57 protein-coding genes and 1 tRNA gene (1 of these 58 only partly in view) are annotated in these 55824 nt (G+C 63.1%); 20 read left to right on the top strand and 38 right to left on the bottom strand.

The genetic code is table 11. The annotated features are described in order from the left end of the window. A protein-coding gene (locus NMG80_RS36340; protein WP_254022601.1) for a LysR substrate-binding domain-containing protein crosses the window boundary here: on the bottom strand, positions 1-860 show its 5' portion. It extends 4 nt beyond the left edge of the window; the window shows 860 of its 864 coding nt (coding positions 1-860); its start codon is at positions 858-860; its stop codon lies beyond the left edge, outside the window. A gap of 111 nt (positions 861-971) precedes the next feature. Between NMG80_RS36340 and NMG80_RS36335 the strand changes: the two genes are divergently transcribed. Together NMG80_RS36335 and NMG80_RS36330 are read left to right on the top strand one after the other, a co-directional pair. Continuing rightward, entirely contained in the window at positions 972-1379 is a 408-nt protein-coding gene (locus tag NMG80_RS36335) for a tautomerase family protein (protein ID WP_254022600.1), read from the top strand. Between the two features lie 204 nt (positions 1380-1583). Continuing rightward, positions 1584-3806 (top strand): AMP-binding protein, encoded by a 2223-nt coding sequence (locus tag NMG80_RS36330; protein ID WP_254022599.1) that lies wholly within the window; start codon positions 1584-1586, stop codon positions 3804-3806. A gap of 3 nt (positions 3807-3809) precedes the next feature. Here NMG80_RS36330 and NMG80_RS36325 read toward each other — a convergent pair whose 3' ends face one another. The 3 genes from NMG80_RS36325 to NMG80_RS36315 all read right to left on the bottom strand — a co-directional run bounded on the left by NMG80_RS36325 (position 3810) and on the right by NMG80_RS36315 (position 5854). Further along, complete coding sequence (locus NMG80_RS36325) at positions 3810-4073, bottom strand: hypothetical protein (protein ID WP_254022598.1); 264 nt, start codon at positions 4071-4073, stop codon at positions 3810-3812. A gap of 263 nt (positions 4074-4336) precedes the next feature. After that, positions 4337-5152, bottom strand: a complete 816-nt coding sequence (locus NMG80_RS36320; RefSeq protein WP_254022597.1) for a CDP-alcohol phosphatidyltransferase family protein — start codon at positions 5150-5152, stop codon at positions 4337-4339. A 3-nt stretch (positions 5153-5155) separates the two neighbouring features. After that, positions 5156-5854 carry a phosphatidylserine decarboxylase gene (locus NMG80_RS36315; protein ID WP_095483175.1) on the bottom strand — a complete coding sequence of 233 codons (699 nt, stop codon included), beginning with the start codon at positions 5852-5854 and terminating at the stop codon, positions 5156-5158. A gap of 245 nt (positions 5855-6099) precedes the next feature. Between NMG80_RS36315 and NMG80_RS36310 the strand changes: the two genes are divergently transcribed. Continuing rightward, positions 6100-6972 (top strand): SMP-30/gluconolactonase/LRE family protein, encoded by an 873-nt coding sequence (locus NMG80_RS36310; RefSeq protein WP_254022596.1) that lies wholly within the window; start codon positions 6100-6102, stop codon positions 6970-6972. Positions 6973-6975: 3 nt separating this feature from the next. On the opposite strand, the gene NMG80_RS36305 is transcribed toward NMG80_RS36310, so the two are convergent. From NMG80_RS36305 to NMG80_RS36295, 3 genes are all read right to left on the bottom strand, one after another. Further along, on the bottom strand, positions 6976-8862 hold the full coding sequence (locus tag NMG80_RS36305) for an ABCB family ABC transporter ATP-binding protein/permease (RefSeq protein WP_254022595.1): 1887 nt from the start codon (positions 8860-8862) through the stop codon (positions 6976-6978). Between the two features lie 99 nt (positions 8863-8961). Then, the gene (locus NMG80_RS36300; RefSeq protein ID WP_254022594.1) at positions 8962-9288 is read right to left on the bottom strand and encodes an ArsR/SmtB family transcription factor; all 327 of its coding nucleotides are present in this window, start codon (positions 9286-9288) and stop codon (positions 8962-8964) included. A gap of 64 nt (positions 9289-9352) precedes the next feature. Continuing rightward, positions 9353-10747 (bottom strand): LysM peptidoglycan-binding domain-containing protein, encoded by a 1395-nt coding sequence (locus tag NMG80_RS36295; protein WP_254022593.1) that lies wholly within the window; start codon positions 10745-10747, stop codon positions 9353-9355. A gap of 145 nt (positions 10748-10892) precedes the next feature. On the opposite strand from NMG80_RS36295, the gene NMG80_RS36290 reads away from it, so the two are divergent. Together NMG80_RS36290 and NMG80_RS36285 are read left to right on the top strand one after the other, a co-directional pair. Beyond that, positions 10893-11504, top strand: a complete 612-nt coding sequence (locus NMG80_RS36290; protein ID WP_254022592.1) for an LOG family protein — start codon at positions 10893-10895, stop codon at positions 11502-11504. A gap of 129 nt (positions 11505-11633) precedes the next feature. Beyond that, complete coding sequence (locus tag NMG80_RS36285) at positions 11634-12635, top strand: transporter (protein WP_254022591.1); 1002 nt, start codon at positions 11634-11636, stop codon at positions 12633-12635. 8 nt (positions 12636-12643) lie between these two features. On the opposite strand, the gene NMG80_RS36280 is transcribed toward NMG80_RS36285, so the two are convergent. The 8 genes from NMG80_RS36280 to cysS form a co-directional block, all read right to left on the bottom strand. Then, on the bottom strand, positions 12644-13330 hold the full coding sequence (locus NMG80_RS36280; protein ID WP_254022590.1) for a glutathione S-transferase family protein: 687 nt from the start codon (positions 13328-13330) through the stop codon (positions 12644-12646). Between the two features lie 16 nt (positions 13331-13346). After that, positions 13347-14276 (bottom strand): EamA family transporter RarD, encoded by a 930-nt coding sequence (gene rarD, locus NMG80_RS36275; RefSeq protein WP_254022589.1) that lies wholly within the window; start codon positions 14274-14276, stop codon positions 13347-13349. 83 nt (positions 14277-14359) lie between these two features. Further along, positions 14360-15976, bottom strand: a complete 1617-nt coding sequence (gene cimA, locus NMG80_RS36270) for a citramalate synthase (protein ID WP_254022588.1) — start codon at positions 15974-15976, stop codon at positions 14360-14362. Between the two features lie 2 nt (positions 15977-15978). Continuing rightward, positions 15979-16935 carry a prolyl aminopeptidase gene (gene pip / locus NMG80_RS36265; protein ID WP_254022587.1) on the bottom strand — a complete coding sequence of 319 codons (957 nt, stop codon included), beginning with the start codon at positions 16933-16935 and terminating at the stop codon, positions 15979-15981. Continuing rightward, the gene (locus NMG80_RS36260) at positions 16932-17408 is read right to left on the bottom strand and encodes a GFA family protein (protein ID WP_254022586.1); all 477 of its coding nucleotides are present in this window, start codon (positions 17406-17408) and stop codon (positions 16932-16934) included. Before NMG80_RS36260 ends, pip begins: the two co-directional genes overlap by 4 nt. Continuing rightward, a complete protein-coding gene (locus tag NMG80_RS36255; RefSeq protein WP_254022585.1) occupies positions 17405-17896 on the bottom strand; it encodes a GFA family protein in 492 nt (163 codons plus the stop codon). Before NMG80_RS36255 ends, NMG80_RS36260 begins: the two co-directional genes overlap by 4 nt. A 3-nt stretch (positions 17897-17899) precedes the next feature. Further along, positions 17900-18286, bottom strand: a complete 387-nt coding sequence (locus tag NMG80_RS36250) for a VOC family protein (protein ID WP_254022584.1) — start codon at positions 18284-18286, stop codon at positions 17900-17902. Then, positions 18283-19752 carry a cysteine--tRNA ligase gene (gene cysS / locus NMG80_RS36245; RefSeq protein WP_254022583.1) on the bottom strand — a complete coding sequence of 490 codons (1470 nt, stop codon included), beginning with the start codon at positions 19750-19752 and terminating at the stop codon, positions 18283-18285. Before cysS ends, NMG80_RS36250 begins: the two co-directional genes overlap by 4 nt. A gap of 387 nt (positions 19753-20139) precedes the next feature. On the opposite strand from cysS, the gene NMG80_RS36240 reads away from it, so the two are divergent. Further along, a complete protein-coding gene (locus NMG80_RS36240; RefSeq protein ID WP_023800743.1) occupies positions 20140-20295 on the top strand; it encodes a hypothetical protein in 156 nt (51 codons plus the stop codon). Between the two features lie 78 nt (positions 20296-20373). Here the strand turns inward: NMG80_RS36240 and NMG80_RS36235 are convergent, their stop codons facing one another. Then, entirely contained in the window at positions 20374-21141 is a 768-nt protein-coding gene (locus tag NMG80_RS36235) for an SOS response-associated peptidase (protein ID WP_254022582.1), read from the bottom strand. Positions 21142-21266: 125 nt separating this feature from the next. Between NMG80_RS36235 and NMG80_RS36230 the strand changes: the two genes are divergently transcribed. The 4 genes from NMG80_RS36230 to NMG80_RS36215 all read left to right on the top strand — a co-directional run bounded on the left by NMG80_RS36230 (position 21267) and on the right by NMG80_RS36215 (position 23637). Continuing rightward, positions 21267-21686 (top strand): NUDIX hydrolase, encoded by a 420-nt coding sequence (locus tag NMG80_RS36230; protein WP_254022581.1) that lies wholly within the window; start codon positions 21267-21269, stop codon positions 21684-21686. Between the two features lie 49 nt (positions 21687-21735). Further along, positions 21736-22113 (top strand): TIGR02301 family protein, encoded by a 378-nt coding sequence (locus tag NMG80_RS36225; protein WP_254022580.1) that lies wholly within the window; start codon positions 21736-21738, stop codon positions 22111-22113. A 344-nt stretch (positions 22114-22457) separates the two neighbouring features. Further along, a complete protein-coding gene (locus NMG80_RS36220; protein ID WP_077381793.1) occupies positions 22458-22715 on the top strand; it encodes a hypothetical protein in 258 nt (85 codons plus the stop codon). Between the two features lie 118 nt (positions 22716-22833). Next, positions 22834-23637 (top strand): alanine and proline-rich secreted protein Apa, encoded by an 804-nt coding sequence (locus NMG80_RS36215; protein ID WP_254022579.1) that lies wholly within the window; start codon positions 22834-22836, stop codon positions 23635-23637. 124 nt (positions 23638-23761) lie between these two features. On the opposite strand, the gene NMG80_RS36210 is transcribed toward NMG80_RS36215, so the two are convergent. Continuing rightward, positions 23762-25093 carry a dihydroorotase gene (locus tag NMG80_RS36210; RefSeq protein ID WP_254022578.1) on the bottom strand — a complete coding sequence of 444 codons (1332 nt, stop codon included), beginning with the start codon at positions 25091-25093 and terminating at the stop codon, positions 23762-23764. 83 nt (positions 25094-25176) lie between these two features. Here NMG80_RS36210 and ygfZ point away from each other — a divergent pair, with 83 nt between their 5' ends. Together ygfZ and NMG80_RS36200 are read left to right on the top strand one after the other, a co-directional pair. After that, positions 25177-26037: a CAF17-like 4Fe-4S cluster assembly/insertion protein YgfZ gene (ygfZ, locus tag NMG80_RS36205; RefSeq protein WP_254022577.1), complete on the top strand. Its 861-nt coding sequence runs from the start codon at positions 25177-25179 to the stop codon at positions 26035-26037. Further along, entirely contained in the window at positions 26037-26669 is a 633-nt protein-coding gene (locus tag NMG80_RS36200; RefSeq protein ID WP_254022576.1) for an HD domain-containing protein, read from the top strand. Before ygfZ ends, NMG80_RS36200 begins: the two co-directional genes overlap by 1 nt. A gap of 114 nt (positions 26670-26783) precedes the next feature. Here NMG80_RS36200 and NMG80_RS36195 read toward each other — a convergent pair whose 3' ends face one another. From NMG80_RS36195 to NMG80_RS36130, 13 genes are all read right to left on the bottom strand, one after another. Then, positions 26784-28247, bottom strand: coding sequence for a RimK family ATP-grasp domain-containing protein (locus NMG80_RS36195; RefSeq protein WP_254022575.1), 1464 nt, complete (start codon positions 28245-28247; stop codon positions 26784-26786). Beyond that, entirely contained in the window at positions 28244-29350 is a 1107-nt protein-coding gene (locus tag NMG80_RS36190; protein ID WP_254022574.1) for a peptidase C39 family protein, read from the bottom strand. The genes NMG80_RS36195 and NMG80_RS36190 overlap by 4 nt, the downstream gene beginning before the upstream one ends. A 259-nt stretch (positions 29351-29609) precedes the next feature. Beyond that, positions 29610-30401 carry an anti-sigma factor family protein gene (locus NMG80_RS36185; protein WP_254022573.1) on the bottom strand — a complete coding sequence of 264 codons (792 nt, stop codon included), beginning with the start codon at positions 30399-30401 and terminating at the stop codon, positions 29610-29612. Next, complete coding sequence (locus NMG80_RS36180) at positions 30398-30916, bottom strand: sigma-70 family RNA polymerase sigma factor (protein WP_027152718.1); 519 nt, start codon at positions 30914-30916, stop codon at positions 30398-30400. Before NMG80_RS36180 ends, NMG80_RS36185 begins: the two co-directional genes overlap by 4 nt. Positions 30917-31221: 305 nt before the next feature. Beyond that, positions 31222-31455: a type II toxin-antitoxin system VapB family antitoxin gene (locus tag NMG80_RS36175; protein WP_254022572.1), complete on the bottom strand. Its 234-nt coding sequence runs from the start codon at positions 31453-31455 to the stop codon at positions 31222-31224. Positions 31456-31520: 65 nt separating this feature from the next. Next, entirely contained in the window at positions 31521-34253 is a 2733-nt protein-coding gene (locus NMG80_RS36170) for a DUF2339 domain-containing protein (RefSeq protein ID WP_254022571.1), read from the bottom strand. Between the two features lie 269 nt (positions 34254-34522). Continuing rightward, the gene (gene recO, locus NMG80_RS36165) at positions 34523-35299 is read right to left on the bottom strand and encodes a DNA repair protein RecO (RefSeq protein ID WP_254022570.1); all 777 of its coding nucleotides are present in this window, start codon (positions 35297-35299) and stop codon (positions 34523-34525) included. A 212-nt stretch (positions 35300-35511) separates the two neighbouring features. Then, a complete protein-coding gene (era, locus tag NMG80_RS36160; RefSeq protein ID WP_254022569.1) occupies positions 35512-36444 on the bottom strand; it encodes a GTPase Era in 933 nt (310 codons plus the stop codon). Continuing rightward, positions 36441-37166: a ribonuclease III gene (gene rnc / locus NMG80_RS36155; RefSeq protein WP_254022568.1), complete on the bottom strand. Its 726-nt coding sequence runs from the start codon at positions 37164-37166 to the stop codon at positions 36441-36443. Before rnc ends, era begins: the two co-directional genes overlap by 4 nt. A gap of 3 nt (positions 37167-37169) precedes the next feature. After that, positions 37170-37919 carry a signal peptidase I gene (gene lepB, locus NMG80_RS36150; protein ID WP_254022567.1) on the bottom strand — a complete coding sequence of 250 codons (750 nt, stop codon included), beginning with the start codon at positions 37917-37919 and terminating at the stop codon, positions 37170-37172. A 77-nt stretch (positions 37920-37996) separates the two neighbouring features. Next, complete coding sequence (acpS, locus tag NMG80_RS36145) at positions 37997-38410, bottom strand: holo-ACP synthase (RefSeq protein ID WP_254022566.1); 414 nt, start codon at positions 38408-38410, stop codon at positions 37997-37999. Between the two features lie 381 nt (positions 38411-38791). Next, positions 38792-39424, bottom strand: coding sequence for a putative glycolipid-binding domain-containing protein (locus NMG80_RS36135; RefSeq protein ID WP_254022565.1), 633 nt, complete (start codon positions 39422-39424; stop codon positions 38792-38794). A gap of 8 nt (positions 39425-39432) precedes the next feature. Continuing rightward, positions 39433-39948 carry a DUF417 family protein gene (locus tag NMG80_RS36130; RefSeq protein ID WP_254022564.1) on the bottom strand — a complete coding sequence of 172 codons (516 nt, stop codon included), beginning with the start codon at positions 39946-39948 and terminating at the stop codon, positions 39433-39435. A gap of 84 nt (positions 39949-40032) precedes the next feature. Here NMG80_RS36130 and NMG80_RS36125 point away from each other — a divergent pair, with 84 nt between their 5' ends. Then, complete coding sequence (locus NMG80_RS36125; RefSeq protein WP_254022636.1) at positions 40033-40536, top strand: MarR family winged helix-turn-helix transcriptional regulator; 504 nt, start codon at positions 40033-40035, stop codon at positions 40534-40536. Between the two features lie 126 nt (positions 40537-40662). Here the strand turns inward: NMG80_RS36125 and NMG80_RS36120 are convergent, their stop codons facing one another. The 4 genes from NMG80_RS36120 to rpoZ all read right to left on the bottom strand — a co-directional run bounded on the left by NMG80_RS36120 (position 40663) and on the right by rpoZ (position 44639). Beyond that, positions 40663-41043 (bottom strand): VOC family protein, encoded by a 381-nt coding sequence (locus NMG80_RS36120; protein ID WP_254022563.1) that lies wholly within the window; start codon positions 41041-41043, stop codon positions 40663-40665. A gap of 157 nt (positions 41044-41200) precedes the next feature. Further along, positions 41201-41779: an orotate phosphoribosyltransferase gene (gene pyrE / locus NMG80_RS36115; protein ID WP_254022562.1), complete on the bottom strand. Its 579-nt coding sequence runs from the start codon at positions 41777-41779 to the stop codon at positions 41201-41203. A gap of 118 nt (positions 41780-41897) precedes the next feature. Next, the gene (locus NMG80_RS36110; protein ID WP_254022561.1) at positions 41898-44126 is read right to left on the bottom strand and encodes a RelA/SpoT family protein; all 2229 of its coding nucleotides are present in this window, start codon (positions 44124-44126) and stop codon (positions 41898-41900) included. Between the two features lie 111 nt (positions 44127-44237). Beyond that, a complete protein-coding gene (gene rpoZ, locus NMG80_RS36105) occupies positions 44238-44639 on the bottom strand; it encodes a DNA-directed RNA polymerase subunit omega (RefSeq protein WP_023800772.1) in 402 nt (133 codons plus the stop codon). 309 nt (positions 44640-44948) lie between these two features. Between rpoZ and NMG80_RS36100 the strand changes: the two genes are divergently transcribed. Both NMG80_RS36100 and NMG80_RS36095 read left to right on the top strand, forming a co-directional pair. Then, entirely contained in the window at positions 44949-45530 is a 582-nt protein-coding gene (locus NMG80_RS36100; RefSeq protein ID WP_254022560.1) for a LabA-like NYN domain-containing protein, read from the top strand. Further along, the gene (locus tag NMG80_RS36095) at positions 45527-46204 is read left to right on the top strand and encodes a uracil-DNA glycosylase (protein ID WP_436798761.1); all 678 of its coding nucleotides are present in this window, start codon (positions 45527-45529) and stop codon (positions 46202-46204) included. Before NMG80_RS36100 ends, NMG80_RS36095 begins: the two co-directional genes overlap by 4 nt. 26 nt (positions 46205-46230) lie before the next feature. On the opposite strand, the gene NMG80_RS36090 is transcribed toward NMG80_RS36095, so the two are convergent. After that, entirely contained in the window at positions 46231-47244 is a 1014-nt protein-coding gene (locus tag NMG80_RS36090) for a zinc-binding alcohol dehydrogenase family protein (protein WP_254022558.1), read from the bottom strand. A 103-nt stretch (positions 47245-47347) separates the two neighbouring features. On the opposite strand from NMG80_RS36090, the gene NMG80_RS36085 reads away from it, so the two are divergent. Beyond that, positions 47348-47710 carry a winged helix-turn-helix transcriptional regulator gene (locus tag NMG80_RS36085; RefSeq protein WP_254022557.1) on the top strand — a complete coding sequence of 121 codons (363 nt, stop codon included), beginning with the start codon at positions 47348-47350 and terminating at the stop codon, positions 47708-47710. A 49-nt stretch (positions 47711-47759) separates the two neighbouring features. On the opposite strand, the gene NMG80_RS36080 is transcribed toward NMG80_RS36085, so the two are convergent. The 3 genes from NMG80_RS36080 to dapA form a co-directional block, all read right to left on the bottom strand. Then, entirely contained in the window at positions 47760-48500 is a 741-nt protein-coding gene (locus tag NMG80_RS36080) for a glycoside hydrolase family 25 protein (RefSeq protein ID WP_254022556.1), read from the bottom strand. Between the two features lie 16 nt (positions 48501-48516). Next, positions 48517-48996: an SsrA-binding protein SmpB gene (gene smpB, locus NMG80_RS36075; RefSeq protein ID WP_006202221.1), complete on the bottom strand. Its 480-nt coding sequence runs from the start codon at positions 48994-48996 to the stop codon at positions 48517-48519. Between the two features lie 246 nt (positions 48997-49242). Continuing rightward, positions 49243-50124, bottom strand: coding sequence for a 4-hydroxy-tetrahydrodipicolinate synthase (dapA, locus tag NMG80_RS36070; protein ID WP_254022555.1), 882 nt, complete (start codon positions 50122-50124; stop codon positions 49243-49245). 325 nt (positions 50125-50449) lie between these two features. Here dapA and NMG80_RS36065 point away from each other — a divergent pair, with 325 nt between their 5' ends. From NMG80_RS36065 to NMG80_RS36050, 4 genes are all read left to right on the top strand, one after another. Further along, the gene (locus NMG80_RS36065; protein ID WP_254022635.1) at positions 50450-52504 is read left to right on the top strand and encodes a lytic transglycosylase domain-containing protein; all 2055 of its coding nucleotides are present in this window, start codon (positions 50450-50452) and stop codon (positions 52502-52504) included. Between the two features lie 286 nt (positions 52505-52790). Next, positions 52791-53699, top strand: a complete 909-nt coding sequence (locus NMG80_RS36060) for an alpha/beta fold hydrolase (RefSeq protein WP_254022554.1) — start codon at positions 52791-52793, stop codon at positions 53697-53699. A 52-nt stretch (positions 53700-53751) separates the two neighbouring features. Further along, positions 53752-53842 (top strand) — tRNA-Ser (locus NMG80_RS36055). Positions 53843-54244: 402 nt separating this feature from the next. After that, positions 54245-55459 (top strand): porin, encoded by a 1215-nt coding sequence (locus tag NMG80_RS36050; RefSeq protein WP_254022553.1) that lies wholly within the window; start codon positions 54245-54247, stop codon positions 55457-55459. Positions 55460-55824 lie beyond the last annotated feature (365 nt).

The following is a 55824-nucleotide window of genomic DNA, read 5'->3' as shown; positions in this document are numbered from 1 at the left end:
CTTGGTGCGCTTGCCAAGGCAAGGTTGCCGCTGAACAGCGCAGCCAGATCCTGGGCCGGGGGCTCGGCATCCTGGCGCAGCCGAATGGCGAACTCGGCGATCGGAACCTGCGGCAGGCCAAATTCGCGGGGTGCCTCGACGATGCCGGAATGGGCAAAGCGCGCCGTCCGCAGCGTCAGCGCAATGCCGGCATTCACCGCCGTGCGCAGCCCGGCCAGGCTGGCACTGCCGGCGGCGATGCGGTAGCGGCGGCCTGCCCTGTCGAGTGCCGCGATCGCCGCTTCGCGAAAGCCGCAATGCGGATCGAGCAGCGCCAGCGGCAGTTCGTCCTGGCGTGCGGCCAAGCCTCTTTGCGAACAGAGCCACATCATCGGCTCGCGGAGCACGCCGATCTCGTCCGGCGCCGGAGCCTGTCGCATGGCGACCATCAGATCGAGGATGCCGGTTTGGAGTGCCTCGGCCAATTCTGCGGAGCGGCCGACGCGCAGTTCGATCCTGACGCGCGGATAGCTCGCGGCAAAGGCCCTGAGCAACTCCGGGTGGCCGCTGTCGGCGAAATCCTGTGTCGTGCCGATGGCCACGCGCCCATCGGCTCGAACGCCCTTGAGGGCCAGCCACGCTTCGCGATGCACAGCAAGGATGCGCCGCGCATGACCGGCCAGGTCTTCGCCCGCCGGCGTCAGGACGCGCCCTCTTCCCTGCGGCACCAGAAGTGGTTCGCCGACAATATCCTCAAGCCGCTGCATCTGCGTGGTCACCGCCGACGCCGAGCGCCCGACAAATGACGCCGCCTGCGCCAGCGAGCCGCCGTCGACGAAGGCGAGAAAGGTTTTGAGGAGGTCGGGGTCGAGCATTTTCATAATTCAATAGGATCAAAGTTTTCCCTTAAAACAATTCGATTTTCATAACCCAAGAGCGATGGAAGATTTCTGACGGCGAAGAGACGCCGCGTAACCCGAGGAGAGAAAATTATGCCGATCATCAATGTCAGCGTCACAGGCAAGCCCGATGCCGCTTTGTCCGCCGCTATCGCCAAGCAGGTGACCGAACAGACCGCCACGCATCTTCGCAAGGATGCGACGATCACAGCGGTGGCCATTTCCTATCATGACCCCGAGCACTGGTTCGCCGGCGGCAAGTCGCTGGCCGAGCATGGCGCCAACAGTTTCTGGCTCGACATCAAGGTGGTCGACGGCACCAACACCAAGCTTGAGCTGGACGCCTATCTTAAGGCGCTCTTCCTTGGCTTTGGCAGCCTGCTGGGCAAGGTGCATGAGGAGAGCTATGCCTTCGTGCATGAAGTCCCGGCCGCCGCCTATGGCTATGGTGGCAAGACACAGGAATTCCGCTTCATCAGCGGGAGATTGAAGGCGGCGTGAGCCGCCCCCATCAATCCAGGCTCATGCCGCAGGCGCTTTCTCTGCCACACGGAAAGATAGGCACCGCACTTTTTCATGGCCGGCCAGGGCCAGTAAGGCGAAGGTACCGCACCTCCGCATTGACGTTGAGCGCACTTCGTCTAGGTTCTCATCGAAGCGGTCAGGAAGAGCCGCGAGGTTATAATCTGTTGGGAGAGACGCGGCATGATCCTGACACTGGCGCTGCTTGCGGGTCTCGTCGCGGCCTGGCTGCTGATCGGCGTGGTGGAAAAATTCCGCCTCGGCCTGCGCTTCACGCAGGCGCTGCTCTATGTGCCGTTCAAGCTCGCCTACCGGATTGCCGACGGCCGCATCAAGATCGCCCGCGACGCGGCCGCCCCGGTCATCTACGTCATTTCGCACCAGTCGCGTCTCGATCCGGCGCTGATGCTGTCACTGCTGCCGGAAGACACGCTGCACATCCTCGATGAGGCCTCGGCGCGATCGCCCTGGCTCGAACCATGGCGCGAGCTTGGCCGCACCATCGCTTTCAACGCCGAGCATGTCTTCGTCAGCCGCCGGCTGGTGCGGGTGCTGAAGGGCAAGGGCCGCCTTGCCGTCTATCTGCCGGATGCGGTCGAGCCTGATATCAAGACATTTCGCCTGTTTCGCGCCGTCACCCGCATCGCCATGCAGGCCGATGCCCGCATCGTGCCGATCTTCGTCGCCGGCGCGCGCACTCTGCCGGTATCGCTGACGCCGGCGGACAAGGCGCCGCGGCGATGGTTTCCTCTTCTGTCGATCAGCGTGCTGGAGCCAATGACCATCGCCGAGCTGGTAGCGCGAAATCCTGATCAGTCCTCGAACACCAATGCGCTGTTCGACCGTGTCGCCGAAGCCCGGCTTTTCGGCAGCGATCCTAATCGCGGCCTGTTCCTCGCCATACGCGACGCCGCCGACGGTGTCGGAGCCTCGCATCCTATCGTCGAAGACGTGGTCAGCGGCACGCTGAACTACAGAAAGCTGTTCATCGGCGCGCGGGTGCTGGGCCGCCGCTTCGAGGCGGTGACGGCGCCGGATGAAGCGGTTGGAGTGCTGCTGCCCAACGCTAACGGTGTCGTGCTGTCGCTCGTTGGCCTGTTGTCAGCGAGCCGGGTGGCGGCGATGATCAACTACACCGCGGGCCCGGCCAGCGTCACCGCCGCCGTGCGCACGGCCGAGATCCGCACCGTGGTTTCGTCGCGAGCCTTTATCGACAAGGCCAACCTCGCTGACATCGTCGCGGCGGTGGAAGAGGGCGGCGCCAAGCTGTTATGGCTGGAGGATGTGCGGGCCAGCGTAACCGTGCTGGACAAGCTCGCTGCAGCCTTGCTGTGGCGCTGGCCGCTGCAGCCGCAGAATGCGGCCAAGCCAGCAGTGATCCTGTTCACCTCTGGCTCGGAAGGCACGCCGAAGGCGGTGGTCCTGTCGCACAGAAATCTTCTCGTCAACGCCATGCAGGCCGAGTCCCGCATCACCATCTCGCCGGCCGACATCCTGCTCAACGTGCTGCCGGTGTTCCACTCGTTCGGGCTCACCGGCGGCACCATCCTGCCGCTGGTCACCGGCGTGAAACTGTTCCTCTACCCCTCGCCGCTGCACTACAAGCTGATCCCCGAGGTCGCACGCAAGGCAAGGCCGACGGTCATGTTCGGCACCGACACCTTCCTCGCCAACTATGCGCGCACCGCCAAGGACGGCGATTTCTCCAGCCTGCGCTTCATCGTCGCCGGCGCGGAGGCGGTGAAACCGGAGACGCGCCGCGTCTACCGGGAGCGCTTCCAGGCCGAGATCGTCGAAGGCTTCGGGCTGACCGAGGCATCGCCCGTCGTTGCCGTCAACACCGCCATCCACGGCCGCGACGGCACGGTCGGGCGACTGTTGCCGGCCATGCGCATGAAGCTCGAGCCGGTCGAGGGCATTAGCGGCGCCGGACGGTTATTGCTCAAGGGGCCGAATTTGATGATGGGCTACATGACCTCAGATCGGCCTGGGGAATTGCAGCCGCTCGACGGCTGGCACGATACCGGCGACATCGTTTCTGTCGACCGCGAGGGCTTCATTACCATTCGCGGCCGGGCCAAGCGCTTCGCCAAGATCGCCGGCGAGATGGTGTCGCTGGGCGCGGTCGAGATGCTGGTGCAGTCGCTATGGCCGGAAGAGCATCACGCTGTGGTGGCGGTGCCGGACAAGCGCCGCGGCGAGCGTATCGTGCTGGTCACCACCGCCGATGATGCCGACCCCGATGAATTGCGCAAATTCGGCAGACAAGCCGGCGCCGCCGATCTGATGGTGCCGAACGACATCGTCAAGGTCGAGGAAATCCCGGTGCTGGGTTCTGGCAAGACCGACTATGTCTCGACCCGCAAACTGGCGATTGATCGACTGGGACTCAGCGCGGCGGCCTAGCGACTAGAGGACCACCACCGACAACAGCAGGATGAACCCGACCGCCATCATCAGCAGGCCCGGCCAGTTCTGCGACAGGCCGAGGAAACCGAGGCCGCGCCGCCGCGGCTCAAGTGTCGGGCCTGACATTGCGAGGTTTGGCGTCGAGCGATCCGGCGCCGCGCGAGCAGGCGCCGGATCGCTGAGCCGCCCACGCCATAGGGCTGCGCCAGCCATATACACCACGCCGGCGACAATGAGCAACGCGCCAATAAGGACGGCAGCCATTTCTCCTCACTCTTCTTTAAGCTCCTGAGCCGCTTCAAGGGCTGATAGCGAGGCGTTCGCAACGTCGCTCGCCTCGCCCGCTGAGACAGAACGGTCAAGACGCCGGCAGGTTCCCGCTAGAGCGGGATGCGTCCGAATTGAACAAATTGAACTGGGGCATCCCGCTCTATCTATTCGTTTTAGCCGCATTTCTGCGACGCCAAGTGATTCCACTTGGCTGCAAAATGCTCGGGATGACCATCAGGGAATAGGCGACAGGTCTGTCAGCCGAAGTCCGAAGGCGGCACCTTCTCGCCTTCGCGCTTGGCGCGCTTTGAATAGGCGCGGATGCTGAGCGGCAGGAAGAGCAGATAGCCGGCAACCGACGCCGTCAGCGTGTACCAGGGATAAGTCATCAACAGCAGGATGTAGAGGACGACGCCGAGGATGATCGGCAGCACCTTGTCGCCCGGGACTTTCAGGCTTTTTCCGGAATAGACCGGCAGCCGGCTGACCAGCAGGAAGGCTACCAAAACGGTGAAACCGGCGGCGATGAAGGCGGCAGGGCGGGACGGCTCCACGCCAAGCCGCAGGAAGTACAGATAAAGCGGCAGCATCACCAGCACGGCGCCCGCCGGCGCCGGCACGCCGACGAAATACTCGGTCTGCCACTGTGGGCGATCAGTTTCTTCGTCGAGCACGTTGTAGCGAGCGAGTCTCAGCCCGCAGGCGATGGTGAACAGGAGCGCCGCAATCCAGCCCGGCGAGCCGGCTTGGTCGAGCAGGAAGGCATAGAGCACCAGCGCGGGTGCTACGCCGAAATTGACGATGTCGGCCAGCGAATCCATCTGCGCGCCGAATTTGGACGTCGCCTTCAGCATGCGTGCCAGGCGGCCGTCGATGCCGTCGAGGAAGGCGGCCAGCAGCACCATCACCACTGCCGGCTCGAAACGGCCTTCGAAGCCGAAGCGGATGCCCGAGAGGCCGGCGCAGATGGCGAGCACTGTGACCAGATTGGGCAGCACCATGCGCATCGGAATTTCACGGATGCGCGGGCCGCCGCTGCCATGCGCCTCGAATTTTTTGAACGGCGCGCCCACGGCTCAGGACACCCGCACGAGCGGCGTTGCGGCAATGCCGCCGAATTCGGCCAGTATGGTTTCACCACCAACCGCGGTCTGGCCGACGGCGACACGCGGTGTTGCGGTCGACGGCAGGAACACATCGACGCGCGAGCCGAAGCGGATCAGCCCGAAGCGCTCGCCGATGCCGATCGTGCCGCCGGTCTCGGCCCAGCAGACGATGCGCCGCGCCACGAGGCCGGCGATCTGCACCGCAGCCACCGTGCCGTTGGGGCTGTCGATGACCAGCCCGTTGCGCTCGTTGTCGGCGCTCGCCTTGTCGAGTGCGGCGTTGAGGAACTGGCCAGGCCGATGCTCTATCCTTGTGATGCGGCCGCGCACCGGAGCCCGGTTCACATGACAGGAGAAGACGTCCATGAACACCGAGATGCGGGTCATCTCGCCGCCCCCAAGGCCAAGTTCGCGCGGTGGCACTGCCGGACCGACCGCCGTGATGATGCCGTCGGCCGGGCTCACCACCAGCCGGTCGTCGACCGGCGTGACGCGCTCAGGATCGCGGAAGAAATAGACGCACCAGGCCGTCAGGATGAGGCAGACCCAGAACAGGATCGAAGAAAAATAGCCGAGGAAAAGCGTCACCGCTGCGAAGGCGGCGATAAACGGATAGCCTTCGCGATGGATCGGAACGAACGTTTTTTTGATCGTGTCGACGAGGTCCATGGAATGGAAACAGCCTAGTTTCAGGTCCGGCCTCAATAGCGGAAACACCCTGTGGCCGCAACGCGACATTGAGGGAACGCCGGATCGGGGCGTTCTCGTCCGCATTAGCCGATCGCGGGCGTTGGAAGGGGTCCAATGAGCCTGTCCAAAAAAGCATGACAGTTGTCGGGGCGAGCCGGTCTCATGCGTCCTTGGAGATGCGGGCCTTGTCAAAGCGCCCGCCGAACGAAAGCTGGAGGCAACAAATGCTGTCACAGAAATCAGCAGCAAAGGAAGCGCGGGTCGTGATGAACGGTCTGGCGTTCGGCGAATCGCCGCGGTGGCATGATGGCAGGCTTTGGTTCTGCAACTGGGGAACCGGCCAGATCATCGCCGTCGATGCCGACGGCAACAGTGAGGTCATGCTCACCGTGCCGGCCACCCTGCCCTATTCGGTCGACTGGCTGCCGGACGGTCGCCTGGTCGTCGTCTGCGGGCGTGAGGGATTGGTGCTGCGGCAGGAAGCAGACGGGACGCTGGTCACCCACGCCGATCTGCGACACCTCTCAGGGAATGCCTGGAACGAGATCGTCGTCGACGGGCGCGGCAACGTCTACGTCAATGGCGGTGGGCCAGCGCCGGTTCCCGGCCAGCATTTCGGCCCCGGCACCATCGTGCTGATTGCACCGGACGGGTCGGTGCGGCAGGTGGCGGACAAGATCGCCTTCGCCAATGGGATGGCGGTGTCGCCTGACAACAAGACGTTGATCGTCGCCGAATCCCACGCCAACAGGCTGACCGCCTTCGACATCGCCGCCGATGGCGGCCTTGCCAACCGGCGGCGATGGGCCGACCTCGGCAACGGCTTTCCCGACGGCATCTGCCTCGATGCCGAAGGCGCCATCTGGTATGCCGACGTCCCCAACCGGCACTGCGTGCGGGTACGCGAGGGCGGGGCGATGCTCGACAGCGTCGATGCCGATCGCGGCTGCTTTGCCTGCATGCTCGGCGGCGCCGACGGCAAGACGCTGTTCATCGTCGCCGCCGAATGGCGCGGCTTCGAGCACATGATCAGCGATGCGCGCACCGGCCAGGTGCTCAGCATCGAGGCTTCCGCGCCGGGCGCTGGCTGGCCGTAAGGGCTACGACACCTCGGAGGGGCGGCGGCGGACGACGACGCCGAACTCGTCGCGCTCGCGAGCAATGCGCAACCGCTCCTCGGCCTCGGTTGCCTCACGCTGGCGGTCCCACATCGACGCGTACAGGCCGGCCTTGCGCATCAAGGCGGCATGCGTGCCGCGCTCGGCGATCTGGCCGTCCTGCAGCACGATGATCTCGTCGGCCGCAATCACCGTCGACAGCCGGTGGGCGATGACGATGGTGGTGCGGCCCTTGCTGACGAGGTCGAGCGCCGCCTGGATCTCCTGTTCGGTATGGCTGTCGAGAGCCGAGGTCGCCTCGTCGAGCATCAGGATCGGCGGCGCCTTCAAAATGGTGCGGGCGATTGCCACGCGCTGCTTCTCACCGCCGGACAGTTTCAGTCCGCGCTCTCCGACCATCGAACGGTAGCCGTCGGGCAGCCGCTCGATGAACGGCCCGATCTGGGCGAGTTCTGCCGCCTTGCGCACATCCTCCTCGCCGGCATCGACGCGGCCGTAGCGGATGTTGTAGGCGATGGTGTCGTTGAACAGCACGGTGTCCTGCGGCACCATGCCGATCGCCGCGCGCAAGCTCTCCTGAGTCACGTCGCGAATGTCCTGGCCGTCGATCAGAATCTTGCCGCCCTGGATGTCGTAAAAGCGGAACAGCAGCCGCGAAACGGTCGACTTGCCGGCCCCCGATGGCCCGACAATGGCAACCGTCTTGCCGGCCGGCACTTCGAAGCTGATGCCTTTCAGGATCTTGCGGTTGGGATCGTAGGAAAACTGCACGTCGCAGAACTCGACCTTGCCGGAGCCGACGACCAGCGGCTTGGCACCCGGCTTGTCGACGATCTCCTGCGGCACATCGAGCAGATCGAACATCTGCTCGATGTCGGTCAGGCCCTGGCGGATTTCGCGATAGATGAAGCCGATGAAGTTGAGTGGCACCGAAAGCTGGATCAGCATTGCGTTGATGAAGACGAAGTCGCCAACCGTCTGCGTGCCAGCCTGCACCTCAAGCGCCGAAAGGCACATGACGATAACCGTGCCGAGACCGAAGATGACGCCCTGGCCGAAGTTCAGCCAGCCGAGCGAGGTCCATATCCTGGTGGCGGCGGTCTCGTAGCGCGCCATCGAACGGTCGAAGCGCTCGGCTTCCATGCCCTCGTTGTTGAAATACTTGACCGTCTCGAAATTGAGCAGCGAGTCTATCGCCTTGGTGCTGGCATCGGTGTCGCTGTCGTTCATGTCGCGGCGAATGACGATGCGCCAGTCGCTCGCCCTGATGGTGAACCAGATATAGAGCCAGACCGTCACCGCCACCACAGCCACGTACTTCCAGCCATAGGTGACCGCGAAGATGCCGGCTGTCAGCGCGAATTCGAGGATGGTCGGCAAGGTGTTGAGCACGGTGAAGCGGACGATCGTCTCGATGCCCTTGGTGCCGCGCTCGATGATGCGCGACAGGCCGCCGGTGCGGCGCTCGAGATGGAAGCGCAGCGACAATTGATGCATGTGGACGAAAGTGCGGAAGGCGAGCTGGCGCACCGCATATTGCCCGACGCGGGCAAACAGCGCGTCGCGCAGCTGGTTGAAACCGAGCTGCACCAGCCGCACGACATTGTAGGCGATGACCAGCATGACTGGCGCCAGCATGAAGGCCGGCAGCGGCGGCACCGACTTGGCGTCACCAGCCAGCGCATCGGTTGCCCATTTGAAGAAGTAGGGACCGGCAACCAGTGTCAGCTTGGCGACGACCAGAAGCACGGTCGCCCACGCCACCCGCGCCCGCAGGTCGGCACGGTCGGCCGGCCACATATAGGGCCACAGATTGCGCAATGTCTTGAAGGTCGAGCCAGAATCGGCAGAGACGGTTTTTTCGGCCATTTTATCGCCTTTTCGTATTTCTTATTGCTTGACCATGATCTTTTCCGAAAACCGGCTTCCACTTTTCGCAGACGCGGTCCTTCGGTTCGGGATGATGGTCTAGCGGCCGGAGCAGCACGAATTGACCAGTGCGGCCAGCGATGCGGAAACATCTTCGAGCGCATCGCTGTCGACTTCATAGCGCGAGCGTTGCCGATCCGGCTCGTAGCGGACGAGCCCGGCATCGACCAATATCTTTAGGTGCTGCGAAACGGTGGACTGCGCCAGGTCGAGATGGTCGACGACCTCGCGGCAGCAGCAGGAGCGGCTGGCCGAAAGGTGCCGGAGAATTTCGATCCGGGTCGGATGCGAAAGCGCGGCGAGCTTCGCGGCGACGGTCTGGCTGTCGGCGAAGCCGCAGGTCTTCTCGATCAAGGGAGCGTTCATCGTCTATCGGCGATAGACGATGAATGAACTTTCTGCAAGAGCCCGCCAGAGAAGAAAAGGATTTCTAGTTGGCCTTTGTAGGGGTCGTCGTCATCTGGTCACCCATCGCCTTGAGGTTGGCGGCTTCGCCTTCCTGCGATTTTCCGGGGACTTTGAACACCTGCCCCGGCCAGATGCGGTCGGGGTTCCTGATCTGATCCTGGTTGGCGAGGTAGATGGTCGAGTAGCGAACGCCTTGGCCGTAGACGCGCCGCGAAATCCGCCACAACGTATCGTGGCGGCGAATGATAACGGCGCTGTCGGCGTGTTCGAGCTTCGGCGCCGCGGTCTCGGGCACTTCAGCCGGGGGCGTCGCAGCCGCCACATCGGCTGGCGCCTCGGCCGCGGGTGCCGCAGGCGTGGTTGCCGGCGCGGCCGGCTTTGCCTCGGCAGGCGCCACGGCGGCGATCGACTCGCCCGGCTCGCGCTCGAACGGCACGGCGGCACGGGCCACCACCTTGATCCCGTCGGCGTCGAGCGCATCGACGTGGATCGTGTAGGTGCCGACCGGAATGTTGCGCGTCGCCTCGACCAGGAAATGGCCATCGGGCGAAGTCTTAGCGTCGCCGAGCAAGATATCGTTGGCATAGGCGCGCACCTTGCGGCCGGGGTCGGCGAGCCCGGCGACGAAGATCTTGTTGCCGTCGATCTCGATCGCTTCGACGACGAGCTTTGGCCCTGCAGCTGGTGTCGCCGGTGCGGCCGGCCCGCCCGGAGCGGGCGCGGCTTCGGCAGTGGCCGGCGCCGTGGCAGCCGATGCGGCTGGGGCTGGCGCTGCGGCAGCGGGGTCCCCGGCAGCGGAGTCCTCGGCAGCCGGGGCGCCGGCAGGCGGCGATTCAGGCTTTGTCTCGGGTGTAGGAACGGTGAGCAATTCGGAGGCCTTGCCCGGCTCCTCGATCATCGCCAGCACCTGGCCAGCAGGACTCTTGGGAATCGAGACGATAGCCGTCTGCGCCGAGGGGGTCACGACATTGCCGGTCATCGAGCGCAGCGCGATCGTGTAATCGCCGGGTTTCAGCGGATCGTCGAGGACGATGGCAAAAGCGCCATCGGCACCGGCGACCGTCGAGCCGAGAACTGTCGAACCGTTGAGAATCTCGACCTTGGCGTTGGGTGCGGCATTGCCGGCGACGACGATAGAGCCCTTGATTTCGACCCTAACGACATCGAAGGTCGGCGCGATCGCATCGGCCGTGGCCGGCGCTGCTGGTGCCATCGCGGCTGTGGCCGGCGCCGACCGAGGCGGTGCATCGGTCGCCGGCTCGGCCGGCTTCTCCACCGGCGGCGTCAGCGATGCCACTTCCGCCGGCGGCGCACGATTGCGATACGGGTCGAGCGCGCCCGACACATAGGCGGTCCCCGCCGCGGCGATGGAGCCGCCGACGGCGAACAAAAGCGCCTTTACTGGATTAATTGTCATATTTCCCTGCCCTTAGCCACCTAATGCCGGTCTAGCCTGTTTTGCCCAAGCCGACAAGAAAAAGGGATCGACGAGAAAAGTGGGCCGACAAGAAAAACCCCGTCCGGGCTTGACCGCGAATAAAGACCCAATCACCAATCATCTCATGAACACGATTCGATCCATCTGCGTCTATTGCGGCTCGTCTCCGGGCCGCGATGTAACCTATGCCAAGGCCGGACACCTGCTTGGGCGTTCGATCGCCAAGTCCGGCCTGCGTCTGATCTATGGCGGCGGCACCAGGGGCATCATGGGAGCCGTTGCCGAAGGCGCAATGCGGGCCGGCGGCAAGGTGACGGGGATCATTCCGCGCTTCCTGATCAACAGGGAGGCCACCGAAACCGCGCTTGACCGGCTTGACGAGCTCGTCATCACCGAAAACATGCACGAGCGCAAACATACGATGTTCGAGAAATCCGACGCGTTTGTGGCGCTGCCGGGCGGCATCGGCACGGTCGAGGAAATCATCGAGATCATGACCTGGGGCCAGCTCGGCCATCATCGCAAGCCGATCGTCTTCGGCAACATTGGAGGATTCTGGGACCCGATGCTGGCGCTGCTTGACCACATGATGGCCGAAGGCTTCATCCACACCGCGCAGCGGGTCAGGCCGCTGGTGGTCGACGATCCGGAAGCGATCGTCGCTGCCATCATGGTCGCGGGATCGTCGGTCGACGCACCGACCGAGGGTGTGCAGTCGGTAATCGACAAGCTTTAGGGAGTAGGCAGTAGGGGAGTAGGGCAGTAGTGAATGCCGCGCTGATAAGGTACTATCCATGCCGCGCTCATGAGGCCCTACTGCCTCCTGCCCTACTGCCGGCGTATTCGAGAGACTGGCGACGCGATCATGAACATCCCTCTCAATCCAAACGGCAGCGATCTGTCGCCTTACCTGCCGGACGAGCACGGGCTGTTCTTCGTCTATCACTTCACCGCCGAAGGCGTGCGGACCAAAGACCCGGCCGCCACACACTGGACATGGCGCAGCTACCAGCTTTCCGACATGCGCGCCCGCCACGAGATCGCCACCGAGCCGGCTTTGCCGCCGCCGGTGCGCGATGCCTTCTTGTCGGCCGGCCATGGCTGCCATATCGACCTCGAGGCCGACTGGCTGTACGGCGATTTGCCGGACCTGCGCCACGACTATTCGGCGGAGGCGCGCGGGCTTGGCCATTTCCGCTTCGCCTTCAACGACACGATGCTGATCGGCGGCCGCAAGCAACCGCTGCAATCGGTCGACAAGATCCGCAAGGCGATCGACAACGGATCGCGAAAGTTCCGCTCTCCGGCCGAACTGATCGAGGCTGTCATGGGCCAGTCGCTCGACGGCATGACGACGGAACTCGCTGGCCTTGGCGACACGCTCGATGGCATCGAGGACCGCATCGTCTGCGATGCATGGCACAATGAGCGGCAGGCGCTGGTCGATGCGCGCCGGCAACTGGTGGTGATCCATCGGCAGATGGCGACGCTGACCAGCCTGTTCCGCCATCTCGACCATTCGCATCGCAATGACCTGCCGGACGCGATCAACGACATGGCGGCACGGCTTTCGCACCGCGCCCATACGTTGCATCATGACGGCGAGCAATTGCAGGCGCGCGCCCGGCTCTTGCAGGACGAGCTGATGGCCAAGCTGACGACGCAGTCGAACCAGTTGCTTTACATGCTGTCGGTGATGACCGCGGTGCTGTTGCCAATGACGATCATCTCAGGCCTGTTCGGCATGAATGTCGGCGGGCTGCCGCTGGTCGATACGCCGGTGGGCTTTTGGGTGGCGTCGGCGATATCGCTCGCGGTCGCGGTGGTCGTCTATCTGTTCGTCAGGCGGCTGGGGCGCGGGATGTAGCGGCACCGTTACAAGGTTGCGCGAAAATCCTCGATGACAGTGCCGGCAGCGCGCACCTCCGCTTCGTGGTTCGGCTCGCGCCACACCTCTGCAAGGGCTGCCGCGTACCATTCGCGCATCGCCGGCAGAGCCAGCAATCGCGCCGGATAGCTGGCAGCTGCGCCCTCGAAGGACAGCCCGTAGGACTGAACCCTAAACGCCACCGGGGCAAAGAAGGCATCCACAGCGGTGAAGCGATCGCCAGCCAGGAACGGTCCGCCAAAGCGGCGCAGCCCATCGTCCCAGAGATCGCCGAGACGAAAGAGGTCGTGCTTCAGCGCATCCGACATCGGCGCCGGCGCGACGCGGACACCGCAGTTCATCGGACAGGAGCCGCGCAAGGCGGTGAAGCTCGAATGCATTTCGGCCGCTGCCGACCGTGCCCAGGCTCGCGCCTTCGCGTCGGCAGGCCAGACGCCAGGGTGGCGCTCAGCCATATATTCGGTAATGGCGAGCGAATCCCAAACTGCCCAGCCGTCGTCAATCAGGCACGGTACGCGGCCGCTGGGCGAGAACGGCCGGTAGAGGCTCCAACTCGATCCGGTCGGGAACGGCGTCAGCCGCTCCTCGAATGGAATGCCCAGCTCTCGCACCAGCACCCATGGCCGCAGCGACCACGAGGAATAGTTCTTGTTGGCGATATGCAGGACATACATTGGAAACCCCTTGCCTTTACCGCGCTGCCGTTGGGGCCGGCCGGATCTCGCGGCCGCGGAACATCGACCAGGAATAGATCGCCAGCGCCGCCCAGATCAAGCCGAAGGCGATGGCCTGGGTGCTGCCGAAGGGTTCGCCGAAAATCAGCACGGCGATCAGGAACACAATGGTCGGCGCGATATACTGCATGATGCCGATGGTGGAGAGACGCAGCAGCTTGGCCCCGAAGCCAAACAGCAGCAGCGGTATGGCGGTGACCGGGCCGCAGCCGATCAGCAGTGCGGTATCATTCAGGGAACTGGAAACGAAATGGTCCTGCCCGGTGACGACGAGGAAGATGATGTAGCCGAGCGCCGGCACCGACAGCAAAAGCACTTCAAGCAAAAAACCCTGGCTCGGGCCGATCGGCAGCGTCTTGCGGAAGAAGGCGTAGGCGGCGAAGGAAAACGCCAGCACCAGCGACACCCACGGCAGCTTGCCGGCGTCGATCGTCAGCACCGCGACCGCGATGGCCGCCAGCACCACCGCCGCGATTTGCAGCCGGTCGAGCCGTTCGCTGAGCAGCAGCGCGCCGACAACGACGCTGACAAGCGGGTTGATGTAGTAGCCAAGCGCGGTCTCGATGGTACGGTCGACCGCGATGGCCCAGACATAGATGCCCCAGTTGACCGAAATCAGCGCCGCCGTCAGCGCCGCCATGGAAATGATGCGCGGCGAACGCAACGCCGCTTTGAAATCCGCCGTGCGGCCGGCCCAAATCAATACGGCCGCCGCGATCGGCACCGACCAGACGATGCGGTGCGCGATGACTTCGGCCAGTGGCAGATGTGCGACCGCCTTCATATAGAAGGGCAGCAATCCCCACAGGAGATAGGCGCCCAGCGCCAGCAGGAATCCACGCCGGGCCTTTGAGTCTGCTTCGAGCTGAATTGCTTGCGTGGCCATGGCCCAACGCTATGCGCCAGCCGCCGGGCCAAGACCATCGCAAAGTTCTGATGGATCAATGGACTTTCGCTGATGGTTCAATCCTACTCCGCCGCGACCAGCCCGGCCATCTCACGGTTCTTCATCAGCTTGTAGACGATCGAATCCATCAGCGCCTGGAATGAAGCGTCGATGATGTTTTCTGAGACGCCGACCGTCCACCAGCGGGCGCCGGTCGCATCGTGCGATTCGATCAGCACACGCGTGATCGCCTCGGTGCCGCCATTGAGGATACGCACCTTGAAGTCGGCAAGCTCGAGGTCAGCGATCTCGTTCTGGAATTTTCCGAGGTCCTTGCGCAGCGCGATATCGAGTGCGTTGACCGGGCCGTGCCCTTCCGCCACCGACATCTTCTCCTCGCCATCGACCAGCACCTTGACGATCGCCTCTGAGACCGTCTTCAGCTGGCCATTGGCGTCGAACCGTCGCTCGACCATGCAGCGGAACGAGGTGACGCTGAAGAATTCCGGCAGGCCGTGCAGCATCTTGCGCGCCAGCAGCTCGAAGCTGGCATCGGCGCCTTCATAGGCATAACCCTCGGCCTCGCGCTCCTTGACCACTGATATCAGCGCGTCGAGCCGGTGGTCGTCTTTCGGCATATCCACGCCGCGCCGTTTCAACTCGGCGAGGAAATTGGCCTTGCCGCCCTGGTCCGAGACCATGACGCGGCGGCGGTTGCCGACCGCTTCCGGCGGCACATGCTCGTAGGTGGCGGGCTCCTTGGCCAGCGCCGAGGCATGGATGCCGGCCTTGGTGGCGAAGGCGGAAGCGCCGACATAGGGCGCCTGCGCTTCCGGCGCGCGGTTCAGCAATTCGTCGAAGGCGCGGGACAGGCGCGATATGCCGGCCAACGCGTCGGCCGAAATGCCTGTCTCGAAGCGGTTGGAAAAGGCCGGCTTCAGCGCCAGCGTCGGCACGATCGAGATCAGATTGGCGTTGCCGCAGCGCTCGCCGATGCCGTTCAGCGTGCCTTGGATCTGGCGCACGCCGGCCTCGACGGCGGCCAGCGAATTCGCCACCGCCTGGCCGGTGTCGTCATGGGCATGGATGCCGAGATGGTCGCCCGGTACGCCTGCCTCGATGACCTTCTCGACGATGGCGCGCACTTCCGACGGCTGCGTGCCGCCATTGGTGTCGCACAGCACCACCCAGCGCGCGCCGGCATCGTAGGCGGCCCTGGCGCACGCTAGCGCATAATCGGGATTGGCCTTGAAGCCGTCGAAAAAATGCTCGCAGTCGACCAGCGCTTCCTTCCCGGCAGCAACCGCCGCCTCGACTGACGCCTTGATCGCCTCGAGGTTTTCCTCGTTGGTGCAGCCCAGCGCGACGCGGACATGGTAGTCCCAGCTCTTGGCGACAAAGCAGATGGCGTCCGACTTCGACTGGACCAATGCGGCAAGGCCTGGATCGTTCGAAGCCGACGCCCCTGCCCGCTTGGTCATGCCGAAGGCGACGAATTTGGCGCTGGCCGTGCGATGCTTGGCAAAGAAGGCCGTGTCGGTTGGGTTGGCACCGGGATAGCCGCCTTCGATATAGTCGACGCCGAACTCGTCGAGCAGCCCGGCGATGGCGATCTTGTCCTCGACCGAAAAGTCGATGCCCGGCGTCTGCTGGCCATCGCGCAGTGTGGTGTCGAAGAGATAGAGGCGCTCGCGGCCCATGATCATTTCCCCGCAAACATATCAGTCGCCCGGATCAGCCTGTCGAGGATGCCCGGCTCCGAATAGGCATGCCCTGCGCCCTCGACCAGATGGAAGTCCGCCTTCGGCCACGCCTTGTGCAGCGCCCAGGCATAGCGCGCCGGGCACGGCATGTCGTAACGGCCATGGACGATGGTGCCGGGGATGTTCTTCAACTTGAAGGTATCACGCAGCAGTTGCCCTTCCTCAAGCCAGCCAGCATGGACGAAATAATGGTTCTCGATGCGGGCGAAGGCCACGGCGTAATCGTCTTCGCCAAACGTGCTGCTGGTTTCCGGATCGGGCAACAGCGTGATCGTCTCGCCTTCCCACAGGCTCCAGGCGCGGGCGGCCTCGACCTGTGCCTTGCGGTCGCTGCCGACCAGCCGCTTGCGATAGGCGGCCATCATGTCGCCGCGCTCGGCCTCGGGGATCGGCGCCAGGAAGCGCTCCCATTTGTCGGGAAACATTTCCGAAACGCCGAACTGATAATACCATTCGAGCTCCGCACGCGTTAGCGTGTAGATGCCGCGCACGACCAGTTCGCTGACCCGCTCGGGGTGCGTCTCGGCATAGGCCAGCGCCAGGGTCGAGCCCCACGAGCCGCCGAACACCAGCCATTTGTCGAAACCGCACATGTCGCGCAGGCGCTCGATATCGGCGATCAGATGCCAGGTGGTGTTGGCCTCGAGCGAGGCGTTGGGCGTCGATTTTCCGCAGCCGCGCTGGTCGAACAGGATGACATCGTAAAGCTTCGGATCGAACAGCCGCCGGTGCTTCGGCGAAACGGTGCCGCCCGGTCCGCCATGCAGGAACACGGCCGGCTTGGCGCCCCTGGTACCGGAACGCTCCCAATAGATCTGATGGCCATCGCCGACATCGAGCATGCCTGAGTCGAAGGCCTCGATCTCCGGATAGAGGGTGCGCAGGTCATTGCTCATAATTTCAGGCCCTGCTGCGGCCAATTGGCCGTCTCATGATCCGGATGCTGGAAGGAGATGATCGATTCCTGCCGGTTGTAGTAGTCAGGATCGTCATGGACCGGTGCGTCGAAGATCTTCTCCACCCAAGGCAGCCGGGCGGCGTAGTTGATCTGGATCTGCGGTGCGAGGTCGGAGCGATCGTCAAATGCGCCGATGGCGATCTCGAGCCCGCCAGGCTGCCTGTAGGTCAACGGCGTGCCGCAGCGGCTGCAAAAGCCGCGATCGATGTTGACCGACGACTGGAAATAGCTCGGCTCCTCGCGCACCCATTCGACACCATCCTTCGGCACCGTCACCAGCGCGCCGAAGAAGGAACCGAACTGTTTCTGGCACATGCGGCAATGGCAGATGGAAGGGCGTCCAAGCGCCCCACGAATGCGGAAACGCACGGCGCCGCACTGGCAGCCGCCGGTTCGAACGGTTTCGGTCATGATCTTTCCTCCGGCGGCCATTGTTCGGTGTCGTGGTCGGGGTGCTGGTAAGAGACGAGATCGGCGAGATAGGAGGACGACGAAATATCGGCCATCGTATCCTCGCCAGGCAATTCGTGGATGTGATCGACATAGGGGAGTTTTGCTTCGGTGCCCCACTGGATGGTCGGCGCGATCTCCTCCGCATGGTCGAAGGCCGCGATGGCGAGTGCGATGCCGTCGGGCGCCTCGAAAGTCAGCGGCGTGCCGCAATCGGCGCAAAAACCGCGCCAGGCGGCGCTGGAGGAACGAAAGCGTTTGGGCGCGCCGCGCGTCCAGTCGAGTTTTGCGCCACGCACCGACACCAGCGGCAGGTAGAAATTGCCGCTTGCCTTCTGGCACATGCGGCAATGACAGACGGAGGCGTCGCCCAGCGCGCCTTCGACACGGAAACGCACGGCGCCGCACTGGCAGCCGCCTGTGTAGACCGGTCTGTTATCCAGGCTCATCGCTCACTCCGGGGCATGGCAGACGGCTTCGATATTGTTGCCGTCGGGGTCGAAGACAAAGGCGCCATAGTAGCTCGCGTGATAGTGCGGACGAAGGCCCGGCCCACCATTATCCTTACCGCCGGCGGCAATGGCGGCGGCGTGGAAGGCATCGACTTCGGCGCGGCTGCGCGCGGTGAAGGCGACATGCTGGCGGTCCTTCGGCTTGTCCTTGCCTTGATGCAGCCAAAACACCGGCCGGTCGCGGCCATAGCCGCCGACCTTGGCCCCGCCGGTATATTCCTGCGGCACCATGTAGAGCAGTGAGGCACCGAGCGGCGCCATCGTCTTGTCATAAAACGCCTTCGACGCGTCGAAATCGGAAACGGTGATGCCAAGATGATCGATCATCTTTTTACCTCCCAGGTGGTGATGCGGGCGCTGGTGACGGGGTCCTTGCCGTCCTTCAGCTGGATACCTTGCGCCAGCAATTCGGCACGGATGCGGTCGGCCTCGGCCCAATTTCCTGCAGCGATGAGGGTCAGGCGCTTGGCGATCGCCCTGGCGATGGCGTCTTCATCAACCTTGGCCGGCGTAACGTCGAAGCCAAGGAACAGCAACGCCGCCTTCAGCGAAGCGGCAGCATCGTTGCACGCGGTTGCGTTGCCATCACCGGCAGCATTGAAATCCACGGCCTCACCAGCAAGCCGGGTCAGCACTTGGAACGCAGGATAGGTTGCGAGATCGTCCGACAGGGCTTCCACCACTTCTACCGGCAATTGCTTTGCCGCCGCTGGCACAAGGTCCGCCGCCCGCTTCCATTTGCGCAGCGTATTTTCCGCCTCTTCCAGCTTGCGCACGGAAAAGTCGATCGGGTCGCGATAATGCGTCATCAGCATCGCCAGCCTGAGCACCTCGCCCGGCCATCTGCGGCCGCCAAAGGTCTCCGTCTCCAGCAACTCGTTGATCGAGTAGAAGTTGCCCAGGCTCTTGGACATCTTCTGCCCCTCGACCTGCAGGAAGCCGTTGTGCATCCACACCTTGGCCATCACATCGGTGCCGTGGGCGCAGCGCGACTGGGCGATCTCGTTCTCGTGGTGCGGGAAGATCAGGTCGAGCCCGCCGCCATGGATGTCGAAGACCTCGCCGAGATAGGCGGCCGACATCGCCGAGCACTCGATGTGCCAGCCTGGCCGGCCCCTGCCCCACGGGCTGTCCCAGCCCGGCTCTTCCGGCGATGACAGCTTCCACAGCACGAAATCGCCAGGATTCTTCTTGTGTGGATCGACGGCGACGCGAGCGCCGGCCTGCTGTTCGTCGAGATTGCGCTTCGACAATTGGCCGTAATCCGGCATCGAGGCCGTATCGAACAGAACTTCGCCTGCCGCAACATAGGCATGGCCGCGTTCGATCAAGCGTTGAATCAAGGAGATCATGTCGACTTTGCCATCGGCGCGCGGCTCGACGAATTCAGTGGCGCGCGGCTCGACCGTAGGTTGCAGGCAGCCGAGCGTCGCCACATCCTTGTGGAACTGGTCGGCGGTCTTTTCGGTGACCCGCCGGATCGCCTCGTTCAGCGACAGCTTTCCCGAGGCAATCTCGGCGCCGAAATCGCGCAGTGCGCGGTCATTGATCTTGTCGTCGACATCCGTGATGTTGCGCACATAGGTGACGTGCGCTTGCCCGTAGAGATGGCGCAGCAGACGAAACAGCACGTCGAAGACGATTACTGGCCGCGCGTTGCCGATATGGGCAAAGTCGTAGACCGTCGGGCCGCAGACATACATGCGCACATTGCGCGGATCGATCGGGAAGAAATCCTCCTTGGTCCGCGTCAGCGTGTTGTAGAGGCGCAGGCCCTTCGATGCGTCAGACATTCGTGCCTTCCCGGTGCGTTAATTTTTGGTTGGGCCACTTGCGCCGAGATGCAATCAGCCACCAGCCTGCTGGCCGGGGCGTTTGTCCACTCTAGAAGGAAGATAGGCGAAAACGTCCGGACCAGCGCGAAGCTAGCCAATAATGCAGATGCCACAAATGGCGAAAGACGTTCTCATGAGCGGCTTTATCGCCTCACCCAGTGTTGCCGTCAAGTCGCAACTTTCGGCAAAAGAGTCGCTTGATCACAGGTAATGACGCAATGAAACATTTTATTAAACATCTCGGCACAGTCATGAAACATTCGCCGGCTAGATCACCAGATGTCACGATTTGGTCGGATTCGACCAGCAAACGCGGACACGAAGACGTTACTAGGGAAGAGAAAAATGCCTCGAGCCAAGCAGGACTCCAGCAGCGCCAAGCAACCGGCGCTCGCCAGCCAATACCGGGCGATCGGCCCAGCCGCGATTGTCGCCGCCCTTCTCCACACAGCGAAGAAGAAGAAGCCGGTGCAGAAGATCACATCGCCGCGCGCTGCCTGATGTGACGCGCGCCCGGCCGTTCGCCAGTAAATGGGAGCGCCGGCAATGAAGGCGCTGAAGCGCCCCAGAAAATAGCAGCTACTGCTGAAACAAGCTCATCTGACTGTCGTCCGCGCCCGGCTTCCGGCGCCTGGCCTTCTCGGGCTCCGGCTCCACCATGGCCCTTTCCTGAATCTCCGGTCCGGTGTTGGCGACCTTGTTGACGAGGTCGGAAACCGGGACGGCCTCGAAGAAATCGAGTTGTGCCGGTCTGAGCAGGTCGGCCACATCGCGCGGCTCGCGCGTGCGGCAATCCAGCCAGCGGGCGAAATCCTGCGGATCTATCACAACCGGCATGCGGTCGTGGATATGGGCAATGTCGGCATTGGCGTTGACGGTCAGGATGGCGCCGGTGTCCATCTCCGAGCCGCCCGGCTCGGCATAGGTCTCGATCAGTCCGGCGAAGGCGACAAGCCCGCCATGCTTCGGCCGCACCCAATAGGGCTGTCCCCTCTTGCCGCCTGATTGACGCCATTCATAGAAGCCGGAAGCCGGCACCAAAGCGCGGCGATGGCGCATGGCGGCGCGAAACGAGGCCTTTTCCGCTGCTCCCTCCGATCGCGCGTTGAACAGCAGCGGAAACTCACGCGTGTCCTTCACCCACGCCGGGATCAGCCCCCAGCGCACCAGCATCGGCTGCCGGTCTGGCAGGTTCGAGCCTGGCGCCCGCGGCAAGCCTGCAATCGCCATCAGCACCGGCTGCGTCGGTGCGATGTTGTAGCGGGCCGGGAAATCCTCCAGTTCTGGCAGACCGAGAAAAGCGGCGGCCCGGTCCGGCGTGGCGGTCAAGGCGAAACGTCCGCACATAAGCTAAAAACTCGTTGGATTGGTCGGATGTGAAGGTGGCGATGGAACCGGCGTTGCGCAACCGCTAATGCTTCCTCTCGCCGACCGGTCCGCAACCGGCTGCGGCAAACGGCGATCGGAGACCCATGGACGAGATGCGCAAAATACTCCCGGCTGTATCGGTCGCCATTGTCCGCGGCGACACGGTGCTGCTGGTCAAGCGGGCGCGGCAGCCTTCGCAAGGATTTTACGCGTTTCCAGGCGGCAAGGTCGAGGCCGGCGAAACGCTGGAACAAGCCGCGCAGCGCGAATTGTTGGAGGAAACCGGGTTGCATGCGCACACCTACCGCCCCCTTCGGGAAATCCACATCGACGGCGGCAGCGATGGGCACCCGGTCGACTATCTGCTGACGGTATTCGGCGCCACCTATGCCGGCGGCGAGCCCGTGGCCAGCGACGACGCCGAGACCGCCGCCTTCTATACACTCAGCGAAATGACGGCGCTGCCGCTTGCCGCTTCGGTGTTTGCCGTTGCCGACGAATTGCTCAGGAATGCAGAGGCGTAACCTCTAAAATCTCCTTGCAGGCGACAAATTGTTTGGCCACATAGATTGGATGATCCGCGCATCGGTTTTCCTTGCAGCTTGCCTCGCCGCCAGTACGGCAATCGGGGCGCAGCCGGCTATGGCCGCCGAGTCGCCGTTCGAGCCGGGGCTGATGCGGTTGGCCGAGGTGCTTGGCTCGCTGCATTTCCTGCGTAACCTGTGCGGCGAGAAGGGCGACCAGTGGCGGGTCGAGATGGAGAAGCTGATTGCTTCGGAAAACCCGAACCCGGAGCGGCGCGCCCGCTTCATCGCCAGCTTCAACCGCGGCTACCGCTCCTTCGGCGGCACCTACACGCAGTGTACCGCCTCGGCGACCGAAGCCATAAGCCGCTACATGAAGGAAGGCGAGACGCTGTCGCGCGACATCGCCTCGCGCTACGGCAACTGACCCTGGCTCCCCCTGCTTGTGTCCGGCTCGCTTGTGTTCGGCCCGCTTGTGTTTCGGTTGCGTCTTGGTGCAATCGTTGTGTTGCACTTCTGCAACGGTGTTAACGAAACGTTACGGCGCGGATGTGGAATTAACTCAAACTGAAGGTTTTCATCCCGCTCGCCGGCCTAATCGGCTAAGTTTGAATCGGATCGAACGCAGGTTTGCAAAACGTGACGAACCCTTGTCGAAACGACCCCAGAAATGTCGTATTTACAAGTACTTACTTAACCTGCGTGTAAAAGGGACAGCCCAAGCCTGATCCGCATCCGCCGGATCGCCGCTTGAAAAGGGTGGACATCGCAATGGAACATGGCGTCAACGACATCGACGCGCTGGTCAGGGAAGAAAAGCGCCTGACTGCAGTGGAAAGCCACAGCGAGGCCTGGGCGGAAGGGCTTTCGGCCGGAATCGAGCCGGAAATCATCGCCGAGGCGGCCCTCGAAACCGCGTTCGGCGAGATGCTGCGCGCCAATGGCGAGACCTCGGCCCTTGCCCTGCTCGACCGCATGCGTGAAAAGGTGATAGCCGGGGCCTTCGAACCAGGACGGCTGCGGCACTGACCGGCATCAGGCTCGTTGACCAACGCGTGCCGCCTGGGCGTTATGCCACGGGTACCTGGGCGGGCCTCGGCACCTGTAAGGGCCTGGGCATCTGGACGGAATCATGGAGAGGCAGGCGGTGAATTTTTCGACGTCAGGCCAGCCGCGTGGCTTGGCCCTCAGCATCCAGCTCGCCGCTTTTTGCGCCGCGTTTCCGCTGGCGCTTTGCCTCGCAATCAGCCCCGCCTATGCTTTGAGTGAAATCAAGCGCGAGGACCTGCCCTCGCCAGTCACGCCGCCCGCCGACGACGACATGTCGCCGCCCGGAACCGCGGTGCCGACGCCCGGCCCGCTCGGCGCGACGCCGCCTGCGGCCAGCCAACCGACGCCGCCCGACGAACGGGAACAGGTCGAACCGGGCGGGCCAACAGACGATGGTGGCATAGCCAATCCGCAAGCCGACCCGGATGAACCCTTGCCCGAGGTCGTCTACGATCTCGGCAAGCTGCCGGAGCCGGTCAGGCGCATGCACGATTTGATCATCGAGGCCTGCAAGAGCGGCGACATCGAAAAGCTCCGACCGCTGATCGGCCACGGCGATGCGATGACCCAATTGTCGCTGAGCGAGATCGAAGGCGACCCGATCACCTTCCTGAAAGGGCTTTCGGGCGACGCGGAAGGCCAGGAAATCCTCGCCATCCTGGAAGAGGTGCTCAGTGCCGGCTATGTCCATGTCGATGTCGGCACGCCGCAGGAGCTCTACGTCTGGCCATATTTCTTCGCGCTGCCGCTGGACAAGCTCGATGCCAGGCAGCGGGTCGAGCTGTTCAAGATCGTCACCGCCGGCGACTATGACAGCATGAAGCAGTTCGGCGCCTACATCTTCTACCGCGTCGGCATCACCCCGGATGGACAGTGGACGTTCTTCGTCGCAGGGGATTGAGCGGCATTGCCTCTCCTACCCTCAAGCCCGCCCAGAGCATCGGAGTGGATACCGGTTTTTGGGAAAATCCGATGCTCAAACAGAAGATAAGCGGCGGTACGATGCGATTTGAAAGTCCGCCGATCTAAACCGCTAGCGCCTCGGAAAACTCCACCGCCCGGCCCTGTCCGAGGGTGACGATCTCGCCCTCCCACATCACACGCCGGCCGCGCACGACGGTTCCGACCGGCCACCCGGTCACTTCTCTGCCGTCATAGGGTGTCCAGCCGGCCTTCGAGCCTGCCTGCGCATTGGTGATGGTCTCGCGGCGCTTCAGATCGACAATCGTGAAGTCGGCGTCGTAGCCGGCAGCGATGCGGCCTTTCCTGGCCATGCCGAAGATGCGCTGCGGACCGTGGCTGGACAGGTCGACGAAACGCTGCAACGTCAGCCGGCCGGCATTGACGTGGTCGAGCATGATCGGCACCAGCGTCTGCACGCCGGTCATGCCCGACGGCGAGGCCGGATAGGGCTTTGCCTTTTCGGCCAGCGTGTGCGGGGCGTGGTCGGAACCCAGCACATCGATAATGCCTTGCGCAATGCCGCGCCAGATGCCGTCGCGGTGGCGCGATGCGCGTACCGGCGGGTTCATCTGGATCAGCGTGCCAAGCTGCGCATAATCATTCGCGCTCAGCGTCAGATGATGCGGCGTCGCCTCGCAGGTCGCGACATCCTTATGCTGCTCGAGGAAGGCGATCTCCTCGAAGGTTGAGATGTGCAGCACGTGGATGCGGGCACGAACCTGGCGCGCGATACGCACCAGGCGCTCGGTGCAGCGAAGTGCCGCGATCTCGTCGCGCCACACCGGATGCGAGGCCGGATCGCCCTCGATGCGTTCGCCGAGCCGCTCGCGCAGCCGGAATTCGTCCTCGGAATGGAAGGCCGTACGGCGGCGCGTATTCCTCAGGATCGAGGCAACGTTTTCATCATCCTCGACCAATAGATCGCCGGTGGACGAGCCCATGAACACTTTTATGCCGGCAGCGCCGGGCAGCCGCTCCAGTTCGCCGGCGTCCTTTGCGTTCTCGCGGGTGCCACCGACCCAGAAGGCAAAGTCGCAATGCATGCGGCCGGTGGCGCGCCGAACCTTGTCGGCAAGCGCTGCTTCGCTGGTGGTCAGCGGGTTGGTGTTGGGCATCTCGAAGACGGTGGTGACGCCTCCCAGCACCGCTGCCCGCGAGCCTGTCTCCAAATCTTCCTTATGCTCCAGCCCTGGCTCGCGGAAATGCACCTGACTGTCGACGACGCCCGGCAGGATGTGCAGGCCGCGACAGTCGACTGTCTCGCCAGCGGAAGCCTGGCCAAGATCGCCGATAGCGGCGATGCGTCCGCCGTTGATGCCGATGTCGCGCCGGCCTTCGCCATCGTGGTTGACCACCGTGCCGCCTGTCAGGATGAGGTCGTAGGTCGTGGCCATGCTGATCCGGTCTCTTGCGGGGGGAGTGTCAGCGGCTTACGTAATGGCCGACTGTTTTGCAAGATCAGGTTATTTTTCCGCCCATGCCCTTTGCCCAGTTGAAAGACCGCGCGCTCGTTTCCGTGTCAGGCCCGGATGCCGAGAGTTTTTTGCAGAACATTCTGACCACCGACCTCGACGCACTGGCTACCGGCGAAGCAAAGCCGGGCGCTTTGCTGACGCCGCAAGGCAAAATCCTGTTCGACTTCCTGATCTCCCGCGCTGGCAAGAATTTGTTCCGCCTCGAGTGCCGATCCGATATATCAGACGATATCATGCGCCGGCTGATGCTCTACAAATTGCGCGCCAAGGTCGAGATCGCCAAGGTAGATCAGGGGCTTGTCGCTGTTGCGTGGGGAGATGATTCAACCACTTCGCAATTTGATTCAACACCGGTTGCCGATGCACGGTTCCTCGACGCAGCCGTCAATCGCTTTTATGGCGCCACGGCGGCGGGCGGCGACCCGGCCGAATGGCAAGCTCTGCGCATCGCCCATGGGATTGCCGAAAGTGGCAGCGACTATCAGCTCGGTGACGCCTTCCCGCATGATGTGCTGCTCGATGAAACCGGCGGCGTCGGCTTCAGGAAGGGCTGCTATGTCGGCCAAGAGGTGGTTTCGCGGATGCAGCATCGCGGCACCGCCAGACGGCGGGTGCTGATCGTTTCGGCCGAGCAGCCCCTGCCCGTCCCCGGCACAGAGTTGACAGTTGCCGGGCGACCGGTCGGCACGCTTGGCACGGCCGCCGGCACGGCGGGCCTCGTCATAGCCCGCATCGACCGCGTCAAGGCAGCGCTCGACGCCGGCCAGCCGATCATGGCGGATGACGTCCCTGTGTCGCTCACCATCCCCGCCTGGGCGAAATTCATCTTCCCGCAGGAACCCGTCGGCGCGGAGGAGGCCTGATGGCGGCCGACCGTCCCGGCGCGCCACCGCGCGCCTGGCAGCGCATGCTGTCGGGCCGGCGGCTCGATCTGCTCGACCCCTCGCCGCTCGACATCGAGATCTCGGACATCGCCCATGGGCTTGCCCGCGTCGCCCGCTGGAATGGCCAGACCATCGGCGATCACGCCTTTTCCGTCGCCCAGCATTCGCTGCTGGTCGAGGCGCTCTTCGGCGAGTTGGTGCCGGACGCCCCAGCCGATGCGCGGCTGGCGGCTTTGCTGCACGACGCGCCGGAATATGTCATCGGCGACATGATCTCACCGTTCAAATCGGTGATGGGCGGCAGCTACAAGGAGTGCGAGCTGAGGCTGCAGCGCGCCATCCATCTGCGCTTTTCGCTGCCGGTCGAACCGGTTGCGGGCCTGCGCAAGGAGATCAAGCGCGCCGACCAGATCGCCGCCTATTTCGAGGCGACGCTGCTTGCCGGCTTTTCGAACGCCGAGGCGACCGAATTCTTCGGTCGGCCGCGCGGCTTCAATGCCGACCGCTTCGATTTCACCCCGCGTTCGGTGACCTGGGCGCAAAACGCGTTTCTCAAACGCTATGCGGCAATCGAGAAATCGCGGCGCCAAACGCTGCAGCCGGCCGACTGAAAAACGCTAAACTAACCGGAGGGGATAACAGCGCCGTCCTCGGGCGAGTAGCCGAAGGTGTGGGCCCGCCGCGACGGATAGAAGGCCGGGGCGCCGATCGGATACAACCGCCTGCTACCGTCCCGGTCGGTCCAGCCGCTCCAGGAACCACTGCGTCAGCCGAACCCAGACCTCGTCTTTTTCGCCGGAATCCTCCCAGCCATGGTCGAGGTTGGGATTGTCGTTGACCTCTATGACGAAGACACCGTCCTTGGTCTCCTTGAGGTCGACGCCGTAGAGGCCATCGCCGATGCAGCGCGCCGCCCTCACCGCCGTCTCGACGACATGGGCCGGCGCCTCCTTCAAGGTGAAGGTCTTGATGCCGCCCTGGTCGGGCTTGCCGTTGGCCTTGTGGTTGACGATCTGCCAGTGCTTCTTGGCCATCAGGTAGTGCACGGCAAACAGAGGCTGGCCGCCGAGCACGCCGACGCGCCAGTCATATTGGGTCGGAATGAATTTCTGTGCGATCAGGAGATCGGAATCCTCCAGCCATTCGGTGGCAAGCGTCTTCAGCTCCTCAAAGGTGGCGCATTTCTTGACGCCGCGTGAAAACGATGAGTCCGGGATTTTCAGCACCAGCGGAAAGCCCAGCGTCTGCGCCGCCACTTCAAGGTCCGAGATGCCGGCGATCATCACCGTCGGCGGAACCGGCACCTTGTTGTAGGTCATCAACTCGTTGAGATAGACCTTGTTGGTGCAGCGGATCATCGACAGCGGATCATCGATGACCGGCATGCCTTCCTGCTGGGCGCGGCGCGCGAAGCGGTAGGTGTGATTGGAGATCGAAGTCGTCTCGCGGATGAACAACGCGTCGTAGTTGGCGAGCTTGGCCAAGTCCTTTTTGGTGATCGGCTCGATTTCGACGCCCATCTTTTCGGCGATCTTGGCCCAATAGCGCAGCGACGAAATCTCCGATGGCGGCAACTCCTCATGCGGATCGACCAGCGTGGCGAAGGTGTAGCGCGCCGGCGTGCGGCCCTTGGTGTCACGCCACTCGCGGCTGGTGTAGGTCTCGAGGCACTGCAGAAAGCGCTTTTCTTCCTCCTCGGTCATCCTGGCCAGCGGATGAAAGCCGATCTTGCGGATCGAGGCCCATTCGGCGCTGTCCGTGATGTGGACTTCCAACGCCGGCGCTCGGAACCAGTCGAACAGAAGCTTGGCGAAGCGATCCCATATCCTCGACGAGCCGATGCCGAAGAAGATGCAGACTTTTTGCGGAAAGGCTCCGCCCAGATCCTTGCGGCATTTGTTGAGCGCGAGTTCCAGCTCCGGCAGCGCATGATCGTAGAGCTTGCGCTCCGACAGGTCGATCATCGTCTCGACCGTCGGAATGACCTTGTGACCGCGCGACCCGGCGAGCAGCGAGGCATAGTAGCCGCGGCTTTGGTAGCCGTAATTGTTCGACAGGTTGATGACTTTCGGCCGCTGGCCGCGAAACAGCGCCGGATGCGCAAGATAGTCGCGATTGGTGATGATCTTGTGCGGTGTCGCCACCTGATCGAGATCGTTCTGCCGGCCGGTAAGGATGACCCAGGTCATTGTCTGTCGCGCTTTCCGAGGATTATGGCGGCACGCAATCCATCGCGGCCGAATTGCGCCATGTTCATGAAGATGCCGTAAGGCACCGGAATGTTGGCGGCATCAAGGATGGTCTCCTGTCTCTCGTCTTCGACCCAGGGATCGTGGATCAGGATATGGTCGCCATCGTCGCCGATCGCCAGCACCCAGTGCGGAACCTTCTTGCCAAACATAAGGAAGCCGCTGATCAGGACCAACACCAGTTTTCCTTCTGCGATCGCCGTGCGGATATCGTCGATGGCGAATGGACGGTAATTCACCGGGATGCCGTAACGTTCCGCGCGCCGGCGAAAGTCGACCTGCGCCAGTTCCATCACCCGCCGCTTGTCTTGGCTGCGCACCGACTGCAGGAACAGCGCACCATGGAAGGAGACATATATCTCGGCAGAGAGCCCGCTTTCGTGGCCGGCAACGGCGAGGCCGAACGGCTCGCAGCCGCCCGGCCCCGACATCATGAAAACGGTGGTCGACTCCCGCCACAAACGGATTTCCATCACCGGCTCGGGCAGGAAGCCGGGATCGAAATTGGCCATCGCCATCATCAGGCAGCACGGGCCGCAAGTGAATTCGCAGGTCTGCTGGTAGAACGGCACCTTGGTGGCGACCGGAATGTCGCCGCGCAAGGTCTTTTCATAGCGCAGCGCCGTGGCGCCGTCCTCGTAATAGTCCGGTTCGCGGCCGATCTTGCGGTAGCCGCTCTGCTCGTAAATGCGGATGGCTCGGCTGTTGTCCTCGCGCACCTCGAGACGCAGCATCATCCGGTTGTGCTCGAAGGCGGCTTCCTCGGCCCGTTCCAGCAGCATGCGGCCAATGCCAAGCCCGCCGGAAAGCGGACCGGTGGCGATGGAATAGAGCCGCGCGACTCCGCTGCCCTTGCGAAACAGCACGACCGCATAGCCGGCGATGCGGCCGTCGTTTTCGGCAACCAGCATCTCGGCGGTCTCGCGTTCGATCAACTGGCGAAAGGAACGCCGGGAAATGCGGTCGCCAGAGAAAACAGCCTTCTCGATCACCGCGAGGTCATCGACGTCGGACGCGCGGGCCGTGCGAATCTCGGCAGGCATGCGGGCTTGGAAAACCTCGATTGGATTGTGGAAAGGCCTGGTCAGAAGTGTCGACAACACAGCCGAAGCGCCAGCATCCGTCAAGCGCTATCGCACCTCGATTCGGGCTGAATTGTGACAGTTTCGGCGGCGCATGACCCCGAAAATCGAAATCGATTTTCGGAAAGGATCATGCGCAAAATTAAAGTGCTACAGCGACCTTTGCGCGTCCAAAGACGCCCCGGCGCTGTAGACGCAACCTTTGTAAAACAGGCGCAGCTCAGCTGGCCAGCCCGGCAATAAGCTGGCTGTAGGCGCTCTTCGCCACTGCGGTCAGCTGCGCGCGCGGCAGCGAGCCGACGACGGCGCAGCCATAGCCCTTATCCAACCAGTAGATCGCCTCGGGGCCGTCCTCTTCCGATCCATAAGTGCCCTTAGTTTTCTCGGCCGATTCCGCGGTGACGAACAGCGAGATGCGCTCGCCGTTGGCGTCCTCATAGAGCAACATCGCGGCCTTGCTCTCGCCAGCGGGCAGCAGCCGGCCGCCGACGAGCTGGAATCCTTGCGCCGCCAGATCCGGTGCGACCAGCTTCAGGCCGACCCTATTGGACAGCCAGGTCTGCAGATGATCCTTGTCGCTGGCCGGCACTTCCACCGCATGCCGCTGCTCGGCGGCATAGAGGACATGGGCTGCGATCGCCTGCTCGGCGAGTTGGTCCTCGGCCGGATCTTCCAGACCGAGATGGTCGATGCCGGCGACATAACCGCCAACACCGCCAATGGCCAGCATCGCCGCTGCGGCAGCCGCCCGCCACCAGCGCGAGCTCGATGCCGCCGTCTCGACCGGCGCCTCGTCGAGCACGATTTTTTTCAACCGTGCCGGCACCGGCTCGTCGAGCACGCCGGCGAAGGCGGCACGCAGCGCTGCGCGGTCGGCGACATAGCGGACGCTCCTCGCCTTCATTTCAGGATTGGCCTCGAGCCAGGCGTCATAAGCCACGCGCTCTTCAACCGGCAACTCGCCATCGAGGGCCATATGGATGTCGCGTTCGGAAAAGTCGCGCCGGGTCATTTCTCAACGATCCTTATCGCCCGGCGACGCGCGGCATCATCCAGCAACCCGCGCAACTCGTCACGCCCGCGCGCGATGCGCGACATCAGCGTGCCGGCCGGAACGCCGAGGATGTTGGCGGCCTCGGCATAGGAAAAGCCTTCGATGGCGACCATGACCAGTGCTGCGCGCCGATCGGGGCTGATCGCCTGCAACGCGTCGATGATCTCGCGCGAGGCGATGCTCTCCACCTGCTCAGCGGGTGCTGCCTGCGCCTCGCGCGCTTCCAGTGGCAGCATCGCTGCTTCGCCGCGCCGGTTCACCTTGCGCATCTGGTCGATGAACAAATGATGCATGATCGTAAACAGCCACCTCCTGGGGCTTTCTCCGGTCTGCCAATTGTCGAGCCGCACAAGCGCCCGTTCGAGACAGTCCTGAACGAGATCGTCGGCGGAATCGCGATCGCGCAGCAGCGAGCGCGCATAACGGCGCAGGCGTGGTATCTCGCCCAGGATTGCTGCCTTCTTTTCGTCCATGACCGCTGGTTCTGAGGTCGCCCTTGTTCATCCGATTGAACGCGCCTTCACGGCGCGGCGCAAGCGGCCGGCGCGAAGCGGTCCGCCGCCCGGCCACCCAAGCAACAGGATAACGCTGGCGCGGACCGGTTTATTCCCGGTGGGATTGAGAGGCAAAGCAGAGTCGTCCCATCGCGGCCGACGCGACAAAGGCCCCGATAACCCGCCGTGGCATGTGCCGGAAGGCGCAGCGCTGCGGAATATCCCGCGCCGTATTGGGACTCACAGTTGAACCGCCGGGACCGGGCTCGCCAACGTCAGTCTTCTCATGCCTCGTCGGTGAATGCCTTCATGTCGCAGTTGGGATCGGATGGCCGCAACGCGGCACACTTCTCCTGCAACACCGCAATCCGGTCACGCAAAGGCTTGCGGGCGTGGTTACGCTCAAGTTCATGCAAAAGTGCAATCCGCACTGCTTCCGTTTTGCTGGCGGCGTTGATCTCGCGCTGCAATTTTGTGGCCAGCGCATCCACTTCTTTGTCGCGAATATAGAGAGGCACTTTTGAATATCTCCTGCTGAACCTTCAACTATTCCATTTTATTGGACATTCAAACAGATGATCCCTTAGGTTCCTCTCGCCGCTCTTGTCAGCAGCCGCTGGTAGAACAGGCCGATGCCGATCAGCACCGCGCCGAGGCCGATGAAGGACAGCGCCCTCAGCACGCCCTCCAGTTCCGACATGTCGAAGAGGAAGACCTTCAACACGGCGACCGAGATCAGCGCGGCCGACGCAACGCGCAGTACCTGCGACTTCAGCCAGACGCCGGCGGTGAGCAGCGCCACGCCGATGATCAGCCACAGCGCGGAATAGGTGTAGGTCTCGAGCTGGCCGAGGCCGCTCCACAGGCCGATGAACTCGCCCTTGAACAGCCGCCGCACCGACAGCGTCGCATAGACGAAGGCGAGCAGCGCTGCCATCAGCGCCAGCATCGCGGCATACCATTTCGGCCGCTTGTCACGCGTATAGAGCGCGAGCCCGCCGGCAGCGGCGGCCGGCAAGAGATAGGCTAGGAACAGCAGGTTGAACACCGGGATTCGCCCGGTCGATTCGTCGGTAAACAGCGGGTTCAGCGCCAGGAAATGCTGGATGACGATGAAAGCGACCGAGACTACGCCCGCGGCAAGCGAACCATAGCGCAGCACCAAGCTTGGCGAGCGCATGTCGATGGCGACCAGGATGGCGCCGGCGCCGATGGCGATCAGCGTGTAGATCGCCTGCTCGGCGAGCGTCGCAGCAGCCGTGTCGATGACGCCGCCATGCATGGCATGGCGCACCAGAATCGCAACTGTGAGCAGTGCAAACAGCGCAGCGCCCGCTTCCATGGCGAGGCGTGGCCGGCCATTGGTGGTGCGAGCGAGCTGCCACGCTGCAAAGCCGAAGGCGAGCGCCGGCACGCCGTAGCCCGGCAGCAGCCAGTTGAATACCGGCGTCGTCGACAGCAATTCAGCGCCGACGATTGTCGGATCAAAAGCGATACGGCCGAGCACCGCGATGACCGCACCGACCGAAATCCAGCCGAGCGCCGGGTAGGCGCGCCAGCGGGTGGCCAGCGCCGGCACGATGGCTGCAGCACCCAGAAGCATGGTCGTCCAGCCGGACCCAAAGGCCATGTAGAGCATCAGCAAGGCAGCGACTGCTGCCCCGCCAAGCGCGAACGAGACGGCAGCACCGCCCTGTAGCGGCGGCTGTTCACCGCGCGCAATCCACTCGCCGCCGGTGGCGAAGACCACCACCAGAAGGGCTGCAACCGCTGCGTAGACAAGATCGCGGTCGAGATTGCCGAAGGTGAGCCAGAGCGCCAACAGAATGACCAGCGGTGCGACAGCGCCCCATGCCGCCCATGAGGCGGCGCGGACGTGAGCCGATGCAGCAAATTTGCGCGCTGCCCAGAAGCCGGCTCCGATGAACACAAGTCCGAGAAAGATGCCGATCCTGAGCATCAGCGTATCGGCAACTGCCGCCGGCAGGCCTTCGACGTCGAGAACGCCACCTGAAAAGTCTGCAGCGACAGAGGTTGGCGGAATGATGCCGAGATAGACCAGCACCGTCGCCAGCCCTGCGGCGTGCAGAAGCGCCAGCGCCAGCGGCCGGTAGAGCGCCACCGCGACCAGGGCTGCGATAAGGGCTGCTCCCGGCAGAGCATCGCCGGCAGCGTATGCGGGGTCGACGAACAGCGCCATCGCCGAAAGGCCGACGAAGAAGCCAGGCGCGACCGACGGCCAGTCGAAGCCACTGGCGGGTCCTGCATCGCCACCGCGACGGCCGAGCCAGACGAGGGCGAGCACGGCCAGGGTCACCGCGTTGATAAAGAGGATGACAGGCAGGTTGGTGCCCGGCGCATCGGTCATGTAAAGAATGGTCCAGAGGCCGGTGCCGACGAACGCTGCCGCCATCAGCAATTTCCAGTCGCGCAGGCGGGCGATCACGCCGGTAGCGGCGAGCACAATCGCCAAATAGCCGAACAGCGCCCAAGGATTCGGCGCCTGCGAGGCGACCAACATGGGCGTCACCACCGCGCCGAGCAGGCCGACGCCGGCCAGTGCCTGGCCATGGACGAGGGCTGCTGCGATCGTCGCCACACCGATGGCGCCGAGCAGCGTGAAGGCGAGCGCCGGCCCGATGAAGCCGTAGACGCCATGCGCGGCATAAACCGTGCCGAACAGGATGAAAGCACCGGCCGCCGTCAGGATCGCCGGAATATAGGCGCCGGCAACGCCCTGCACCGGCACCTTGAAGCCGGTACGGCGGATGAACTCGCCGACGGCGACCAGCACCAGCCCGAGCATTGCTGCCATGCTCAGCCGCACGCCGGGACCGAAAATGCCGGCCTCAATGGTGTAGCGGATCAGAAACAGCCCGCCCAGCGCCAGCGCGATGCCACCGACCCAGACCGCCCAGCGGGTGCCGAGCGCCGTTTCAATATCGGGTTTTTGGGCCGCTTTCGCCGTCGCGGCGGCCGGTTGCGCAGGTGCAGGCCCAGCCGGCGCCGCATCGCCCGCAGCCCACGGTCCGGACGCAGCCTCCGCGGCTTCAGCCTCCGTGAGCGGCTTTTCCTCAGCAGCAGCTTCGCCCGCCGATGGCGGGGAAATGTCGGTCACGGCCGCAATAGCCGCGTCTGCCGGCATGCTGTCGTTTGCGGCCTGTTCTACCGGCTTGGCCTGCGGCGGGGCCCCCGAAAGCACGAGGCTGCGCAGCGCACCGAGCTCGCGCTCGATCAGGCCGATGCGGCTCTGCTGGCGCGAGATAATGACGAACAGCGCGATGATCGCGACTAGGCCGATCAGGCTTTCGAACATGGCGGTTCCCCCAAACCAGGCCAGTAGTTACCGACAAATACGGCGGCCAGACGGCCAGCCGAGTCAGTGCGCCGCCAGATCGGCGACCGGAAGACTGGCGACCGGAAAGATCGAGCATGTTTCGGTGCCGAAAGCCAGCGGACGCGCTTTGTATTTGTTGTCGATGATGCGCTGGAGCAATTCCAGGCCGGTATATTCAGCGATGTTGCGGTGCGGAATGGTGCCGAGGCCGAGCCGCGAGACCCGGCCGGGCTAGAGTTCCACTTCGCTCATGTAATGATTTCTCCGGCGGCGGTCTCGGTGCCAATCTCCTTGCCCGCCGTTTGGTGCTTGCGCAGGGCGGCGAGGAAGCCGGCGCGGGCACCGGGCGCCTCGATGCCGCGCGGCTCGTAGACATGGCGGGTAAAAAAGAAGCCGGTCAGCCGGAAGGCGTCCTCGATCGCCGCCGGATCGCCGCGCAGCCCGGAGCCGCGCTGCAGGAATGCGGGGAGCACCAGCATCTTGTCGCGCCACGGCGCGCCGGCCTGGCGCGACACGGCGCGCCCGGACTTCGGCGAGACATAGGCAAGGTCCTGCCTGGCGCCGGTCGCGGCACACTGGCTGAGATCGAGGCCGAAGCCGAGTTCGTCGAGAATCAGCAATTCGAAGCGAGCCACCAGCTCGCCGGCGGCGTCCGCATCGTCGAGATGGGCGATCATCACGGCCAGCGTCTCGTAGAGGCCGTCATGCGCGTCGCGCTCGGGCAGCAGGCGCAGATGCGCAGCCATGGTCTGCAGCCCATAGATGGCGACGGCGCTGTCCATCAGCCGGGCGGCGTTCATCTCAATCGCCTCGGCCTGAAAGGTGCCAAGATGTTCGTCGAGCCGCGCCCTCCACAACAGGTCGACGCGGTTGCCGGGCTGCAGAACCGGCTGCTGCTTGCGCGAGCGGCCGCCGCGCACAAGACCGAGGTGGCGGCCATGCGCACGCGTCATGACCTCAAGAATGGCGCTGGTTTCGCCATGCTTGCGGGTGCCGAGAATAATTCCCTCGTCGCGCCATTCCATGAACGCAGCTTGTCACCGCTTCGGTGGCGAAATCAAGTTTTTCAGGCGCTGTGTCGGTGCCCTCCGCGGCGGTCCGCGCGGAGGTGATCGGCGAGCACGTCATCGATCAATTGCGTGGCCACCAACCGGCTCACGAGAGCAGTGTCAATAGTGACTTCTTGTTTGAGCATGATCTTTTCCGAAAACCGGCTCCCACTTTTCGGGAACATGCTCTAATGCGGAAAATCCAGCCCCATCTCGCGATAGCGCTCGGGGTCGTCGCCCCAGTTCTCGCGCACCTTGACGAACAGGAAAAGATGCACCTTCTGTTCGAGGATGCCGGATATCTCCATGCGCGCCGCCTGGCCGATGGCACGGATCGTCTCGCCTTTGTGGCCGAGCACGATCTTCTTTTGGCTGTCACGCTCGACATAGATGGTCTGGTCGATGCGCACCGAGCCGTCCTTCTTCTCTTCCCATTTCTCGGTCTCGATATGGGAGGAATAGGGCAGTTCCTGATGCAGCCTGAGATAGAGCTTTTCGCGAGTGATCTCGGCCGCCAGCTGACGCATCGGTAGGTCGGAGATCTGGTCCTCCGGGTAATACCAGGGGCCGGCAGGCAGGGTTTCCGAGAGATAGTCGAGCAGGTCCTTGCAGCCCGACCCGGTTAGCGCGGAGACCATGAAGGTGCGCTTGAAAGGCACTCTTTCATTCGCTGCCGCGGACAGGGCCAGCAGCGCCTCGGGCTTGACCCGGTCGACCTTGTTGAGGATCAGCACCATCGGCTGGCGGACATCCTTCAGCCGTTCGAGGATCGCGTCGGCGTCGCCCCTGATGCCGCGCTCGGCGTCGATCAGCAGCAGCACGATGTCGGCGTCCTTGGCGCCACCCCAGGCGGTCGTCACCATCGCCGTGTCCAACCGCCGCCTCGGCTTGAAGATGCCCGGCGTGTCGACGAAGACGATCTGTGCGTTATTGTGGATGGCGATGCCGCGCACGATGGCGCGCGTCGTCTGCACCTTGTGGGTGACGATCGACACCTTGGCACCGACCAACTGGTTGACCAGCGTCGATTTTCCCGCATTGGGCGCGCCGATCAGCGCAACGAAGCCAGAGTGTGTGGTGGCGGCTTCTTTTGCCGGTGGGACGTCTTCGGTGGCGGTCATGCCGCGCTCCCCTTGTTCAGCCAGACGCCTTCGCGCAACAGCAGTGCAGTCGCGGCGGTTTGCTCGGCCTCGCGCTTTGAGCGCCCGCTGCCGGTCGCTGGCGGATAGGCGCCGACCTTGACGGTGACGGTGAACAACGGATCGTGGTCCGGTCCTTCGCGACTGTCGATTATATAGACCGGCACGGCGCCTGCCGCCTGATGCGCCCACTCCTGCAACTCGGTCTTGGCGTCGCGGCGGGCGGCACCGATGGCCTGGGAGCGCGGCCGCCAGTATTTGTGGATGAAGGCGCGGGCCGCCTCCAGCCCGCCATCGAGATAGAGCACGGCGATCAGCGATTCCAGCGCATCAGCCCGCAGATTGACGCGCTTGCGCCCGTCCAGGCCGCGTACGTCCGAGCCGGCACGGATCAACTCCGGCAAGCCGATCTCCTCGGCGATCTCGGCCAGCACCTCGGCATTGACCAGCGCGTTGAGCCGGAGCGACAGCTCACCTTCGGCAGCGTCCGGATACGCCGCCAGCAGCATGTCGGCAACGACCAGACCGAGGACGCGGTCGCCCAGGAATTCGAAACGCTCATAGTCGATGCCGGCATGGCTGCTGCGGGCGCTGGCATGGGTCAGCGCGCGCTGCAAACGCTGTCGGTCGGCAAAGGCGTGGCCGGTGCGCTCCATGAGCGCTTCGGCGAGCGCGTCGACGGTCAGCCGTTTTGTCGCCACCATGACCTATTTGACGAAATGGAGCAGGCGCGACGCGCGCATCTGCGACGGCCATTTCCAGATTTCGAGCGGGCTGGCGCTGCCACCGATCGAGAAGAAGATGAGATTGGCGCGACCGACCAGGTTCTCGTCGGGCACGAAACCGACGGTGAAGCGGCTGTCCGAGGAATTGTCCCTGTTATCGCCCATCATGAAATAGTGGCCGGGCGGCACATCGAATTCCTGGGTGTTGTCACCGATCGAGTTGGGTACCAGGTCGAGCGTGTCATAGCTGACGCCATTCGGCAATGTCTCGCGATAGACGTCGACCGGCCCGCTCTCCTCGGTGATGTCGCGATTGTCGATCTGCCCGACCTTCTGGCGCGGCACGCCGACGCCGTTGATGAAGAGCTGGCCATCCTTGACCTGGATCTTGTCGCCCGGCAGGCCGACGACGCGCTTGATGTAGTCGACGGAGGGGTCCGGCGGGAACTTGAACACCGCCACGTCGCCGCGTTTCGGCTCGGCGCCCCAGATGCGGCCCGAAAAGAGGTCCGGCCCGAACGGCAGCGAATAGCGCGAGAAGCCATAGGACCATTTGGTGACGAAGAGATAGTCGCCTTCGAGCAAGGTCGGCCGCATCGACCCGGACGGGATAGAGAATGGCTGGAAAAGAAGCGTGCGGATGACCAGAGCGAGCAACAGCGCCTGGACGATGACGCTGACGGTTTCGCCAAGCCCGCCGGATTTCTTCTGGGATTTTTCAGCCACGCTCATGTCGTCCTCGATTATGCGTTGGTTGGTATAGAGTCTCGGCGCGCGCTGGGCAACGTCATGCCGGTGGTCAGATGCAATCAATACGGCGCTTCTTGGACGGGCAACGCCTCGATGATCACAAAGGCTTGAGCAAGCGGAAAATCATCGGTGATGGTGAGGTGGATCGCCGCTCTGTGCCCTTCAGGCAGGATTTTGTCCAACTGCGCCGCCGCCCCGCCGGTCAACGCCATGGTCGGCTTGCCGCTGGCCAGATTGACGACGCTCATGTCGCGCCAGAACACCCCTTGCGCCATACCGGTGCCCAGCGCCTTGGCGCATGCCTCCTTGGCAGCGAAGCGCTTGGCATAAGAGGCGGCGCGAGCCCCGCGGCTTTCGGACCGGGCTTGTTCGACCTCGGTGTAGATACGCTGGATGAAGCGCTGGCCATGGCGCGCCAGCGATTTTTCGATGCGTCTTATATCGATCAGGTCGCTGCCGATGCCAATGATCATTGGGCGGGAACTTCCCGTCCGGCCGTTTCAGCTCTGTTCGTCAGGCGCATGGAGTGCGAGAAAGAGCGGCGTTGCCACAGACAGGGACGCACCCGCTCGAGAAGACCATCAGGCTTGCGGCGTCGAAAAAGCACTCTGTTCCTGTCCTGATCCACTACGCCGGCCCGGCTATCCGGTAGCGGTCGTGACTCCACATCTTGCGCTTCAAGCACGCCGGAAGGCAATTAAGGTTTCGATATAGCGACACCCAAGCCCCAAGACAACGAATCGCTGCCGCGATGGTCTCCACAGGAGGTAACCAAATGTGACGGGTTCGCCTTGCCCCGAAGCAGCAAATTGCATGGATGTCAGCTTGCGAGCAGCCAAGCATCAGCCGAAGTCCTATAGTGCACGGCCGGCGTTGCCGGTCTCGAAAACCCAGCCGTCGGGGTAATCCTCGGCAAAGCCAGCCTCGGGAATGAGCAGCGTGGCACGGTAAGGCACTGTGGGAGCCTCGTAGATGTACTCGGTCTCACTCACACGATGGTAGGTTTGCGGCAGAACGACCAAACTCGACGCGCCGGCAACCAGCCAGGCTACCGGAAAATCCGCCTTGTCGCCGACCTTCAGGTTCATTCTGCGAATTTGTTGCAGGTTCGTCGCCGGCGTAAAGCCGTAGTCCAGATCCACCATCGACTGAACCGCCGGCTGCCGCTGCCCATTAACAGTCCAGCCGGACTCGTTGCGTATGCCGGACTCGTTGCGGATGCCGGTCTCGTTGCGGATGATTGTGAGATCAACTGACTGGGAACCAATGAACCCGTGAACGCTGCCGGATTTGGTCGTCCAATCTTCGGCCAGTTGCACAGTGTAGTCCAAACGTGCCGGGCCCGCATCCGATAGGTATACAGCGGCTCCATTCAAGAGCCAGCCGAGATCTGTCTGCTTTAGCTGCACGACATCGTGCCCTGGTTCGTCCGTCCTGCGCCAGATAGCGAGTAGAGACACACTCTCACCTCTCGATTCGTTGTTCATCACTGCGATCAATTTTTCGGTCGGGGGTCGGATACGAGTTGCTGAAGGCTGCCCCCCAATATGACCAAGCTCACTCCGAGCAAGGCGACATCCTTGATCAGAAAGGCACCTAACCCGTTGAGGAAAGGAAACCCTCCAGAGCCCGTTTCCCAGATCGGCAGGGTGAGCATTGTCGAGGATGTCAGCGCAAAGATGACTGAACCGACGGCACCCCCTATGAGGCCGGCCCAAAAGCTGCGGACAGATGCTATCAGCAGAAACGCTGTGGCCAGTTCGACCACGCCCAAGAAAGAGGAGGTCCCCGCAGGTCCGAATGCGGGATAGAGCCATGCCAGCCAAGGCGTATTCTCGACGAATGGCCTAAGCGCCTCGATCTCGATTGCGGTGAATTTCAAAATGCCGATCAACAGCAGAGGCAGCACCACCCCCAAAAGGGTTACCGCGCGACCGACGGCAGCAAGGTGGTAGCCAGCTTGATTGATGCGCGCCACGAACGGAGCGTTGGCGGTTGCAGAGGTAAACACGGCCTTCTCCTTTCGATTTTGTATGCTCTAAGCATATAATAATTCGACCTTGATGTATATGTTCCGAGCATATATTTTTTGTCGATGACTGATTCCAGGATTGAAAATGTGATTGGCGCTCTAGCGCTCGCCTTTGCGGACATTTTGCAGCGGGACGCTCAGGCCAAAGCACCGGAGCCCGGCCCAGCGGCTTCCGCGATCACCCTCATTGGCCACGTACCAGGCCTGTCGATCGAGAGGCTGCGCCGCGCATTGTCCCTGTCTCATTCGGGTACCGTTAGATTGGTTGATCGACTGGTCGCGGATGGATTGGCGGCTCGGTTCTCGGCGCCTGACGACCATCGCGCGGTAGCGCTAAGGCTCACTCCTTTGGGCGAGACGACCTGCAGCGCCATTCTTTCTGCTCGTCAGACGGGGCTCGCGTCAGCGCTCGCTATTCTGACTTCGGAGGAGTTGCAGGAATTCGGCAACCTTGCCGCTAAGCTGTTGCGCGGGCTCGTCAGCACCGAGGACCATGCATACCGTATTTGCCGGCTCTGCAACTATACCGCTTGCCTCGACTGCCCTGTGGAAGCGGAACTGGCCTGAGCTGTGGCTTTGGCAAGACTAACCTTTCGCCGCACCTGGACGATGGCCTATCCGCTGCGGCATGCGTGAACACGGTCGGCCGCAGCCGGCTTTGCCGATGCACTTCGTTCTCGCCGAAAATACCGGTTACCTGCTGTAGTCGCTGACCTCGACGAGGTTGCCGTCGGGATCGCGGAAATAGACCGACATCATCGGGCCGCGGGCTCCGACGCGCTCGACCGGACCGACTTCGACGGCAACGCCATTGGCCGCCAGGCTGGCGCATATCTCTGCGAGTGGGCGCGCGGCGACCAGGCAAAAATCCGCGGAGCCTGGAGTCGGCGCCTTGGCCTTCGGCTCGAAAGTGTGGCCTGCCTCATGCACATTGATCTTTTGCGTTCCAAACAGCAGCGCCGTCGGCCGGTCCGGCTCATCGAGGCGCTTGAAGCCGAGCACGCGCTGATAGAAGGCGCAGGTGTCTTCGACAGAGCCAACCGTCAGCACGAAATGATCGATACCGGCAATCAAGGTAGCGCCTCAGCTAATGTTTGTTTTGGCATGTCCTTGTCCCAAAACCGCTGCGCACCCTCGGTCAAGCCCAAGGGCATGCTTTTGGGCGACATGCATTCCTTGTTTTATGCATGTCCTTACCCCAAAACCGCTGCGCAGTTTTGGGCGACATGCATCAGATGTTGCGGCTGCCCGGCTTGACTGGCGGTATGGCGGCAAGCTCGGGCGGCAGCCTGTCGGCCGGGTAGGCCGGAACCTCATATTCGGCGAGCGCGATCAGCGGCACGCCGACATCGGTCTTGCCGGCCGAGCGGTCGATGATGCAGGCAGCGGCAACGACCTCGGCGCCAAGCGCGCGCAGGCAGTCGATGGTCTCGCGGATCGACAGGCCAGTGGTGACGATGTCCTCGACGATGACGACGCGCGAACCCCTGGCGATCTCGAAGCGGCGGAGCCGGAACTCGCCCCCTTCCCGCTCGACCCAGATCGCCGGTGCGCCAATATGGCGCGACGTCTCGTAGGCCGGGATCAGCCCGCCGATCGCCGGGCCGACAACGTAATCGATCCTGCCGGACACAGCAGCGCGGATCTTTTCGGCCAGCGCCTTGCACAGGCGCTCGGTCTTGTCGGCATGCATGAAGACCCGCGCCTTCTGCAGGAAGACCGGGCTTCGCAAGCCCGATGTCAGGATGAAATGCCCTTCGAGAACGGCACCGGCTTCACGGAAAACGCCCAGCACTTCGTCGGTGTTCATTTGTTCGCTCCATGTAGTGAATGGTGAATGGTAGTGAGTAGTGATGGCATCCTATTCACTATTCACTATTCACTATTCACTATTCACTATTCACTATTCACTATTCACTACTCACTACTCACCCATTCACGCGCCGTGCATCGCTGACGCTCGAATTATCCTTGAGCTGCGACAGCAGCCGGTTCAGGTGCTTCAGGTCCCAGACTTCGAGATCGATCAGCATTTCGGTGAAATCAGGCGCGGTGCGCACCATCGACAATGTATGGATGTTGGCGTCGTTGGATGCAACGACCTGTGAGATGTCGGCCAGCGACCCCGGCGCGTTGATGGCGGTGACCGAGACGCGCGCCGGAAAACGCTCCTTGGTGCGCTCGTCTATGTCCCAGCGCACGTCGATCCAGCGTTCGGGCTGGTCGTCGAAGGCCTGCAGCGCCGGCGACTGGATCGGATAGATGGTGATGCCGGTCCCCGGCTGCACGATGCCGACGATGCGGTCGCCGGGCACAGCGCCTTCCGGCGCGAAGCGGACCGGCAGGTCGCCGCGCACTCCGCGGATCGGCACGGCGCCGTCCTTTGGCTGGTCCTTGTCCTTGCGTGCGGCGCGGCCCGGAATCTGGAACAGCATGCCGGCGGCGTTGCGGATCTTCGACCAGCCCTCCTCGCGCTGCTTGGGCGCGGCCAGCGTGACGCGCTCGTCCTTGTAGTCGGGAAACACCGCCTTCATGACATCGGTGGAGGCAAGCTCGCCGCGGCCGACAGAGGCCAGCACATCCTCGATGTCCTTGCGTGCCAGCCGATGCAGCACCGATTTCAAGCTTTCCTTGGTAAAAATCTTGCCTGACCGCTCGAAAGCGCGTTCCAGTATGCGGATACCGAGACCCGAATACTGCTTGCGGATGGCATTCTTGGTGGCGCGGCGGATCGCCGAGCGCGCCTTGCCGGTGACGACGACCGATTCCCATGCCGCCGGCGGCACCTGCGCCTTGGAGCGGATGATCTCGACCTCGTCGCCATTCTTCAGCTCGGTCATCAGCGGCATGATGCGGCCATTGACCTTGGCCCCGACGCAGGTATCCCCGACATCGGTGTGCACCGCATAGGCGAAGTCGATCGGCGTGGCGCCGCGCGGCAGCGCGATCAGCATTCCCTTAGGCGTGAAGCAGAACACCTGGTCCTGGAACAGCTCCAGTTTGGTGTTTTCGAGGAAGTCCTCGGGATTGTCGCCTTCGGCTAGCTGCTCGATGGTGCGCCGCAGCCAGGCATAGGCGTTGGTCTCCTTCGAGATCGCGTGGGCGGTGCCGTTCACCTTGCCGCCGCTGTCCTTGTAGATCGAATGCGCGGCAACGCCATATTCGGCGATCTTGTTCATCTGATAGGTGCGGATCTGCAGCTCGACGCGCTGCCGCGACGGTCCGACGATGGTGGTGTGGATCGAACGGTAGTCGTTCTGCTTCGGGGTCGAGATGTAGTCTTTGAAGCGGCCGGGCACCATCGACCATGTCGTGTGGATGGCGCCGAGCGCCCGGTAGCAGTCCTCGACGGTATCGACGACGACGCGAAAGCCGAAAATGTCGGACAGCTGCTCGAAGGACAGCGCCTTGGCCTCCATCTTGCGGAACACCGACCAGGGCTTCTTCTGACGGCTCTTGACCTCGGCCTTGATCGCATATTTGTCGAACAGCGTGGACAGCGCCTTCTCGATCTCGGACAGCACATCCTTGTTGCGCTCGAAGATTTCGGCGAGCCGCGCGGTGACGGCGCGGTAGGCTTCGGGATTGATGAAGCGGAAGGCGATCTCCTCGAGCTCCTCGCGCATGCCTTGCATGCCCATGCGCCCGGCCAGCGGCGCATAGATATCCATCGTTTCCTCGGCGATGCGCAGGCGCTTGGCTTCGGGCACATGGTCCAGCGTGCGCATGTTGTGCAAGCGGTCGGCAAGCTTGACCAGAAGCACGCGAACGTCTTCCGATATCGCCAGCAAGAGCTTGCGCAGGTTTTCCGCCTGCTCGGCCTTCTTGGAGACGAGGTCGAGTTTCTTCAGCTTGGTCAGGCCTTCGACCAGCTTGCCCATTTCCGGACCGAACAGCTCGTCGATCTCGGCCCTGGTCGCCGTGGTGTCCTCGATCGTGTCGTGCAGCAACGCAACCGCGATGGTCGCCTCATCCATGTGCATTTCGGTGAGGATGGCGGCGACTTCGAGCGGATGCGAGAAATAAGGATCGCCGGAGGCGCGCTTCTGGTGACCATGCTTCTGCATGGCGTAGACATAGGCCTTGTTGAGCAGCGCCTCGTTGACGTCAGGCTTGTAGCGCTGGACGCGCTCGACAAGCTCATACTGACGCATCATGGGCGGGATCTCGCAGTGCTGAAATGAATCATGCGCCGCACTGGCGTACGGCGCATGTCATAGATAACCACGAAACCGCCGGCGCGAAAGTGTCGGCGGCCGATGGGAAGATTAATAGTCGTCGCTTTTTTCCGGCGGCACCAGACCTTCGATGCCGGCCAGGAGGTCTTCCTCGGTCATGCGGTCGAAGGTGATGTTGTCCTCGGTGTCGTCGGCATCGGTTGCCGCAGCGGCGGTACCGGTCTGGTCGGCGATCGCCTCGCCGTCGGCTTCCGGCTCGTCGACCTCGACATGCTTCTGCAGGGAGTGGATCAGGTCTTCCTTGAGGTCGTCGGGCGACAATGTCTCCTCGGCGATCTCGCGCAGCGCGATGACCGGATTCTTGTCGTTGTCACGAGGAACGGTGATCTGCGCGCCCTGGCTGATCTGACGGGCGCGGTGGCCGGCCAGAAGCACGAGCTCGAAGCGGTTGTTGACCTTGTCGATGCAATCTTCAACGGTTACGCGGGCCATGAGTTGCCCCTTTCATGCCTGGATTTGATGGAAAACAGGCGCGGTCCATAACCCGAACGCCGCCAAAATACAAGCTTTTTGGCAATACCAGGTCGGGGCCGGGCCAGGGGCCTGGCCACGGCCAATCTGGGCGCGCGCCGCCTGCGATTATACGGCACCGATCACAATTGCTTGCTATGCAGCATCATACCCTTGGTTTGCCGTAAAACCGGCGTTATCTCGAATGACGAAGGTCAGCCGGTTATTTCAGGCCGACCGATAGTCACGTGCATTTAGACGACCGCTTATTTTCGAAAAGGAATATTTGCCATGTTCGATCCTCGTGAAAAAATCGCGCTTTTCATCGACGGCGCCAATCTTTACGCCACGTCGCGCGCGCTCGGCTTCGACATCGACTACCGCAGGCTTTTGTCGAGCTTCCAGAAGCGCGGCTACCTGCTGCGTGCCTACTACTACACCGCGCTGGTCGAGGATCAGGAGTATTCCTCGATCCGGCCGCTGATCGATTGGCTTGACTATAACGGCTTCAAGGTGGTGACCAAGCCGGCCAAGGAGTTCACCGACTCGACCGGCCGCCGCAAGATCAAGGGCAATATGGATATCGAGCTGACCGTCGATGCGCTGGAACTCGCCGATGTCGTCGACCACTACGTCATCTTTTCCGGCGACGGCGATTTCCGCACGCTGGTCGAGGCGCTGCAGCGGCGCGGGCGCAAGGTCTCGATCGTCTCGACCATGGCTTCGCAGCCGCCGATGATTTCCGACGATCTGCGCCGCCAGGCCGATCATTTTATCGACCTGATGACGCTGAAGAGCGATGTCGGCCGCGATCCATCCGAGCGGTCGGTGCGCCGGCCCGAACCGGCCGAAGTCGACGAGGACGAGTATTGACGGCGGCGGTCTTGACCGCTCCGCTGGTCGCGTCCCCAGAGCCCGATCGCGATTGCCCGCTCTGCCCGCGGCTGCATGATTTTATCGCGCAATGGCGGCAGCGCGAGCCGTCCTGGTTCAATGCACCGGTGCCGACTTTCTTGCCGCCGGAGGGCGAGGATGCCGTTAAACTGTTAATTGTCGGGCTGGCGCCGGGTCTGCGTGGTGCAAACCGCACCGGACGCCCCTTCACCGGCGATTTTGCCGGCGACCTGCTCTACAACACGCTGATCGCACACGGCTTTGCTCGCGGCCAATTCAAGGCGCGGCCCGATGACGGGCTGGAGCTTGTCGGCACGGCGATCACCAATGCAGTGCGCTGCGTGCCGCCTGACAACAAGCCGGTCGGCGCCGAGATTGCCACCTGCCGAACATTCCTGATGCCGACGATCGCACGGTTTAAAAACCTGCGCGCCGTGCTGGCGCTGGGCTCGATCGCGCACCAGTCGACCGTGCGGGCGCTCGGCCAGCGTGTTGCCGCTTTTCCCTTCCGCCACGGCGGGCAGCAGCAAACCAATGGCGTGACGCTGTTCTCCAGCTACCATTGCTCGCGCTACAACACCAACACCGGCGTGCTGACCGAAGCGATGTTCGTCAACGTCTTCAGCCAGATAGAAGAGTTTTTGCAGAAATAAGAGCCGGACGCGCCGCCGTCAGTTGGCTAGAAGCCCTCCAGGACGATCTTTCCCTTGGCCTTGCCGCTCTCGATCAGCGCATGGGCGCGCTTCAAATTGGCGGCATTGATGAGGCCGCCAGTCTCGCCAAGCGTCGTCCGGATCGCGCCAGTGTCAACGAGCCTCGCCAATTCGTTCAGATGTTCGCCTTGCGACGCCATGTCCGCCGTCTCGAACATCGAGCGGGTGAACATGAACTCCCAATGCACCGAGACGCTCTTGCGCTTGAACGGATTGATGTCGAGCAATTTCGGATCGTCGATAACCGCGAAACGTCCCTGCGGCGCGATCAACGCGGCGATCTCGGCCAGATGCTCGTCAGTGTTCGTCGTCGAGAACACGAAGCTAGGGGCACCGATGTCCAGTGCTGCGACTTCGGCCGCCAGCGGCTTGGAATGATCAACGACATGGTGGGCGCCGAGCCCGAGCGCCCAGTCCCGTGTTTCGAGCCTCGACGCGGTGGCAATCACCGTCAGACCGGTCAGTTGTCTCGCAAGCTGCACTGCGATCGATCCGACACCGCCGGCGCCGCCGATGATCAGGATGGCGGGTGCCGCGCCCGGAACGGGCTTTCTGACGTCGAGACGATCGAAAAGGGTCTCCCAGGCAGTGACCGCCGTCAACGGCAGCGCTGCTGCTTCCGCATAGCCGAGTGAGGTCGGCTTGCGGCCGACGAGCCGCTCGTCGACACAATGGAACTCGGCATTGGTGCCTTGCGGCGCAAGCGCGCCTGAATAGAAGACATCGTCACCGGCCCTGAAGAGCTCAGCGCCCGGGCCGGTCGCGACAACCCGGCCGGCGGCATCCCAACCGAGCACCCGCCATTGGCCGGCTTCGGGAGCGATGTTGCGCCGCACCTTGGTGTCGACCGGGTTGACCGAGATCGCCTTCACCTCGACCAGCAGGTCGCGTCCCTTGGTGTCCGGCTTCGACAGTTCGATGTCGACGAGGGAGGCCTCGTCCGTGATGGGAGCTGGAATTTGATAACCGACGGCGCGCATCTTCATCTCCGTGATCGCTGTTGTAAGGGATAGACATGCTGTCTACGATCACCATGCGCAAGAATGCACATATAAAGCACATAGTGTAGAAAAGGATACCGTTATGCCGCGCATTCGCCACGAGCGATTCGATTGCAGCCCCGGCTGCACCGTGGAGGGTACGCTCCGCTACATCGACGGAAAGTGGAAAGGCGTCGTGCTCTACCATCTGTTGGAGGGCACGCTGCGCTTCAACGAGATTCGCCGGCGGATACCGAACTGCACACAGCGCATGTTGACCAACCAGCTCCGCGAACTGGAGGCGGATGGGCTGATTGCGCGCAAGGTCTACCCGCAGGTGCCGCCGAAAGTGGAATACAGCCTGACGCCGCGCGGCAGGAGCCTGGAACCGGTGATCACGGCCCTAGAGGCCTGGGGCGACGCAAATGTTGCCCTCAGCCCGCAGACATCGCAAGCTGCGGCGTAAGAGCGACCGAAAGCACCTCACCAGCGGCGATATCCCTCCCCCAACCCGTTCAGGGTGTTCGCGGGATTTCTGAAGGCATGGATTCAGGTGGCGCTGTGAACAGTGTAGTCAGCGTTTCCTGCCCACCCTGAAGCACATTCAGATCGACATCGCCAATGATGCCGTCGACGCGACCGCTGTCATGGTATTGCCAATAGATCCAGTCGTCATGACCTGGCTGCAGCGCTAGCGAACGAACCCAGCGCGGGCGGCCGACGATCTGGCCGGCATAGGCCCGTGCCGCGTCGTCGGTGACATAGAGGATCGCCGTCTTGCTGAAAGCTGCCTCGACAGGGCCGAGGAAAGCCGAGAGTTCAACGCTCAATTCTTCGGGCGATGGCCGCCGCGGGCAATTGCCGACGAATTCGATATCCACCACCGGGGGCAGCAGCGCTTGACCGCGCGGCACGACAGAGATGAAATTCTTCGCCTGATCGGCGCCAGGCCTGCAGAAGGTGAAGAAATGGTAGGCCCCGACCGCCAGGCCGGCCGCACGCGCTTCGCGCAGATTGGCGGCGAAGGCATCGTCGACGTGGTCGCCACCTTCGGTTGCCTTGATGATGGCGAAGGCGACATCGTCGGCGGCAACACGCCGCCAGTCGATCTGTCGTTGGTGATGCGAAACGTCGATGCCCCTGACCGGATATTTGCTGCGGTCCGGAGAAAACGGTTGGAAGTAGAAATAGACGCCGGCCGCGACCAGGCACGCCAGGATCAGGCCGCCCGCCCAAAAGACGATCCGGTTCTTCAAAGGAGCGGCTCCCAGTCTACCCACGCTCCTTTAGCAGCCGGCCCTTCTCGCGCGACCAGTCGCGCTGCTTTTCGGTCTCGCGCTTGTCGTGCAATTTCTTGCCGCGGCCGACGGCGAGCAAAAGCTTCGCCCGGCCCTGGTCGTTGAAATAGATTTTTAGCGGCACCAGCGTCATGCCTTCGCGATCGACGCTCTGCGACAGCTTGGCCATCTCGCGCTTGTTGAGCAGGAGTTTGCGGCGCCGGCGCGGCTCGTGGTTGAAGCGGTTGGCCTGCAGATATTCCGGCAGATAGGAGTTGATCAGCCAGATCTCGCCGCCCTCGACCGAGGCGTAACTGTCCTGGATGTTGGCCTGGCCTTGACGCAGCGACTTCACCTCGGTGCCGGTCAGCACCAGGCCGGCCTCGATCGTGTCGAGCACCTCGTAAGAAAAACGCGCCTTGCGGTTTTCCGCAACGGTCTTGTTGTTGGGATCGGCTTTTCTGACCTGGTTCATAACGTCTAGAGTCCGTTTCGAAACTCGCTCCTGCGAGTCAGATGATGGTGGCACTAGAGCGCCGCGCGTTTTTCAAACGCGCAAAGGGCGCTCTAGAAGCCTGAGTTTGCGCATGGTCCTTTCCGAAAGCGAACGCTTTCGGGGCCATGCGAGAACCGGAGCGGAGCGTACATATAGTACGTGAGCACCGGAAGCGCAGGTGACGCCTTCAGATGGCCGCAGGAGTAGAGTTTCCAAACGGGCTCGCTAGTTAATCAAGCCGGCGTGCTTCATGGCCGCATCGATCTTCTCGGCGGTCGACTGCTCGACCGTGACCAGCGGCGAACGCAGTACGTTCTCGACCTTGCCGAGCTTCGACAGCGCATATTTCGCGCCGGACACGCCGGGTTCCAGGAAAATCGCCTTGTGCAGCGGCAGCAGGCGGTCCTGCAACTCCAGCGCCTTGGCATTCTCGCCGGAAAGCGTCGCCTCCTGGAATTCGGCGCACAGCCGCGGCGCGACATTCGCCGTCACCGAGATGCAGCCGACGCCGCCATGGGCGTTGAAACCAAGCGCCGAGGCGTCCTCGCCGGAAAGCTGGATGAAATCCTTGCCGCAGGTGGCCCGCTGCTCGGAAACCCGCTCGACCTTGCCGGTGGCATCCTTGACGCCGACGATATTCTTGAAGTCGTGCACCAACTGGCCCATCGTCTCGGGCATCATGTCGATCACCGAACGCGGCGGAATATTGTAGATTATGATCGGCAGGCTGGTCGCCTTGGCGACCGCGGCGAAATGCGCATAGAGGCCGCGCTGCGTCGGCTTGTTGTAGTAAGGCGTGACGACGAGCGCCGCGTCGGCGCCTGCCTTCTCGGCATATTGCACCAGGCCGACCGCCTCTTCGGTGTTGTTGGAGCCGGCGCCGGCGACGACCGGAACGCGGCCCTTGGCGACCTCGATACAGACCTTGACGACTTGGCGGTGCTCGTCATGCGACAGCGTCGGCGACTCGCCGGTGGTGCCGACCGGAACCACGCCCGTCGTGCCTTCAGCGATCTGCCAGGCGATGAAGGCGCGAAACGCTTTCTCGTCGAAACGGCCGCTCTTTTCGAACGGTGTCACGAGCGCGGTAAGCGAGCCTCTCAGCATGTCGTCCAACTCCTTGGGACTGGCGCATGGCCCCGAAAATCGGCGTCGATTCACGGAAGGTCATGCGCCAAATTTAAAGTGCTACAGCGTCCTTTGCGCGTCCGAGGAGACGCGCGGCGCTGCAGGTGTTTTGTCGTGCGCGCCTTCTAGCCGAAAGCGAAGCGGCGCACCATAGTCTCGACACCGTTGCGCGGCAAGCATGGCAGCAGTGCCAGCAGGCGAACGACCGCGATAGAACTTGTTTACGGGCTCTTCATCACAGCCAATTAGGCTTCGGTCGATCTGTGCCTGTTGGTAATGTGCAAGACAGGAAACGATGAAGACCATGCCGACCAGGCAGCCTCATTTTTTCGCGCTGCTTGGCGCAATCCTGCTGACGCCGACCCTTGTGGCCGCCGGCAAAGTAGTCGATGTGCGGCTCACGTCGGCCATCCCAACGCCAAACCTGCAGGATGCGGGCCTGCCGAATACGGGCCGGCAGGATGCGGGATTTCCATCCGCCAGCGTCGCCAGGCTGAAGAGCGGCCTCGATGCGCTGGCCGAAAACGACATCGCCGGTGCGCGACGACTGCGCGAGGCCCTGCCGGTCAATTCGCTCGACCGGCACATCCTTGCCTGGGCGATCGCGCTCTATGGCGGCGACAAGGTGCCAAGCGGCGACATCGCCGATGCTGCGAAAATGCTGCCGAACTGGCCGGGCATGATCGTCTTGCGCAAGAACAGCGAGCGCGCGCTCTACCGCGAAAACCCCGCGCCTGAGATCGTGGTGCAGGCTTTCGGCAGCAGCCAACCTCAAACAGTCGAGGGCGTGGTGATCCTCGCCCGCTCCTATGTCTCGCAGGGCAACCTCAAGGCGGCGCGCTCGGTGCTGTCGCCTTTCTGGCGCACCGAGAAACTGGAGGCCAGGGACGAGGCGGCGATCATCCAGGAATTCGACACGCTGATCCCCGCAGCCGACAACCGTTTCCGCATGGAGCGCATGTTTTATGCCGACCGGGTCAATTCGGCGCTGCGCGTCGCCGGCCTTGCCGGCGCCCAGCAGCTGGCCGACGCCTGGGCCGCGGCCGACAGGGGCGACAAGAACGCGGCCAGACTGCTGAAGGCGGTGCCCGCGGCTCAGCGTTCGGCCGGCTATTTCTTCGCGCAAGCCCAATATCTGCGCAAGCAGGAGAAGTTTTCCGACGCCGCCGCCATGGTGATGAAGGCCCCGACCGATCGCAACGCCCTGATCGACCCGGATGCCTGGTGGGCCGAGCGACGGGTGCTGTCGCGCGAACTGGTCGACCAGGGCGACATGAAGACCGCCTACAGAATAGTCGCCGCACACGCCGCCGAAACTGCTGCCAACGCGGCGGATGCGGAGTTTCATGCCGGCTGGTACGCGCTGCGCGGCCTCAACGATCCCACCACCGCTGCCAAGCATTTTGAGCGGCTCGCCGGTCTCGCCCAGGGGCCGATATCGCTCTCGCGCGCCTATTACTGGCTCGGCCGTGCGGCCGAAGCCGGCGGCCCCGGCAGCGCCAAGGATAATTTTTTACGTGCCGCTGGTTACGGCACGACATTCTACGGCCAGCTCGCCGGCGAGCGCGTCGGCCGGCAGGTCCTCAACATCGCCCATCCGCAGCCGAGCGCCGCCGATCACCGTAATTTTTCCAGCCGCGAGGCGGTCAGCGCCATCAAGCGGCTGCAGCAGGCGGGCTATCAGCGCTACGCCGACACGCTTTACCGCGACCTCGCCGGACAGTTGACCAGTCCCGGAGAGCTGGCGCTGCTGGCCGCGATGGCGGAAAAGCAGGGCAATCACTTCCTGGCGCTGAAAGTCGGCAAGATCGCCGGCGCGCGCGGCATCGATGTCGGGGCGCTGTCGCATCCGCTCGGCGTGATTCCAGAGACCGCCAACATTTCCGGCTCCGGCAAGGCGCTGGCCTATGCGATCGCCCGCCAGGAAAGCGAGTTCAACATCGGCGCCATCTCCAGTGCCGGCGCGCGCGGGCTGCTGCAGCTGATGCCGGGGACCGCCCGGCAATTGGCGAAGAAGGCCGGGATGACCTTCTCGCAGGCGCGGCTGACCACCGACGCCGGCTATAACGCGACCTTGGGCGCCGCCTTCCTCGGCGAGCAGCTCGGCCGCTTCGATGGCTCCTATGTGCTGACCTTCGCCGGCTACAATGCCGGCCCCAGCCGCGCCGCCCAGTGGGTGGCCAGATATGGCGACCCGCGCGGCAAGGACATCGACGCCGTCGTCGACTGGATCGAGCGGATTCCCTACACCGAAACAAGAAGTTACGTCCAGCGCGTGATGGAGAATTACGAAGTCTACAAGATGCGTATTTCCGGCAAGTACGACATTGTGGGGGATCTGGTGAACGGGCGGAGTTGATCCGTCGGGCGAAGGCAGGCTTGGCGAAGTACCCCCTCTGCCCTGCCGGGCATCTCCCCCTCAAGGGGGAGATTGGCTGTCCGTTTGCTTTCGCCAATCTCCAACGCTGTAAAGAAGACGCGGCCAGTGAAACTGCCGATCTCCCCCTTAAGGGGGAGATGTCCGGCAGGACAGAGGGGAGTGCTGTCCCACCGACATCTCGAAAATGAAGCTTCGATTTGACCACCCCCGCCCTCGCCTGTAGCAGTCTTGACGATCCGGCAACGGCCAGGAATCGAGTCCCAAAATGTCGAGCGGTTTTTCCGATTTCTTCTACGCCTCGCCGGATGGGTTGCAACTTCACGCCCGTATCTACGGCGAAGCGAACTCCGAACACTGGCCGGTCGTCTGCCTGCCTGGCCTGACCCGCAATTGCCGCGATTTTCATGAACTGGCGTTGCACCTGTCGCGGCGGGCGCAAACGCCGCGAAAAATCGTCGCCTTCGACTATCGCGGGCGCGGGCGATCCGCCCATGACCCCGATATCGTCCACTACAATGTCGGCGTCGAAGCCGGTGACATCCTCGCCGGGTTGGCGGCGCTGGGCATCGAGGAGGCGGCGTTCATCGGCACGTCGCGCGGCGGGCTGATCATCCATGTGCTCGGCGCGATGCGGCCGGCCGTCTTGCGGGCTATCGTGCTCAACGATATCGGCCCGGTGGTCGAGGCCGGCGGTCTCGCCCATATCCGCTCCTATCTCGAGCGCACGCCGAAGCCGAAAACGCATGCCGAGGCGACCGGCGCCCTGCGCGGCGCGCATGGCAGCGACTTTCCTGCCCTGACCGAGGCGGATTGGCAGCGGATGGTAGCGGCGCTCTACCGCGAGACGGATGAAGGATTATTGCCGGATTTCGACCCGAAGCTGGTCGACACGCTGGCGGGACTCGACCTCACCCAGCCACTCGCAGATCTGTGGCCGCAGTTCGAGGCGCTGACAGCGATCCCGATGCTCGCCATCCGCGGCGCCAATTCGAAGCTGCTGTCCGCCGAGACCTTCGAACAGATGCGAAAGCGTCACCCTTGTGTCGAGTCGATCACGGTCGAGGGCCAGGGCCATGCGCCTTTCCTCGAGACCGGCGGCCTGCCCGGCGCCATCGCCGCTTTTCTGGACACGGCCGAGCAACGCTTCGCCGGGAGCCGGTTTTTTCAACGATAATGGGTGAGGCTTGTTGATTGTGCCGGCGCTTTTCTTTATCCACCAGCGCAACGGAGAGGTGGCCGAGTGGTCGAAGGCGCTCCCCTGCTAAGGGAGTAGAGGTCAAAAGCTTCTCGTGGGTTCGAATCCCATCCTCTCCGCCATCCTGCTTCGCGCTTCGCGCTCGCCGCTTTCGCCATGCGGCGATTCTGCGGCAATGGCTTGGCCGGCGACTCACCAACATCGCCGCAATTGCGGCAGGCAATTGCCGGAATCGGCTGAATTGCAAGGGCTCGCCCAAGGGTATCCGACAGCCCAATGGTTAACGGGAGCTTTCCGAGTGAGGCCAAATCGTGTCATTTGTGCAACAAGGCAGGGGGATAGCACCTGCACAGACCTTTCGCCGATGCGATGGTTGTTGAACGCCGCCGCCTCATGGGTAATGTCGATTTCGAAGGAGCGGCGCGGTGCGCATCTTTTTCGGTAGTGGGGATGGGGCAGGGAACGCTGTCCTTCAGCAAAGAATACCCAGACCCGTTTTTTAACTTTTGACTGGAGGTCAGAAAATGAACATCAAGAGCCTTCTTCTTGGCTCCGCTGCGGCTCTGGTCGCAGTTTCCGGTGCGCGCGCCGCCGACGCCGTCGTCGTCGCCGAGCCGGAACCCGCTGAATACGTCCGCATCTGCGACGTCTACGGCGCTGGCTACTTCTACATCCCCGGCACCGAGACCTGCCTGCGCATCGGCGGCTATGTCCGCTACGACATCGGCGTCGGCGACGTCGGCTCGTTCGACGGTGCTGAGAACTTCGACGTCGAGGACGGCGACATTCAGGACACCTACTACAAGCAGGCCCGCTTTAACCTGAAGACCTGGACCGGCCAGGAAACCGAGCTCGGCACCTTGAAGACCTACACCGAGACCCGCTTCAACTTCGGCAACCGGAACCGGCACGTCAGCAGCACATACGTCCCCGGTCCCGATCCGGACGGCGACGGTCCGCTGCCCCCGCTGCCAGGTGAGACTATCATTGTCGCTAACCCTGCCGAGAACAAGGGCATTTCGCTGAACTTCGCCTGGATCCAGCTCGGCGGCCTGCGCGTCGGTAAAGACGAATCGGCCTTCGATACGTTCATCGGCTACGCCGGCAACGTCATCCAGGATACGCTGGTTCCCTACGGCGGCTTCGACACGAACGTCGTTCAGTACTATTTCGACGCCGGCAACGGCTTCTCGGCCGTGGTCTCGCTCGAACAGGGTTATGGCGACTTCACGATCGACAGCTATGTTCCGCATGTCGTCGGCGGCGTGAAGTGGACGCAGGGCTGGGGCGCCATCACCGGCGTCATTGCTTACGACAGCAACTACGAAGAAGTTTCCGGCAAGGTCCGCCTCGACGTCACCCCGATGGAGAACCTGTCGCTGTTCATCATGGCCGGCTACGGCACTGACGACAACTACGAGGATCCCGGCTTCGCAATACCCGTCGCCGGCGGCCGCGGCATGTACAAGCTGTGGAGCGGCAACTGGGCGGTCTGGGGCGGTGGCACTTACACCATCAACGAGAAGACCTCGTTCAACACCCAGATCTCGTATGACGAAGGCGAAAACCTCGGCATCGCTGCCAATATTGCCTATGATATCGTTCCGGGCCTGACGATCACGGCCGAAGTCGATTACCTGCACGCCGGCGAGTTCGGCGAGGCCGGCTTCAGCAACTGGACCGCTGCGGACGACGAAGACAGCCTCGGCGGCATGCTCCGCTTCCAGCGCTCGTTCTAATCAGCAGCTTTCGACTGAAATCGAACCCGGCGGGCAACCGCCGGGTTTTTTCGTATCGGCGTGGCTGTCGAGGGTGCAAAATTAGGGCGGCAGCGATCCTTCGCGCCCCCCTCTGTCCTGCCGGACATCTCCCCCACGAGGGGGGAGATTGGGCTGTCGTTGCGGCTTTCGCCAATCTCCAACGTTTTTTGAACAGGCGCTGTCAGCGAAGCTGCCGATCTCCCCCCTCGTGGGCAGGGGAATCGCGTTTGAGTAGATGGGAAATTGCTTGCCAATTGACGGGTTGTGGATTCTTGGGAGGACTGCGTTATTGTGGAGCTCTCGATGGAAACGATCCAGGCTGTGTTCGGTCATCTCGATCCGCG

It is taken from the genome of Mesorhizobium escarrei, from assembly GCF_935825525.1.
Taxonomy (GTDB): domain Bacteria; phylum Pseudomonadota; class Alphaproteobacteria; order Rhizobiales; family Rhizobiaceae; genus Mesorhizobium; species Mesorhizobium escarrei.
The sequence above is the reverse complement of the archived record's forward strand: the minus strand, read 5'-3'. Positions and strand labels throughout refer to the sequence as shown.

Coding starts and splice junctions, on each gene's coding strand:
- NMG80_RS36335 (WP_254022600.1), top strand. CDS start 972: ATGCCGATCATCAATGTCAGCGTCACAGGCAAGCCCGATGCCGCTTTG.
- NMG80_RS36330 (WP_254022599.1), top strand. CDS start 1,584: ATGATCCTGACACTGGCGCTGCTTGCGGGTCTCGTCGCGGCCTGGCTG.
- NMG80_RS36325 (WP_254022598.1), bottom strand. CDS start 4,073: ATGGCTGCCGTCCTTATTGGCGCGTTGCTCATTGTCGCCGGCGTGGTG.
- NMG80_RS36315 (WP_095483175.1), bottom strand. CDS start 5,854: ATGGACCTCGTCGACACGATCAAAAAAACGTTCGTTCCGATCCATCGC.
- NMG80_RS36310 (WP_254022596.1), top strand. CDS start 6,100: ATGCTGTCACAGAAATCAGCAGCAAAGGAAGCGCGGGTCGTGATGAAC.
- NMG80_RS36305 (WP_254022595.1), bottom strand. CDS start 8,862: ATGGCCGAAAAAACCGTCTCTGCCGATTCTGGCTCGACCTTCAAGACA.
- NMG80_RS36300 (WP_254022594.1), bottom strand. CDS start 9,288: ATGAACGCTCCCTTGATCGAGAAGACCTGCGGCTTCGCCGACAGCCAG.
- NMG80_RS36295 (WP_254022593.1), bottom strand. CDS start 10,747: ATGACAATTAATCCAGTAAAGGCGCTTTTGTTCGCCGTCGGCGGCTCC.
- NMG80_RS36290 (WP_254022592.1), top strand. CDS start 10,893: ATGAACACGATTCGATCCATCTGCGTCTATTGCGGCTCGTCTCCGGGC.
- NMG80_RS36285 (WP_254022591.1), top strand. CDS start 11,634: ATGAACATCCCTCTCAATCCAAACGGCAGCGATCTGTCGCCTTACCTG.
- NMG80_RS36280 (WP_254022590.1), bottom strand. CDS start 13,330: ATGTATGTCCTGCATATCGCCAACAAGAACTATTCCTCGTGGTCGCTG.
- rarD (WP_254022589.1), bottom strand. CDS start 14,276: ATGGCCACGCAAGCAATTCAGCTCGAAGCAGACTCAAAGGCCCGGCGT.
- cimA (WP_254022588.1), bottom strand. CDS start 15,976: ATGGGCCGCGAGCGCCTCTATCTCTTCGACACCACACTGCGCGATGGC.
- pip (WP_254022587.1), bottom strand. CDS start 16,935: ATGAGCAATGACCTGCGCACCCTCTATCCGGAGATCGAGGCCTTCGAC.
- NMG80_RS36260 (WP_254022586.1), bottom strand. CDS start 17,408: ATGACCGAAACCGTTCGAACCGGCGGCTGCCAGTGCGGCGCCGTGCGT.
- NMG80_RS36255 (WP_254022585.1), bottom strand. CDS start 17,896: ATGAGCCTGGATAACAGACCGGTCTACACAGGCGGCTGCCAGTGCGGC.
- NMG80_RS36250 (WP_254022584.1), bottom strand. CDS start 18,286: ATGATCGATCATCTTGGCATCACCGTTTCCGATTTCGACGCGTCGAAG.
- cysS (WP_254022583.1), bottom strand. CDS start 19,752: ATGTCTGACGCATCGAAGGGCCTGCGCCTCTACAACACGCTGACGCGG.
- NMG80_RS36240 (WP_023800743.1), top strand. CDS start 20,140: ATGCCTCGAGCCAAGCAGGACTCCAGCAGCGCCAAGCAACCGGCGCTC.
- NMG80_RS36235 (WP_254022582.1), bottom strand. CDS start 21,141: ATGTGCGGACGTTTCGCCTTGACCGCCACGCCGGACCGGGCCGCCGCT.
- NMG80_RS36230 (WP_254022581.1), top strand. CDS start 21,267: ATGGACGAGATGCGCAAAATACTCCCGGCTGTATCGGTCGCCATTGTC.
- NMG80_RS36225 (WP_254022580.1), top strand. CDS start 21,736: ATGATCCGCGCATCGGTTTTCCTTGCAGCTTGCCTCGCCGCCAGTACG.
- NMG80_RS36220 (WP_077381793.1), top strand. CDS start 22,458: ATGGAACATGGCGTCAACGACATCGACGCGCTGGTCAGGGAAGAAAAG.
- NMG80_RS36210 (WP_254022578.1), bottom strand. CDS start 25,093: ATGGCCACGACCTACGACCTCATCCTGACAGGCGGCACGGTGGTCAAC.
- ygfZ (WP_254022577.1), top strand. CDS start 25,177: ATGCCCTTTGCCCAGTTGAAAGACCGCGCGCTCGTTTCCGTGTCAGGC.
- NMG80_RS36200 (WP_254022576.1), top strand. CDS start 26,037: ATGGCGGCCGACCGTCCCGGCGCGCCACCGCGCGCCTGGCAGCGCATG.
- NMG80_RS36195 (WP_254022575.1), bottom strand. CDS start 28,247: ATGACCTGGGTCATCCTTACCGGCCGGCAGAACGATCTCGATCAGGTG.
- NMG80_RS36190 (WP_254022574.1), bottom strand. CDS start 29,350: ATGCCTGCCGAGATTCGCACGGCCCGCGCGTCCGACGTCGATGACCTC.
- NMG80_RS36185 (WP_254022573.1), bottom strand. CDS start 30,401: ATGACCCGGCGCGACTTTTCCGAACGCGACATCCATATGGCCCTCGAT.
- NMG80_RS36180 (WP_027152718.1), bottom strand. CDS start 30,916: ATGGACGAAAAGAAGGCAGCAATCCTGGGCGAGATACCACGCCTGCGC.
- NMG80_RS36170 (WP_254022571.1), bottom strand. CDS start 34,253: ATGTTCGAAAGCCTGATCGGCCTAGTCGCGATCATCGCGCTGTTCGTC.
- recO (WP_254022570.1), bottom strand. CDS start 35,299: ATGGAATGGCGCGACGAGGGAATTATTCTCGGCACCCGCAAGCATGGC.
- era (WP_254022569.1), bottom strand. CDS start 36,444: ATGACCGCCACCGAAGACGTCCCACCGGCAAAAGAAGCCGCCACCACA.
- rnc (WP_254022568.1), bottom strand. CDS start 37,166: ATGGTGGCGACAAAACGGCTGACCGTCGACGCGCTCGCCGAAGCGCTC.
- lepB (WP_254022567.1), bottom strand. CDS start 37,919: ATGAGCGTGGCTGAAAAATCCCAGAAGAAATCCGGCGGGCTTGGCGAA.
- acpS (WP_254022566.1), bottom strand. CDS start 38,410: ATGATCATTGGCATCGGCAGCGACCTGATCGATATAAGACGCATCGAA.
- NMG80_RS36135 (WP_254022565.1), bottom strand. CDS start 39,424: ATGAACAACGAATCGAGAGGTGAGAGTGTGTCTCTACTCGCTATCTGG.
- NMG80_RS36125 (WP_254022636.1), top strand. CDS start 40,033: ATGACTGATTCCAGGATTGAAAATGTGATTGGCGCTCTAGCGCTCGCC.
- pyrE (WP_254022562.1), bottom strand. CDS start 41,779: ATGAACACCGACGAAGTGCTGGGCGTTTTCCGTGAAGCCGGTGCCGTT.
- NMG80_RS36110 (WP_254022561.1), bottom strand. CDS start 44,126: ATGATGCGTCAGTATGAGCTTGTCGAGCGCGTCCAGCGCTACAAGCCT.
- rpoZ (WP_023800772.1), bottom strand. CDS start 44,639: ATGGCCCGCGTAACCGTTGAAGATTGCATCGACAAGGTCAACAACCGC.
- NMG80_RS36100 (WP_254022560.1), top strand. CDS start 44,949: ATGTTCGATCCTCGTGAAAAAATCGCGCTTTTCATCGACGGCGCCAAT.
- NMG80_RS36090 (WP_254022558.1), bottom strand. CDS start 47,244: ATGCGCGCCGTCGGTTATCAAATTCCAGCTCCCATCACGGACGAGGCC.
- NMG80_RS36085 (WP_254022557.1), top strand. CDS start 47,348: ATGCCGCGCATTCGCCACGAGCGATTCGATTGCAGCCCCGGCTGCACC.
- smpB (WP_006202221.1), bottom strand. CDS start 48,996: ATGAACCAGGTCAGAAAAGCCGATCCCAACAACAAGACCGTTGCGGAA.
- dapA (WP_254022555.1), bottom strand. CDS start 50,124: ATGCTGAGAGGCTCGCTTACCGCGCTCGTGACACCGTTCGAAAAGAGC.
- NMG80_RS36065 (WP_254022635.1), top strand. CDS start 50,450: ATGCCGACCAGGCAGCCTCATTTTTTCGCGCTGCTTGGCGCAATCCTG.
- NMG80_RS36060 (WP_254022554.1), top strand. CDS start 52,791: ATGTCGAGCGGTTTTTCCGATTTCTTCTACGCCTCGCCGGATGGGTTG.
- NMG80_RS36050 (WP_254022553.1), top strand. CDS start 54,245: ATGAACATCAAGAGCCTTCTTCTTGGCTCCGCTGCGGCTCTGGTCGCA.